The sequence below is a fragment of the Acidaminococcales bacterium genome, from assembly GCA_031290885.1.
In the GTDB taxonomy this organism is placed as follows: domain Bacteria; phylum Bacillota; class Negativicutes; order Acidaminococcales; family JAISLQ01; genus JAISLQ01.
In genome coordinates, this window is record JAISLQ010000012.1 from 1 (window position 1) to 57,671 (window position 57,671).

Genomic DNA, 57,671 nt, shown 5'->3' on the forward strand with positions numbered 1-57,671 from the left:
GTTACCTGTCGTTCGTTTGCAAGCCGCCTGTAGAGCCGTCCGGCTGCTTTCAGGGGAGATGCGCCCCGCGCGAACAAACAAAATCAAAACACAGGAACGCCCGTGTTTGCTGGCAAAAGGAAAAAACAGCAGGTAACATTTTCTACAATATGTTGCCTGCCGCCGCCCACCCGGGAAAACGCGCCGGACGGACGTTTTTGTTTTGCCGCCATGTATTTACGCTATCATAATATATGAATTGCGCCGCGTTGTCAAATAAAAATTCCGCCCCGGCAAGGCCTTTTTATGCCGCCGTTTGCAAGGACGGCGCTTTGGATGCAACCTGCCCGGAAACTGGCGCAGCAGTATGGCAAATTGGCCGCAAAGCAACCCGATTTAAGCTTAGAACGGTATCAGGCAGCGTTCAAAAGCTGCGCCAGCAGTTCTTGTTCCGTAAGTTCCGGCAGGACGGCGGCCAAGTCCATTTGCCGTATCTTTTCCCGCAGGGAAGCTTCTTCGAGGGCCGCGCCGCGCAATTTGCGAAAAGCCCCCCTCACGTCGGATTGCGAGAAAAAGTCGCCGTATACGCTTATTTCTTCTATCCGCCCACCTTTTGCCAGCAAAAAAAGCGCCAGTTCCCCCCAGGGATATTTTACCGTCCGTTCAATGTTAAAATCAGGCGACTGCCCGTAATTCCATTCCCAGCGGCTATATTTATCGTCGCGCAGCTTTTGGATCGCCGCCTGCTCGCGCGCCGAAAATTCATAGGGCCGGCTGCCCGGCTGTTTAAGGAAATGTTTCTCCAGATCCTTGAGGAAAACTTCCACCGGCAAAGGCTGCCGCATGAAATCAACTATATTGCCGACCCGCTCCCTGATGGACGATACCCCCCGCGTGGCAAGTTTGTGTTCTTTCGCGCGCAGGGCCTGCGCCAGCGTGTCGAGCTTCACGGCAAAAAGAAGTGTCCCGTGATGCAGCACCCGGTTGTCTTTTATCGTCTGGGCGCCGCCGGAGATTTTGCAGCCGCATGCCTCGATGTCGTTGCGGCCGTGATTTTCCGCCTTTATGCCGTAACCGGCCAAAAGCTCAATGACCGGTTCGGTAAAGTGGGCAAAATCAATAATTTTGCCGCTTGTCGGCTGCGCGACGGTATAATTTACGTTGCCCAAATCGTGATAAACCGCGCCGCCGCCGGTAATTCTCCTTACAACCGCTATGCTTTTTTCCGCGACGAACTCCCGGTTTATTTCCGCCAGGGTGTTTTGAAACCGGCCGACGATTACCGCAGGGGAATTTTGCCACAACCGGATTACCGGCTGGGCGAACCGCCGCTCGGCCAGCAAAAATTCCTCGCTGGCCAAATTAAAATAAGGGTCTTGGCATTTGTCGAAAATTACTAACAATGTTCCCCCTCCTCATTTATCGCCCGAACATGGCGCTTTGCGCCGCCCATACTGTTTCCCCGTTTAAAACCATGGCGCCTTTGCGTCCCAATTTGCCCACGCTGCCCTGCCCATCAACGGCACGCGCCATAATGTCAAGGCCAAAGCCAGGGCAACCGAAAAGGGGGCAATATTACGCGAAAAACCATGTTTTTTTAGCGCGGCAGGAAAAGCGCGGCAAAAAACCGGCAAAGCGCCGAACGGCCGCGGCGTCCCCGGGGAAACAGCCGCGAAACGACGAACGCCGTTTGGCCGCAAGCGCAAACGGCCATGGCGCGGGGCGAAACGGACGGGGGCGGCAAACAAGCAAAACCATGGCACGCCGCTTGCCCGTCAAACGGTGAGTATCGCAAATGTTTCCGGATGCATGTTTTCCACCGCCTGCACTTTGATCTTCAGGCCGCGCGGCAGCCGTTGCAGCTCGCAATTGGTGAACCATTCGGCGACCAATGGGTGCGCTTGCAAAATCAGGGGGCGGGAACCGGTTGTGCCGGCCAATTTGCGCCGAACCGCTACCGCCACCGTTTCGGGCGATTTTACATAGCCGCTCCCGCCGCAGACCGGGCACTCGGCAAAAAGGGCGGCGGCGGTGTTCTGGCGGGATTTTTTCCTGGTCATCTCCACCAGCCCCAGCGCCGTTATGCCTAACACGCGCGGCTTCATGCGGTCGCCTGACAGAGCGTCGTTTAAGTTTTTCAATGTTTTGTCCCGGTTTCCCTCGTTTGCCATATCAATAAAATCAATGACAATTATGCCGCCGATGTCGCGCAGCCTGATTTGGCGGGCGATTTCCTTCCCCGCTTGCAGGTTGGTGAAAAAGGCCGTTTCTTCAAGGTTGGTTTCCCCTTTGTAGCTGCCGGTGTTCACGTCGATCACCGTCAGGGCCTCGGTGTAATCAAACACTAAGTAGCCGCCGCATCCTAAGCCGACCCGGCGCGCGTTGAGGCCGTCGATGGCCGCGTCCAGGCGGTAATGGCTGTAAATGGGCTCCGCCTGCCGATAGTTGACGATCCGCCCTTTATAGTCGGAATAGCTGAAAGACACCAGATCCGAGATGATTTGCCAAGTTTCTTTATCGTCCACCACAATTTCATCTATGCCGTCATTAAGATAGTCCCTTACCGCCCGCACGGGCAAATCGGCTTCCCGGTGCAGGAGCGCCGGCGACTTGGCCCTTTGCGATCGCGCCTCGATGGAATTCCACAATCCCTCCAGATAGCGGATATCTTTTTGGATCGCTTCCGCGTCGCGCCCGGCCGCCACCGTCCGCACGATCAGGCCGGCCTTTTTCGGCCGCCCCGCGACGGCTATCTCCCTAAGCCGCGCCCTTTCGGCGGGGTCGGCGATGTTTTTCGATATTCCCAGATAATTGGCGCCAGGCAAAAACACTACGTAGCGCCCGGCCAGCGCCGGCCTCGTTACCGCCCGCGGCCCTTTGGAGCCCATGGCGTCTTTGACAATCTGCACAATAATGCTTTGCCCTTCGCTCAAGTCCAATTTGTCGCCGTTATAAAAAAATACGTTGCGGCTGTACCCTATGTCAATAAAGGCCGCTTGTATGCCTTTCAGAATGTTTTTTACCCGCCCTTTGAAAATATTGCCGACAATGCGCTGTTCATTGTTGCGTTCCAGTACATATTCCTGCAATATGCCGTCCGCGACGAGTGCCATGCTGACTTCTCCGGGCGTTACGCTGATCAGGATACGATTCATTTCAACCTTCTCCAATCAAGGGTTTTCGGCCTTCTTTGTAAAGGCCGGTTCTGGTAATGCGCACCGCGAAAATGTCCAAGTTCAGTTGGAACCGGCTGTTTAAGGCATCAATGAGGTCGTTGGCCCTGAGCGACCCCGAAGCGGCAATCAGGCAGTCGAAACAAAGGCGCGTCCGGCCGGGCAAATTTTCACAAGCCACGGAAAGGGTATGTTTTTTCAGGTCAAGCCGGCGCGCCGGTTTGCCCGGGGCCGTTTTTTTGTCGTAGAAAAATTCCGCCGCCTCGTTGTACCCTGCCGCCGCGCTGTTTATCAATCCGGCCGGGGCGCCTTCCGGCATATCCGCCGCATAGGATGCCATAGACAAAAGGGCGGCCAGTTTTGGCGCTTTCTCCACGACGTCGGCGGCCAGCGCCCTGATCCCCTGCGGCAGCTTGGCGCTAAGCGCGGCGGCGGCCGCCGCCGCGTCTATCGGCGCGGCCAGTTCCAATTCCGCGTATTCGCATAGGCTCTCTATGCCCAGCCCGAGCGCCGACGCCAGCGACAATTTCATGTGCGGGTTGAAGCCTTCCGTCCACGCCGCCGGCAGCTTCGCCCGGCGCACGGCGCGCTCGAGCGTCCGCGTATATTCCAAATGCGATATGAACCGCAATCCGCCTTCTTTGGTGATTTTCAGGCGCAGTTTCATCGCGCCGCCATCGTTTTCCCAACGCCAAGGGCGGGGCAGACGCCGCAGCCGGCGCAGCCTTGGCGGCAGTCGGGGGTGGTTTCGCCTTTCAGCGCCTTTTTCCATTCCCTAAGCAAGTATTCCGGCGCGACCCCCGGGCGCACGTGATCCCATGGCAGCGGCTCGCCTTCGCCAAAGGCGCGGCGCCAAGGCGCTGCCGGGGCGTGTTCGGAAAGGGCGTCCCGCCACCGGCCGTAATCAAAGTGCTCAGACCAGCCGTCGAAGCGCGCGCCTTTTCGCCAGGCGGAGACAATAACCCTGCCCAGCCGCCGGTCGCCGCGCGCGAACAGGCCTTCGAGCGCGCCGGCTTGAGGGTCGTGGTATTGATAGGCAAGGGCGCGGCTGTTGCATAGCAAAGATTTCAGATAAAGCTGCTTTTCCTTCGTCCGTTCCACGCTGTCTTGCTCCGCCCACTGAAAGGGCGTCCAGGGCTTGGGGACAAAAGGCGAAACGCTCACCGTCGCTTTGACGTCCCGCCGCCCTGACCGGCGGCGCCCGGCGTCAATTACCTTAAAGGCCAGATCCGCTATGCCTTTAAGGTCGGCAAAGGTTTCCGTCGGCAGCCCGATCATAAAATATAGTTTGAGCGACGACCAGCCGGCGGCGAAAGCGGCGGAGGTCGCCGCCAGCACGTTTTCTTCGCTCACGCCTTTGTTTATGACGTCGCGCAGGCGCTGCGTGCCGGCTTCCGGCGCGAAGGTCAGCCCGCTTTTGCGTACCCCGCTCACTTTTTGGGCCACTTCAATCGAAAAACTGTCGAGCCGCAGGGAAGGAAGGGAAACGCTTACCCTTTCGCGCGCAAAATCAAGCGACAAATCGGCCAGCAATTCCGCCAGGCAGGAGTAGTCGGCCGTACTGAGCGAAATCAGCGAGATTTCGTTGTAGCCCGTACTGTCAACCAAGCCGCGCGCCAATCGTTTCAGCTGCGCCACGCTGCGCTCGCGCAAAGGCCGGTAAACCATGCCGGCGTGACAGAAGCGGCAGCCGCGCGTGCAGCCGCGAAACACTTCCAATGCTATGCGGTCGTGGATAATTTCGTTAAAAGGCACTACCGGTGCCGTAGGGTAGCCCGCCGCGTCAAGGTTTTTCACGGCGCGTTTTTTTATATAGGGGGGCGCGGCCGGATTTTGCGCGGTCAATTGCTTGAACCGCCCGTCGCCTGTATATTCGGCTTGGTAAAAACAGGGGACGTATATGCCGGGCAGACGGGCCAAGACTTCCAAAAATCCCCGCCGGCCGCCCGGCCGCCCGGCTTCTTTCCAGTCGCGGCAGGCGGCGGCGGTTTCGACGATCAATTCCTCGCCGTCGCCGACGATAAAAAAGTCAAAAAAATCCGCCAGCGGTTCGGGATTAAAGACGCACGGCCCGCCGCCGACCACAAAGGGCTCCTTTTCGCCGCGCGCCGCGGCCAGGACCGCGACTGCGCCCAAGTCGAGCATATTGACAATGTTGCTGTAGGTAAGTTCGTATTGCAGGGTAAACCCCACCAAGTCAAAAGCCGAAAGCTCCCGCCCCGTCTCCAGCGCGGCCAGCCGCCGCCCTTTGGAACGCATTAGGGCCTCCATGTCCGTCCAGGGCGCGTAAACGCGTTCCGCCTGTACAAACGGCAAGCCATTCAAGACGTGATAAAGTATTTTAAAGCCAGGGTAGCTCATGCCTACTTCATAAACATCAGGAAACGCCAGGGCGAAAGACACTTTTATCCCGTCCCGGCCTTTTATGATCGCGTTCAGTTCGCCGCCCGCATAGCGCCCCGGCTTTTCCACCCGCGCCAAAAGGTCTTCGTTGTTGATCATTGCGCCTCCAAACATAATTTCAGAAAAGCAGCCCTCTGCGGCGCATGTTTATATTGAGCAATATGCTTACGCACAGCATGTTGACCGTGAGCGAGCTGACGCCGTAGCTCATGAAAGGCAGCGGGATGCCGGTTACCGGCATTATCCCCACCGTCATGCCGATGTTTACCACTATGTGAAAGGCCAGCATGCTCACGATCCCCATGGCCAAAAGCGCCCCAAAGTCATCTTTGGCTTCCATGGCGATCTTTATCCCCCGATAAAATATTACGCCGTAAAGCACGAGCACGACCATAACCCCGGCAAAGCCGAGTTCTTCGCCGATTACCGCGAAGATGAAATCCGTATGGTTTTCCGGCAGAAAACTCAACTGGCTCTGCGTACCCGCGAACAGCCCCTTGCCGGTAAGCATGCCGGAACCGATGGCGATCTTGGACTGTATGACATGATACCCTGAATTGTAAGGGTCCCTTTCCGGATTGAGAAAAACAAGTATGCGCTGTTTCTGGTAGTCTTTGAGCAGATGCCAGAAAACTGGCGTCAGCGCCAGCATGACGCCGGCAAGGTAACCATAAAAGCGCGCCGGCATGCCGGCTATGTAAAGCATAACGGCGGTAATGAAGAGAAACACCAGCGAAGTGCCAAGATCCGGCTGCCTGAGCACGAGCAAAAAAGGCAGGAAAACGTAGCCGATCGCCGGCACCGCGTCCAACGCCCCGTCCAAATTTTCCTTGCAGCGGTTCAGGATGCTGGCCAGGCCGACGATCGTGATTATTTTGGCAAATTCGCTCGGCTGCACGCTAAGCGGCCCTATCTGCAGCCAGCGCTGGGCCCCGAGGGCGGAATGCCCGGCGAACAGGACCGCCAGCAGCATAAAAATATTGAATATATACAAAGGCACGCTCAAATGTTCAAGCTGTCCGTAGTCAAAGCGCAAAAAGAAAAACGCCAGAGCCAAGTTCAACAAAAAAAATAAGGCCTGTTTTTGCACATATTCGTTTGCGCCAACGTGCAGGCTGTTAACATGCGTTGCGCTGGCAATCATGGCCACGCTTATCATATTGAGCGACACCACCGCGGCAATGAGGACAAAATCCAGATTGCGCAGCAACCTGTTGTCAGACATGGGCCGTTACACCAATCCGTTTTTGCTGTTGCCGTCAATTTGCAGCCTGGCCAAGTGCTTTATTTTCAGCACCGGGATATCGGCTACCAGCGACACTTTGTGTTCGCCGGCGTAAAGCTGTATTTGCACCTCGTCCTCGCCGATGTCCATGTACCTTGATACGGCGGCCACCACATCATAGCGCACCGCGCGCATAAATTGCGGCGATATGTCTACGCGGTCGCGCAAAAGCACTTGCCGCAGGCGCTCTTTGGCAATCAATTTTGATTTTTTCTTTTCCCGGGCGCTGATAACATTTTGAATGACTCTCAAAAGACCCACCCTCTTGCCCTCCTGTCAGGAAAACCCGAATAGCCTCTTGAGCCTGCCCAAAAAGGTCTCTTTGAACCTTATGTCCATCAAAGGCACTTCTTCGCCGGCAAGCCGGAGCGCAATGTTTTTGTACGCCCGGCCGGCTATCGACGACGGGTTGGCTACCGCCGGCTCTCCCCGGTTCGTGGACACCACTATATATTCGTCCTCGGGCACAATGCCAAGAAGGCTTATGGACAATATTTCGACAACATCCTCTATGTCCATCATGTCGCCTTTTTGGATCATCTGCGGCCTTATGCGGTTGATCACCAAAAGCGGGCCGGCTTTGCCCATGTCTTCCAAAAGGCCGATTATGCGGTCGGCGTCGCGCACCGCCGATACTTCCGGCGTGGTTACGATTACGGACCTGTCCGCGCCGGCGATCGCGTTTTTGAACCCTTGTTCTATGCCGGCCGGACAATCAACCACGACATAATCAAAATCAAGCATAAGTTCACGGCAAAGCATTCCCATCTGGTCGGCGGTTACGGCGTTTTTGTCCTTGGTTTGGGCGGCGGGCAGAAGATGCAGTTTTTCAAACCTTTTGTCGCGGATGATCGCCATGTTCAAGTCGCAATTGCCTTCGACGACATCCACCAAGTCATAAACTATCCTGTTTTCCAGCCCCATCACTACGTCCAGGTTCCTGAGCCCGATGTCGGCATCGACCATGATCACCTTTTTGCCCAAAAGCGCGAACCCTGTGCCAATGTTTGCCGTCGTAGTAGTCTTGCCGACGCCGCCCTTGCCCGACGTAACGACTATTACCTCTCCCATGGGAAATCCTCCTCACCGACAAATCGTATATGTTGCAATTTGACCAAAGGCCCGCCGGCCGCGCGGCCTTGCCCGGGCGGCAAGTTTGCCCTCAGCGGCGAATGGTCCTTATTTCTATCTGATTGTTGTATATCCTGGCCACGCCGAAACCGACCGCCCCGGCCGGTTCGTCCGGCGCCCGGACTATAAGATCGGCGATGCGTATCTGCCCGCCGCTGAAACTGCCCGCCGCTATCGACGCCGAACGGTCCCCCCGGCAGCCTGCGTACAAAATCCCGCGCGTTACGCCCGCCACGATAATGTCGTTTTTCGCGAATATCCGCGCCGTAGGATTGATGTCGCCGAAAACTATGACCGACCCGTCATAACGTATTTCCTGCCCGCCGCGCACCGTGCGGTAAATGGTCAGCGCCGGCCTGTCCGCGCTCTCGTAATTCACAATGTTGTCGTGCTGTCGCTCGGACAAAACAATGTCCCCGACCGGCTCTTCGTCGGGCTCTTCCGGCACGGCGGAAGCGGCGGCGGACGCCGTTTCCGCAGCCGGCGTTTGCCGCGCGGAGCCGTCTTCAAAAAGCATGCTTTTTGCCATCATGTCTCCTTCGTCCGCATCCGCCCGCGCGCGATTGCCTTCGCCGGGAAGGGGCACGGCCTCCGCCGCTTGTCCTGCGGGCGCCCGGGGTCCCCCCGTTTCTTCTCCCGATGCGCCTTCGTCGTTTGCCGGCGGCTGTTCCGGCAATTCTACCCAGGCGCCCTGGTCTTTCCACAGCCATAATTCTTCCGCCGCGCACGGCCCGGCTCGCCCGTCGTCCGCCGGCGCCGCCGGCAGCCCATCCGTCCCGGATTCGCGCCCATCCTCCTGCGGCGGACAAGCCGGCTGTTCCGCTTCGTTATCTTTGGCCATCATTTCCATTTCAAAAACCAAGGGGCTCAAAAAATATGCCATTTCGTTCACGTTGCATTCGGCGCGCCCGCCTTTTTCCTCGCCGCCTGTCTGCCCGGCGGGTTGGGCGCCGCGGGAAAAATCGGCGTCGTAAACGATTCCGTAACGGTCAAGCAGCTCGCAAAGCTGCCCTCCTTCGCCGCGCGTCAGGCAGCGCTCGCCTTTGTAGCGCACCAAGGGGGGCTCCGGCGTCTTTGTGAAAAATTCGCTTGAGGTTTTGAGCTTCTCTTCCAGCGCCAAAAGAATGTCGGAAAATGGCCTTTCTGAGTTTACCACCAGAAAAAGGCCGTCCCTGTCGCCTTTTAAAACCACCGTGTCCTTCATTTGCGTGTATCCGCCTTAATCAAAGTAAAAGACAACCAAACCGGCATTTCTTAGCATACATTGTTATCTTCGCCGCCCGGGCTTAAAATCCTGCCGCGCTATTTTCTTTTTGCCGGCCTTTGCCCTATTTGACGTTGAAATACTGCCCGAGAATATCTTTGGCGATGGGAATGGCGGCGGACGCGCCGTAGCCCCCCTGTTCCACCAGCACGGCGATGGCTATCTCCGGCTCGTCCGCCGGAGCGTAGGCGACAAACAAGCCGTGGTCGCGGCCGTGCGAGTTTTCCGAAGTGCCGGTCTTGCCGGCCATAGGTATGGGAAAATCAGCCAGCTGCCAAGCCGTGCCGCCTTCCTGCGCCACGGCGCGCAAAGCCTTTTTGATTATGCGGCCGGTTTCCGCCGATATGGGCAGCCGGCCTTTTTGTTCAGGCCCTATGCGTTCCACCAGTTCCCCTTTGTCAGATACGATCCGGCTGACCAAATAAGGCCGGTAAAGGATGCCGCCATTGGCGATGCCCGCTATGGAAACGGCCATCTGCAAAGGGGTGGCCAGCTGAAAGCCCTGCCCGATCCCCGCGTCAAAGGTTTCCGCCAAGTACCAATCTTCCTTGAGCGTCCGCTTTTTGTATTCCACGCTGGCCACGATGCCTTCCGCTTCGCCGAAAAGATCTATCCCCGTCCGCTGGCCGTAGCCAAACCCGCGCGCGAATTTTTCTATGTTGTTCGGCCCCAGCCGGTAGGCCATTTCGTAAAAGTATACATTGTCGGACTTTATCAGCGCTTCGTTAAAATCAATCCAGCCCAACGCGCCGCCGCCGTAGTTGCCCTTTTGCGGCACCGCCCTGTGATAGCCGGCGTCGAATATCTTCTCCTGCGGCGTTACCTTGCCCAGTTCCAAGGCCGCCGCGCCCGTTACCATCTTAAAGGTCGAGCCGGGCGGGTATTCGCCGCTGATCGCTTTGTTGTTCAAAGGGTTGTACGGGTTGCGGCTCAGCGCGTCCCAATCTTTTTGCGAAATGCCGGAGACAAATAGGTTCGGGTCAAAAGCCGGCCGGCTGACCAAGGCCAGCACGGCGCCGTCGCGCGGGTCAAGCGCGACTACGGCGGCCGCAAAGGCGTTGGGGCTGCCGCCGTTTTTGCGCAGCCATGCCAAATGTTTGTCTAGGGCGCTCTCGGCCGCTTTCTGCACTTCGATGTCAATGGTCAGGTAAATGCTGTGCCCGGGCGACGGCTCGCGTTTGCCGATCTCTTGCACGACGCGCCCGGCCACGTCAACTTCCACCCTTTTCCCGCCGTCCTGCCCGCGCAGCGTGTTGTCGTAATACTGTTCCAGCCCCATCTTGCCGATTATGCCGCCGGCCATGTATCCTTCGCCTTTGAGGCTTTTCAGTTCCGCTTCGCTGATCTCGCCCACATAACCTATGGCGTGGGCGGCCGTTTCGCCGAAAAGATAGGTGCGCAAAGGTTGCACAATGATCGCGGCCCCCGGCAGGACGGCGCGCTTTTCTTCTATCTGCGTCATCATCTCCGGCGTGAGGTCGCTCTTTAGCAGCACCGGCTCAAAATTGTCCTTGTTTTTCTCGATTTTTTGCATGATCGCGCTATCCGGGACATGGATGATTTCGCTCAGGCGCTTGGCCACTTCCGGCGTAAAGCCGGTTTCCCTCGCGTTCACCACCAACGTAAAGCCCGGCCGGTTGTTCACCAGCGGCACGCCGTTGCGGTCATAGAACAGGCCGCGCGGCGCCATGATCGGCGTCAGCCTTGTCCGGTTGCCGTCGGACTGCCTTTTGTAATAATCGCCTTCATATAGTTGCAAATAGGCGACCCGGCAGGCCAGGACCAAAAAAAGCAGCGCCCCCAGCAAACTTATACATTCAAACCGATAGGCGTATTTTTTCGTAAGCATAAAACTACCCCGTCATCTTTTCACAAGCCGCCTTATCCTACCAAACAAGAAAAACAAAGGCAGGGCCAGCAATATGTTGTACGCTATCCGCCCAAAGGCCGCCGACAGGAGCGCGGACGTATCGGTCAGCCGGTAGCCGCACAGAAAAAGCGCCGCCGCCCACGCAGCTTCCCGCGCGACGTTAAAGCCGGCGCTCAAAAACAAGGGGAACAGGCAGTTGTCTTTAAAAACTTTTTTCTGCATTGCCCCGGAGCACAGGCCAACGAAAAACAGGAAAAAAATATTAAAGCCAAAAAAGCCTATGTTCAAAAGATCGCAAAACAAGCCGACAAAAAAACCTGCCGTCATCCCGGCCGTGCCCCCGGCGGCCGTTCCGGCGAAAATTGCAAAGGCCAGCGGGATGTCCGGCCTTATGCCATAAACAGACAAAAAATGCGAAAAGGTAGTTTGCAGGGCAACAACCGCTATTATGGCGGCAGGCCAGTTGAGCAGCAAATTCACCGTTCGGCTACCGCCTTTTCCGGGGGGGCGCCGGTTTCCGCGTAATTGGGCGCGTTGACGATGACCATCACCTCTTCCAGCCGGGAAAAGTCCACCGTAGGCTCAATAACCGCATATTTAAGAAGCCCGCCCTCGGCGTTCACCACTTTCGCCACCACGCCGATGACAATCCCTTTAGGATAAATGCTGCCCAGCCCGGAGGTCAGTATGGTGTCGCCAACCACTATGTCGGCATCGCGCGCCAGGTTGAGGAGATTGGGGGCAAAAGGGGTGCTGGCGTTCCCGCTGACGATGCCGGACACCCTGGAAGCCGGCCGCTGCACAATGCCGCCGACCGCCGATTTGGGATGCAGCATGAGCTGCACGCGGGCGGAGGCGCGGTACACTTCCACTACGCTGCCCACCAGCCCGTTGGCCGTAACTACCGACATTTCCCGCTCAATGCCGTCTTTTTTGCCGCGTTCAATGATCAAGCTGCCTTCCAGCCCGCCCGGATTGAACCCTACCACTTTGGCCGGCAAAAGTATATGGCGGCGCTGGCTTTTCTTAAAGTTCAAAAGCTCGCGCAGCCGGCCGTTTTCCGCCCAAATTTCCGCCGCGTCCATATTGGCGCGCCGCAAATCCGCGATTTCCTTTTTCAGCGTTTCATTTTCTTCATATACGTACATGATCGAGCCGAGCATGCGCCCGGCTTGCCCCGCCGCGTTGCCGACGCTGCTGAGAACGGAATCGACCGGCGCCAGGACGTTCACCAGCAAAGACCGCAGCAAAGGGAAATGCACCATCCCGCCTGCCTCCGATACGGCCAGCGCCGCGACAAGCAAAAGCGCGGCCAGCAAAACTAAATTTTTTCGGCCACGAACTCTTCTCATAATTTGCCGAAACCTCCATGGAAGCGTAGAAAAGGCCGCCTAACTATGCCGCGACGCTATAAACCCTTTGCTGTAAACGTCAATGCGCTCAACCGCCTTGCCCGTGCCAAGGACCACGCAATCTAAAGCCTCCTCCGACAAGTAGACCGGCATGCCTGTTTCGTTGCTCAAAAGTTTGTCAAGTTTGCGCAGCATGGACGAGCCGCCGGTCATGACGATGCCCCTGTCCATTATGTCGGCCGCCAACTCCGGCGGGGTGCGTTCCAGGGTGTTTTTCACCGCTTCGATGATCCTGGACACAGGCTCGCTAAGCGCCTGCTGCACTTGCTTGGCGCTGACCACTATCGTCCTGGGCAGGCCCTGCATCAAATCGAGGCCGCGTATTTCATAGTTTTCCTCCACGTCCGGCGCAATCGCCGACCCGATATTGATCTTGGCCTCCTCCGCAGTGCGCTCGCCGATCATGAGGTTGTTTGCCTTTTTGATATATTGCACGATCGCCTCGTCCATTTTATAGCCCCCGATCGGGATGGAATGGCTTGTCACTATGCCGCCGAGGGAAATGACCGCCACTTCCGTCGTGCCGCCGCCGATATCGACCACCATGCTGCCGGTCGGTTCCTGTACGGGCAGCCCGGCGCCAATGGCCGCCGCCATTGGCTCCTCGATGAGATGCGCCTCGCGGGCGCCCGCTTGAATCGTCGCGTCGATGACCGCGCGCTTTTCCACTTCCGTCCCGCCCGACGGGACGCCCACGACCACCCGCGGCCGAACAAGCCGGTTGCCCCCGTTGGCTTTTTTGATAAAGTATTTCAGCATGGAAGATGCCGTGTCAAAATCCGCGATCACGCCGTCTTTCATCGGCCTGCTCGCCACGATGTTGCCGGGCGTTTTGCCCAGCATCTTCTTGGCTTCCTCCCCTACCGCCAAAAGTTCGTTGCTGTCTTTTTGAATGGCGACGACTGACGGCTCGCGGATGATGATCCCCCGCCCTTTAAGATATACCAAGGTATTGGCCGTGCCAAGATCTATGCCTAAATCCTTGGAAAAAGAATTAAATATGCCAAACATGATGCCGGAGCCCCTTTCCCAATTTTAAATAAGCCCTTGCTCGCTGAAGCTGTAATATTTGCCTTCGCCGATTATGATATGGTCGATGACCGCTATGCCCATTATGCCCCCCGCGCCAACGGCCCGGCGCGTCAGTTCTCTGTCCGCGCCGCTTGGCTTGGGGTTGCCCGACGGATGGTTGTGCGCGACAATGACGGCGGCGGCGCGGTGCATGATGGCCGCCTGGAATATGTCGCGCGGCAGTACCACCGAGGAGAGCAAAGACCCTTGCGCGATTTTCTCAATGGCCAGCACTTGCCCTTTGGCCCCTAACATAAGCGCCAAAAATACTTCTTTTTCTTCATACCTGAGTTTAGGCGCCAAAAGCGCCACCGCGTCCGCCGTGCCGCCGACCGACAGCCGTTCCTGCCCATCCCCGTGCGCCAGGCGCCTCCCCAGTTCCAGGGCCGCGACTACGGTGACCGCTTTGGCCGGCCCTATGCCTTTTTCCAAGGCCAATTCCGCCGGCTTCATCAGCTTCAGGCGCGCAAATTGTTCCGGGGTCGCGGCCAGCGCCCTGGCAATGTCGAGCGCGGACCTGTCCCGTCCGCCCGTGCGCAAAAGCACCGCCAAAAGTTCGGCGTTGGAGAGCGCGCCCACGCCTTTTGCCCATATCTTCTCCCGGGGGCGGTCATCGGGCGGCAGTTTTTTTATACTCAAAAGCAATCCCAGCCTCTTTCAGCAAATTAAAAAGCCCCGCCAAAGGAAGCCCCACCACATTGAAATAGCATCCTTCCACACGGGTAACGAAAAGAGCGCCCATCCCCTGTATCGCGTAAGCCCCGGCTTTGTCCAAAGGTTCCCCCGTCGCCGCGTAAGCGTCTATTTCCTCGTCGGCAAGCTCGCGCATATAAACATCCGTTGTTTCCACAAATTCCCACGCCCTTTCTTGGACGCAAAGGCACACGCCGGTCAGGACCCGGTGCCGGCGGCCTGAAATCATTTTCAGCATGGCGGCCGCTTCCCGCTTCCCGCCCGGTTTGCCAAGGACGGCGCCGTCAAGCGTTACTACCGTGTCGGCGGCAAGCACGGGCGCGCCTTTTCCCAATTTGGCGCCGGCCGCCTTGCCGGCGGCGTTTTTTCGCACAAGTTCCTCCGGCGCGAACGCGCCCGGGGGAAATTCCGCGAAATCGCTCTCGGACACGGCAAAGTCCAGCCCTATCTGTTCAAGCAGCGCCTTGCGGCGCGGCGAGGCTGAAGCCAGGAAAATCTTCATGGGAATCACGCCCCGAATAAAACTTGCCCTGAAGGAAACAACTAATTAATTATAGCAGATTTTGCGCCGGACGGGTGTTTTTTCGCGCCTGTTTTGGCAAATTTTCTTTTTGCGCCGCCCATCCGCCCGTTTGGCGGCGCAAAAAAGGGCCTCCCGCAGGAGGCCCTTTTTTTATGTCCCTTGCTTCTTGTCGTCAGCCCAATACAACCAATACGTCGCCGGACGCGACGCTCGCGCCCACCGTAGTGTTGACGGACGTTACAGTTCCTTCCGACGGCGAAGGGATGTCGTTTTGCATCTTCATCGATTCCATCACCAAAAGTACCTGCCCGCGGGTTATTTTGTCGCCAACCTTGACTTTGATCTCGAGTATTTTGCCGGGCATGGGAGCCTTGACAGTCGAGGCGCCAGCCGGAACCGCCGCTTTGGGCGCTGCCGCAGCCGGAGCCGGAGCCGGAGCCGGAGCTGCCGCCGGAGCAGGAGCCGCGGCCGGAGCCGCCGCTTTGGGCGCTGCCGCTCTGGGGGCGGGCGCCGCCCCACCGATTTCATCCACGTCTACTTCATAGGACTGACCATTAACAGTTACGTTAAATTTTCTCATTAAGAGCTTGCCTCCTTAATATTTATCATTTTATGTGCTTTCCTTAAAACATCTGGTCGCGGGTGGTAACGGTCTCTATCCGAGCGTAATTCGTCCAGCCGGGGCTGCTTAAGCGGCCGATTATCGGCGAAATTTCTCCCCCGCCGTCATAGGCCGCTATGGCGGCCGCCACTACCGCGATTAAATCGCCGCCAACGGCTGGCGACAAAGGGGCGGCTGGCGCCGCAGAAGCCGGCGCCGCAGCCGGCCTTTGCTCTTCCGGTTTAGCTGTGCCTGAGAAACCCATAAGTTCACCTCTCTGTTCGTAAATGTAATGCGCTTTGCTTTAAAGCGGAATGTTCCCGTGCCGTTTGGCCGGGCGGGATTCACGCTTGGATTCCAGCATGTGCAGGGCGTTGATGATAGCCGGGCGGCTGTCCTTCGGCTCAATGACCAAATCGACGAAGCCGCGTATGGCCGCTTGGTAGGGGGTGGCGAAGTTGACGACATATTCTTCGGTCTTGGCTTTCACGTCAGGGTCGTTCTTGAATATGATGTTGGCCGCGCCGGCCGGCCCCATAACCGCGATTTCCGCCGTCGGCCAGGCAATTACCTGGTCCGCGCCCAAATCCTGCGAACACATGGCCAGGTAAGAACCGCCGTAGGCTTTTCTGGTAACCAGCGTAACTTTGGCCACGGTAGCTTCCGAATAAGCGTACAGCATCTTCGCGCCTTTGCGGATGATGCCGCCGTATTCTTGTTGGACGCCCGGCAAAAAGCCCGGCACGTCCACGAGGTTCAAAAGCGCGATGTTGAAAGCGTCGCAGAAACGGATGAAGCGCGAGGCCTTGTCGGCGGCGTTGTAATCAAGGCAGCCGGCCATGACTTTCGGCTGGTTGGCGATGATGCCAACGGTCTGCCCGTCCATGCGCGCGAAGCAAGTAATGATGTTTTGCGCGAAATATTGCTGCGATTCGTAGAATTCGCCGTTGTCCACTATGCTCTTGATCACGTCTTTCATGTCGTAGGCCATGTTGGAATTGTCCGGCAGCAAGGCATTGAGGGCGGGGTCGGTCCTCTGCGGGTCGTCGCCGGTCTCCACGATCGGCGCCGGCTCGAGGTTGTTGCTGGGCAAAAAGCTCAGAAGGTGCCTTATCTGTTTCAGGCAGTCCTCGTCGTTTTCCGCCGCGAAATGCGCGACGCCGGAGGTGCTGTTGTGCGTCATGGCGCCGCCCAGGGCTTCTTGCGTTACCACTTCGCCCGTTACGGATTTTACGACTTCCGGGCCGGTTATGAACATTTTGCTGGAGTTTTTGACCATATAGACAAAGTCGGTAAGGGCCGGCGAATATACCGCGCCGCCGGCGGATGGGCCCATAATGGCCGATATCTGCGGCACGACGCCGGAGGCGATGGTATTGGCAAAGAATATTTTGCCGTAACCGGCCAAGGCGTCCACCGCTTCTTGAATGCGCGCGCCGCCCGAGTCGTTGAGGCCGACTACCGGAGCGCCCATCTTGAGGGCGAGATTAAGCACCTTGACGATTTTGGCCGCGTGCATTTCGCCCAGCGAGCCGCCTTCCACCGTAAAATCTTGGGCAAACACATAGACAAGCCGTCCGTCGATGGTGCCATAGCCCGTCGTTACGCCTTCGCCCGGCAGTTCTTTTTTCTCCTGGCCAAAATTCGTGCAGCGGTGGGCGACAAAACGATCCAGTTCCACGAAACTGCCCTGGTCCAAAAGTATGTCGATCCTTTCGCGCGCGGTAAGCTTACCGCTTTCGTGCTGTTTGTCGACGCGTTTCTGGCCGCCCGCGGCAAGTATTTTCGCCGCGCGCTTTTTTAAATCCTCAATCCTTGCTTGAGTTGACAAATCATTACACCTCCATATAGTTTTCGGCAACTGCTCTTGCTGCTGTCTCTTGCTTATTCAATGAGATCTTTGGTCACGGGGTCGAATTTATATTTGTGCGGTTTGCGCTCGCAAATCTCCACAAGTATGCCGGGGGTCGATTTCGGGTGCAGGAAAGCGATGGCGGAACCGGCCGCGCCGTAACGGGGCTTTTTGTCGATCAGGCGCACGCCTTTGGCTTCCAGATCGGCAAGCGCCGCGCCGATGTCGTCGACGCGGAGCGCGACGTGCTGTATGGCGGTTTCGCCTTTGTCAGCCATAAATTTGCCGATCGGGCCGTCCGGCTCGGTTGATTCCAAAAATTCCAGCTCGCCGGCCGGGCCGAGCGGGAAAAAGCTGACTTTTACTTTCTGCGGGGCGACAATTTCGTCCTCCGGCAGCGGCTGTATGCCGAAAGTGTCCTGGTAAAGCTTCTTCGTGGCGTCAAGGTTTTTCACTCCGATGCCGATGTGGTCAATGCACAATACTTTAAAACTCATTGAACTTCCCCCTAATTTTTATTTGTTTGTCAATTATTATTTGTTTGACTTTGCCGTTTATTTAAGAATTTTGTCAAGTATATCGTCGGCGATGGAATAAGGGTCTATTTCCCGTTGCTGCAGGCGGACGATGGTCTTTTCAAAATCACGCGTTTCCGTAACCGTCTTGTTGATGTGCCGCCTTATGCGCTCGGCGATCATGGCCAGAAGTTCCGTCTTTATGCTCTCCGCCCGGCGCGCCTTTAACTCATTTGATTCTTTGAGATACTTGGCGTGCGCCTCTATGGAGTCAATGACCTCCAGCACGCCCTCGCTCTCGCTGGCGACGGTGCGGTTGATCGGAGGCCTCCAGCCTTTGCTGCCGCTAAGTTCCAGCATCATCTCAATCTCAATATGCAGTTTCTCCACGCCTTCGCGATCGGCCTTGTTGATGGTGAAAAGATCGCCTATCTCGAGAATGCCCGCTTTTATCGCCTGTATGTCGTCACCCAGGCCAGGGACAAGGACCACCATGGTCGTGTCGGCTGTTTTTACAATGTCGACTTCCGATTGCCCAACGCCAACCGTTTCGATTATGATAATGTCGCAGCCGAAAGCGTCCAAAACTTTCACGGCATCCGCCGTCTTTTGCGACAGGCCGCCGAGGCTGCCGCGGGTAGCCATGCTGCGGATAAATACGCCCTCGTCCATAGCTATGTCCATCATTCTGATGCGATCGCCCAAGATAGCGCCGCCAGAATACGGGCTTGTAGGATCAACCGCAATAATGCCTACCGATTTGCCGCGTTTGCGGTATTCTTTGGCCAGTTTATCTGTCAATGTGCTTTTCCCGGCGCCGGGCGGCCCGGTTATTCCGAGTATATATGCCCGGCCGGTATGCGGATAGAGGGCTTGCATTATACCCGTCGCTTCCGGATATTCATTTTCAACGGCGGTTATGCCTTTGGCCGCCGCCAATCGTGATCTACCCAGTACGCCTTTAACAATATCCATTAGGTACACCGCCTTGAAGAATGATGTCGGCCGTTCTGCCTGCCCGGCGGCCAAGCCCTGCCGGTTGTCCAGATATCTGTGCCCGCTGTTTTGACAAATGAAACCATTTGCCGCCAAGACGGCCATGGCGCCTTCTCCCCGGACTGCCTGACGCCTTTCGCGGCGCGCCGGCCTTGCGGCAGCCGGCGCAAGGCCGAGCTGCCGCAAACCTTTGCCGCCGTTATTTCACGTTGCCCTTGATAAATTCGATTATCTTGCTGGTGGGCGTCCCGGGCGTATAGATGTCGGCAATGCCGGCCTCTTTGAGGCCGGGGATGTCCGCGTCGGGAATAACGCCGCCGCCGACGACCAGCACGTCGTTTAGCCCTTTTGCTTTCAGCAGTTTGGTAACTTCCGGGAAAAGCGTGTTGTGCGCGCCGGACAAAAGGCTGAGCGCCACCACGTTGACGTCTTCTTGCAGGGCGGTTTCCACGATTTGTTCCGGGGTCAGGCGTATGCCTGTGTATATAACCTCAAAACCGGCGTCGCGCAGGGCGCGGGCAACCACTTTGGCGCCGCGGTCGTGCCCGTCAAGGCCCGGCTTCGCGACCAATACTCTAATCCTTTTCTCTGCCATTATATAATTCCCTCCCTAAAATCTCTTCTCAATTATAATGTGCTGATGGCTTTGTATTCGCCGAACACCTTGCGCAGGCGTTTGCAAATTTCGCCTTCGGTGGCGTAGGCTTTAACTGCGGTAAGAATGAGCGGCATAAGGTTTACTTTTTCATCCTTGGCGCCTTCTTCCAGCGCGTCAAGCGCCGCGTCTACGGCGGCATTGTCGCGTTTGGCCCTTAAAGCGGCCAAGCGCTTCTTCTGGCCTTCGCCCACGGAAGCGTCCACACGCAGAAGGTCTTTCGGAGGCACTTCTTTCTTGTCTACGTACTTGTTCACGCCGACGATGACGCGCTCGCCTTTTTCCACCTGCATCTGCCATTTGTAGGCGCTTTCCTGGATCTCCCGCTGTATATAGCCTTTTTCGATGGCGACCGGCGCGCCGCCGAGATCGTCAATCTTTTTGATGTAGTCCCAGCACTCGGCCTCTATTTTGTCGGTCAGCGCTTCCACATAATAGGAGCCGCCCAACGGGTCGACTACGTCGGCCAGGCCGCTTTCTTCCGCGACTATCTGCTGGGTGCGCAGGGCGACGGTTACGGACGCTTCCGACGGAAGAGCCAGCGCCTCGTCCTTGGAGTTGGTGTGCAGGGACTGCGTCCCGCCCATTACGGCGGCGGCCGTCTGCAAAGCCACGCGGACGACGTTGTTGTCAGGCTGCTGGGCGGTCAGCATGGAACCGGCGGTCTGGGTATGTACGCGCAGCATCTGGGATTTTGGCTTTTTCGCGCCGAAACGCTCTTTCATGAGTTTGGACCAGACGCGGCGGGAGGCGCGGAATTTGGCGACCTCTTCCAGCACGTTGTTGTGGGCGTTCCAGAAAAAGGACAAACTGCCGGCAAAATCGTCTATGTCCATGCCGGCTTTCAACGCCGCCTCGACATAGGCTATGCCGTCGGCGATGGTGAAGGCGATTTCCTGGGCGGCCGTCGCGCCGGCTTCGCGGATGTGATAGCCGGAAATGGAAATGCTGTTCCATCTGGGCACGTTTTGCGAGCAATACTCAAATATATTGGTGATGAGGCGCATGGAAGGGGCGGGCGGGAAAATATAAGTGCCGCGCGACGAATATTCCTTTAATATGTCGTTTTGGATGGTGCCGTTAAGCTGGCTGGCCGGCACGCCCTGTTTTTCGGCCACCGCGATGTACATGGCCAAAAGGATGGCCGCCGGGGCGTTGATGGTCATTGAAGTGGAAACCTTGCCCAACGGGATTTGGTCAAACAGCACTTCCATGTCTTCCAGGGAGTCAATGGCGACGCCTACTTTGCCGACTTCGCCTTCGGCAATCGGATCGTCGGAATCATAGCCAATCTGCGTCGGCAGGTCGAAGGCGCAGGAAAGTCCCGAGCCGCCTCTTTCCAGCAGCAGGCGGTAACGTTTGTTGGATTCGGCGGCGGTCGCGAAACCGGCGTACATGCGCATGGTCCAGAAACGGCCGCGATACATGGTTGGCTGTACGCCGCGGGTGAACGGGTACGAGCCGGGGAACCCCAAGTTGGTTTCGTAATCGAAACCTTCGATGTCAAGCGGGGTATAAAGCCTGTTTACCTCCAGGTTGGTACGTTCGGGTGATTTTGCAAGCGTCTTTTCCACTGCGGCGTTGTACGCTTTCAACCCTTCCAGTATTTTTTCATTTGCCATTCTCTAATCCTCCTTATTATTTCTTCATACAGCCGAGATAACCCGGGTATGGAATGACCGCCGTCCTTCGCCCCCGCGCGCAAGGCGGGCCGCCTTGAGCGCGGGGGCGCGTCCGTATGGACTTATTTTACTTTCATGCTGCCGGTTTCGGCAAAACGGGTGTGAAACGACAGCGCTTCTCCCAAAAGGTGCGGCGTATGGACAGGGCCGAGCTTGTCGATAGCCCTTTTCACGTAATCCCTAAGCAGCGGCTGGTAGTCCGGGTGAGCGGTCTTTTCGATAATGACTTTGGCGCGTTCTTTCGGGGACAGCCCGCGGACGTCGGCAACGCCGCGCTCGGTAACGAACACGTCGATGTCGTGTTCGGTGGAGTCGATGTGCGAGCACATGGGCACAATTGAGGAAATGTCGCCTTTTTTGGCCACGGAATTGGTGAAGAAGAAGGTCAGGTAGGCGTTCCTCGCAAAGTCGCCGGAACCGCCGATGCCGTTCATCATCTTGGTGCCGAGCGTATGCGTGGAGTTGACGTGCCCGTAGATGTCGTATTCTATGGCGGTGTTCATGGCGATAACGCCCAAGCGGCGGGCGATTTCAGGGCTGTTGGATATTTCCTGCGGACGCAGGATAAGCCGCGGGAGATATTTGCCGATGTTGGCGTAAAAGCGTTTCAGCGCGTCCGGCGACGGGCTGAGCGAAGTGCCGGAAGCCACCACCAATTTGCCGGCGTCGATAAGATCGAACATGCCGTCCTGGACGACTTCGGTATAAACGGAGAGGTTCTCAAAGGGGGAGTCGACCAGGCCCGCGATAACGGCGTTGGCCACCGATCCCACGCCGGATTGCAACGGCAGGAGGTTTTTCGGCAAACGCCCCTGTTTGATCTCGTTCTGCAAAAATTCGATAAGATGCCCGCTCATGGCTTTGGCGTCGTCGTCAATCGCGGCCAGCGCGCGGGTGCCGTCAATGATGTCGCAGGGCACTATGGCGACTATCTTGCGCGGGTCGCAGGGAATGTAGGTAGTGCCGATGCGGTCGTCCGCCTTGGTGATAGGGATGGGCTGGCGGTGGGGGGGATCGAGCGGGATATAAACGTCGTGCATTTTTTCCAGTTCTTCCGGCTGCGTAACGTTAATCTCCACTATGACCTGTTTGGCGCTTTGCACGAAAGAGGCGGAGTTGCCTTCCGAAGTGGTGCCGACGATGCAGCCGTCCTCCGTTATCTTGCAGGCCTCGATTATGGCCAGGTCGACGCCGCCGCCCAAAAAGCCGTAGCGGGACATCTGGGCGACATGGCTAAGATGCAGGTCGGTATAATTTACCTTGCCGGCGTTTATGGCGTTTCTTGTGTCGTTGTTGGTCTGATAGGGCAGCCGTTTGCCGAGGATGCCGGCTTTGGCCCAGGAACCGTCAAGTTCGGCGCCGACCGAGGCGCCCGTCCAAAGGTTGACTTTCAAAGGCGCTTGTCCTGCCTCGACTTTTTTCGCGAGCGCCAGCGGCACCGCTTTGGGGTAGCCGGCGGGAGTAAAGCCGCTGACGCCGATGTTCATGCCGTCCTTGATCAGATCGGCGGCGGCCTCGGCCGTGGTTACTTTTGCGAGCAGAGCCTTGTTTTTGATACGATCGCTGATTTCAATTCCCATTCTTTTTCCTCCTTAAATTTTGCTAATCTATTTGGCGGCCTCGCTTAAAAGCCGCAAAAATCCGCCCGAGCCCTGCCACAATCGCAGCGGCGCAACAAAAAACAGTCACCTAGATAATGAATACATTCAAAAAGCTCCATCACCAAGTGCCAGTTCACCAAATATCTGCCCTTTCGCCAAGGGCGGAAGCCGTAAACCGTTCCAACACATATTTCCCACCAAAGCATGCTTTTTAGGTCTATATGTATTTCTAAATGCATGGCGTATTTAATTGCGGCTAACAACCGGCTGCACCTGTCGACAATAATATTAACCCCTGCTTTTCGTCATGTAACGATATCTTACCCAATGATATTAACTTCTGCGTTTTTTTACAAATTCCTGCCGCTTTCCATAATTTATTTATGTTCGCCCGGACAACAAACTGCCTGTTTTCATTGTACCAAAAAATCGGCCAAATGAACAGCAAAAAATTTATTGCCCCCGCCCGCGCCAAACCGGCCCCCTGCCATCGGCAAATGCCCGCCGCGCCCCCTGTTTGCCTTGTCCGCCGCTTCCCGTCCCTTGAATTTGCCGCTTTTTATTCTGGACGGCTTCATGAACGGCCTCGTAATAGTTTGCAATAAAAACCAGCCAATTTTCAATGCGAGAGCCAGGAGGGACATCATCCCAAATTTCCCGGCTGCGGCCGGTATCGTCAATTGCTTTGCCTTCTGCGTCGCAAGTAATTACCTGCCAAAAAATATATTTCCTGTTTTCATGGTCATACCCGACATGAACCAAGAAACTATACGGCTCCTTGCGTTTGCCAACGCTTTGGGCGTCCGTTACTTTTTCTTTGCCGTATTGGCATTTAAGCCACGCTTTATAGACAGTCTTGTCAGAAGTTGTTTCTTTTTCTATTGTTGCGCGGTCAAGGTAGGTCGTTGCCGCGTCTCCTTCTTGCAAAAGCAGCCATCTTTCACTTGTTTTTTTTGCCGAGGCCGCGGGCGAAAAAGCCAAAAAACACAGCAAGAGCGCGCAAAGGATTTTTTTCATATGCCGCACCGTTCTTTCCGGCATTGCCATGCATTGCATCGGCGTTTGCCTTTCGCGGGGCTTGAAGCCCGGCGCGCCATTTAAGCCGGCAACCGCCCGGCGCGCCCCGCTAAAGCGGGGCGCGCCGGACAATGCTAAATCCCTCTGTACTGGGGGTGGTAATGGGTATGCAAAAGTTTGTGCGCCTTCTCCCCTAACGGCTGCCCGAGCCATTCGGAGTAAAGGGTTTTGATGGCGGGATTTTCATGCGATTTTCTTATGGCGGATCGCTGGTCTATTTCATAGATGGAGGCGTGCCTTTTCATGCGTATTTCGCCGTTTACCGGCACGGGCTGGCCGCCGCCGCTGATACAGCCGCCCGGGCAGGCCATGATCTCGATGAAATGATACGGCGCCTCTTGCGCCCTCACCCTTTCCATCATTTGCCGCGCCTGCCCCAGCGTGTTGGCCACCGCGACTTTTACTTTAACGCCCGCTATGTCCACCGTGGCCTCTTTTAAGCCTTTCAGCCCGCGCACGTCGTCAAAGTCCAGATTTTTGAGTTCTTCCCCGGTCAAAAGCTCGTAGGCGGTCCTCAGCGCCGCTTCCATGACGCCGCCGGTAGCGCCGAAAATCGCGCCCGCGCCGCTGCCGATGTCCATCGGGGCGTCAAATTCTTCTTCCCCTATGCCCGCGAAGTCTATGCCGGCCTCTTTGATCATGCGGCCAAGCTCTCTTGTGGTAATCACTATGTCAACGTCCTGATAGCCGCTGGAGCGCATTTGCGGGCGCATGGCTTCGGCCTTTTTCGCCGTGCAGGGCATGGCGGACACCGATACTATGTTTTTGGGGTCTATGCCGCTTTTTTCGGCGTAGTAGGTTTTGACCACGGCGCCGAACATCTGCTGCGGCGATTTGGCGGTGGAAAGATGCCCTAACAGGTCAGGATAAAAGATTTCGGCCAAATTTACCCAGCCGGGGCTGCAGGAGGTAACCATCGGCAGTTTGCCGCCGTTTTTCAGCCGGTGGACAAATTCGTTGCCTTCTTCCATGATGGTAAGATCCGCGCTGAAATTGGTGTCAAACACTTTGTCAAAGCCCATGCGCCTTAACGCCGCCACCATCTTGCCCGTCACTATGGCGCCCGGGGCAAGCCCCTGCGTCTCGCCGAGCGCGACGCGGACGGACGGGGCGGTTTGGATTATGACATGTTTGGTTGGGTCGCTGATCGCTTTCCATACCGCCTCGGTATCGTCTTTTTCCGTGATGGCGGCGGTCGGGCAGACCACCGAGCACTGCCCGCAGTAAGTGCAGGCCGCCTCGTCCAGCCCCGCGTCAAAGGCGGGCGAGACGACGGTGTTGAACCCGCGGCGGGTAAAGCTGTAGACGTGGACGCCCTGCCGTTCGGAACATACCCTGACGCAGCGCCCGCATAAAATGCATTTTTCGTTGTCGCGCACCAACGATGGGTTGTTCGCGTCAAGCGGGAATTTTTTCTTTTCCCCGTCGAAGCGTATTTTCCTTAGGCCAAGTTCGGCCGCGACATTTTGCAGTTCACAGTTTTTGTTGCGTACGCAGGCAAGGCAATCGGACGGATGGTTGGCCAGCATCAGTTCAACTACCGAGCGCCGGGCGTGCCGCACCGCCTCCGTGTTGGTGCGCACGATCATGCCTTCGTTGACCGGATACGCGCAGGAGGCGACAAGCGTCCTCGCGCCCTCCACCTCCACCATGCATATGCGGCAGGCCCCTTCCGGGCGCAGTTCCGGATGATAGCACAAAGTCGGTATTTTTATGCCCGCTTTGTTGGCCGCGTTAAGGACGCTCGCGCTTTTATGCACGCTGACCTTCCTGCCGTCTATCGTAACATTTACCATATCCGTGTTCATGGGGCGGGATCACGCTCCTTTCCTGATAGCCTTGAACGGGCATTGGCTCTCGCAGGCGCCGCATTTGATGCAGACACTATGGTTTATGGTGTGCCGCTGCTTGATTTCGCCGGCGATGGCACCGACCGGGCAGGCTTTTTTGCACATGCCGCAGCCGCGGCAGCCGTCGGTTATCGTGTATCCCGTCAGGTTGGCGCAGGCCCCGGCCGGGCAGACATGGTCCTTTATGTGCGCTTCGTATTCATGCCGGAAATATTTGAGCGTGCTCAGCACTGGATTGGGCGCGGTCTGCCCCAGCCCGCAAAGGGCGGTCTGCTTTATGCCGCGGGCCAGATCCTCCAGCAGGGCTATGTCCCCGTCGCGGCCTTCGCCGTCCGTTATGCGGGTAAGTATTTCCAGCATCCTTTTGGTCCCCTCGCGGCAGGGCGTACATTTGCCGCAGGATTCGGACTGGGTAAAGGTAAGAAAAAACTTGGCGACGTCCACCATGCAAGTGGTCTCGTCCATGACGACCAGGCCGCCCGAACCCATCATCGCCCCCGCCGCCGTCAGGGAATCGTAATCTATCGTAAGATCGAGCATCTCCTCCGGCAGGCAGCCGCCGGAGGGCCCGCCGATCTGCACCGCCTTGAATTTCTTGCCGCCGACTATGCCGCCGCCTATGTCGTAGATAATCTCGCGCATGGCAATGCCCATGGGCACTTCCGCCAGCCCGGTATTGTTTATCTTGCCGGTCAGGGCGAATATTTTGGTGCCTTTGGATTTCTCCGTGCCGATCTCGGCGTATTTTTCCCCGCCGTCCACAATGATGGGCAGAATGTTCGCGAATGTCTCGACGTTGTTTATGTTGGTGGGCTTTCCCCACAGCCCCGACACGGCAGGAAAGGGCGGGCGCGGGCGCGGCATGCCGCGCTTTCCTTCAATGGACTGCAAAAGCGCCGTCTCCTCGCCGCAAACGAAAGCCCCGGCGCCTTCCTTTATGTGCAGGGAAAAGGCAAAGCCGCTCCCGAAAATGTCTTTGCCCAAAAAGCCCATTTCCTCGGCCTGGGCAATGGCCGTGCGCAACCGCTTGATCGCCAGCGGGTATTCGGCCCTGACATAAATATAGCCCTCGTCCGCGCCTATGGCGTACCCGCAGACGGCCATGCCCTCAATTATCCTGTGCGGGTCGCCTTCCAGTACGCTGCGGTCCATGAACGCGCCCGGATCGCCTTCGTCGGCGTTGCAAACGATGTATTTTTTCTCCCCCGGCGACTGCCGGGCAAACTGCCATTTCATGCCGGTAGGGAACCCGGCGCCGCCGCGCCCGCGCAAACCGGATTTTTTTACCTCTTCCACGACCGCCGCCGGCGTCATCAGGGTAAGCGCCTTGCCCAGCGCCTCATAGCCGCCCGCCGCTATGTACTCATTGATGTCGTCGGGGTTGATGCGCCCGCAATTTTTCAATATGACGCGGCGCTGCTTTTTGTAAAAATTTATTTCGTCATAGCTTGGTATCCGTTCCTGGCTCAAAGGCTCGCGATAAAGCAGCCGTTCGACTATGCGCCCTTTGTAAAGGTGGTTTTCCACGATTTCCGGCACGTCCTCGGCTTTGACCGAAACATAAAACACCCCTTCGGGATAAATTATCACCAAAGGCCCCATTTCGCAAAACCCATGGCAGCCCGTCTGCACGACCCTCACCTCGCCGCCAAGGCCGCGCCTGGCTATCTCGCCCTCAAGGTTCGCCTGCACCTGCCGCGAGCCTGACGACATGCAGCCAGTGCCCCCGCAGACAAGCACGTGCGATCTTATAAATTGCATAAACGCTACCCCCCAACCTTTGCTGTCATACTGATTTGGCCACGACCAAATCTTTTACTATTTGCCCGTTGACCACGTGCTCGGCGACCAGTCTGCCCGCGTCGGACGGCCGGACATTGCCGTAAGTTATGCGCGGCCCGCCCGGCGAAATGATGTCCACCAGCACTTCTTTGTCGCACATGCCTATGCAGCCGGTCTGCTGAAATGCAACGCCGGCAACGCCCCTTTTTTTTACTTCGTCCATCAGCGCCGCCATTACTTCCCGCGCGCCGGCGGCGATCCCGCACGTACCCATGCCAACGATTACCTTTATGCCGTCCGCCGCGCGCAATTTGGTGTCGGACTGCAATTTTTCCCTCAGTTTTTTCAACTCTTCCAGCGACTTCATCTTTATCCCTCCGTCTTGTCAAGGGCAAGCAGCCCTTCCCGCAAAAACCCGTCCAGCCATTCCATTACGGCGCTTTCGCCGAAATCAACTTCTCCCCCCAATATTTCCCTCATGGCCTTAGTGTCCAGCACAAAGGCGTTATGGCCCTTTCGGTGTTCATAGCGAAAAAATATCCCCTGGCATCCGGCCGCTATTATTTTGACCGTCGCCGCTATGTCGCCGAGCGGCGGCCGGTCGATGTGGCTCAGCCGGTAAACCGCCGTTATCTTCGTCCCTTCGCCGGGCCGGGAATCTATGTCCAGCCGCCCGCCCGCCCTTTTGGCCGTCATGTCCATGAGCGGCAGGCCCAGGCCGACCTTCCTGGACGTTCTGGTGGTGGCGAAAGGGTCTTTGGCGCAGGCGGCGAAATCAGGCGCCATGCCTTTGCCGTCGTCGGAAACCTCAATGGACAATAAATCCTTTTCCCCGTCTTCCCCAATCAAAAGGGAAATGTTCTTGGCCCCCGCCGCCACGGCGTTTTGCACCAAGTCGAGTACGTGAAGCGACAAGTCGCGCATGTTATTTGTACCGGTCGAGTATCCACGGCAAAAGGTCGGTCGTCAGCCGGCCGTGAGTGTCGTCGTTGACCATAAGCACAGGCGCGAGCCCGCAGGCCCCTATGCAGGCGACCGTCTCCAGCGTGTAGCGAAGGTCGGCGGTGGTGTTCCCCGGTTTTATGCCGATTTTGTCCTCGATAAAGTTCAATATTTTCTTGCCGCCGCGCACATGGCAGGCCGTCCCCTGGCAAACCTTTATGATGTTGCGCCCGCGCGGTTTCAGGTGAAACTGCGAATAAAAGGTTACAATGCCGTATATCCTGCTGACAGGATTGCCCGTGGCCCTCGCTATCTCGCCAATTACTTCGCGCGATAGATAGCCGTACCGGTTTTGGGCTTCCTGCAAGATAGGGATCAACGTGCCTTGCTGTCCGCGGTATTTGTCAAAAATGTCCCGCAATTGCTCGGATATTTTGTCGTCGCCGCCATCGCGGCCGTTCCCCTGGCCCATGTTTCTTCCCCCTTGTCTTTTTGCTGCTTCTATATATTATAACGCATATGCCGCCGCCGCTCACAAAAATTTGCCCGCTTCGAGCGACCTGCCCCCGGCCGCCGCCAGCGCCAGCTTAAATTCGCCGATGACCGGCGCCTCCATGTATATATGGTTTTTCGGCCCTGACAGAAAGTCGTCCATAACGTGGGCGTCGGAATTAGTAACGCAAGGCAGGCCGCCGGCGAGCGGAGCATACTTTTGCTTCCGGCCCGCCCGCAACCCGGCGCCGGACAGTTCAACCGCCGCCAGGCCAAGATCGGCCGGGACAAAGCCAAAATAAGTCAGCAGGCTGTAGGACGGCCGGTCGATATGGGCCGCCACGCATACGCCGCCCAGCCGGCCAACGCCGGCGACGACCGCGCCGGCGGTCAGGTTGACGGCGGACAGCAGCATCCTTTCTTCTTCGCGGACAAATTCGTCGTTTTCATCCACCACAAACTGCCCGCCGAATTTTTCCGGACGGTTCTGCAACCCGTTCATGTTCTTGTCCAACAACTCTTGAAAAGCCAGCGTTTTTTTCAAACTGTCGAAAAGGGCGACTATATGGCCCCCTTCGCGCGTCTCCACCTCCATGCCCGGCCACACGGCGACGCCGTGTTCCTGCCCCAAGCGCACGGCGGGGAGGGCATTGGCGCAAACATTGTGGTCAGTTATGGCAATAAGGTTCACGCCGTTTGCCGCCGCTTGCCGCACTATATGGCGCGGCGTCATTTCCACGGCGGCGCAGGGGGACAAAAGGGTGTGTATGTGCAGGTCGGCCACCCATTTAAACATTCCTGGCCGCGCCCCTTAGCCCTTCGGCGTAAAGCCTGCCCGCGACCTCAAACACCGGCGCCGCCGTGGCCAAGATGGTAATGTCGTTCTCCCGGGCCTTTTTCAGCGTCTCTTCCTCTACGGCCGCCCCGCCGGCCACGATAACCGCGCCAAGCGACAAGAGCGAAGCTACGGCGGCGACGTTTTGATGCCCCTGCATCGTTATCCACACGGCGCCCGGCGACGCCTGCCCCATGACGTTGCTCAAAAGGTCGGACACATAACAGTTGTCCGCCTCCCGCTCCAGTCCGCCGGCGTCGGTTTTTATCTCCAGCCCAAGTTTTTCGATCAATTCGCCGATTTTCATTTTTAACCTACTCCTCGGTTCCAGTCTCGCCACGCGCGTTTTTTGGCGGCTTGCTCATTTCTTCCTCCAGCGCGTTCACCACCTGGCGCAATTTGAACACGCAGTCGGTTTCGGCGGCCAGCCCTTGCACTATGTCCTCCGCCAGGCTGGCGCAGGTGGGCGAGCCGCAAGCGCCGCAGTCAATCCCCGGCAGCTCGGCCAGTATTTGCTTTATCTGCCCAACTTTTTTCATGGCGATGACTATGTTGTCGTCAAGTTTCATGATCGGCCGCGGCTGGATAGTTTTATGCCGAAAAGCAGAATTTCCCTGCGCGATTTCCCGGCCGCCCAATATGGTTTGCCGCCGCCCGGCCGGTTCACGGTCGCGCAGCCGCCGCACCCTTAGTTTCAGGTTTTTCTCGGCGACAAACCTGTTCTCCGGCAAAAGCGCGCCGCCGATGCACCCGCCCGGGCAAGCCAGGCATTCCACATAATCCACGTCGTCCATTTTGTTCATCTCAATCTGCTCCAGGACGTCGGCGACTTCCTTCACGCCGTGGACAATCAGCGAATTTACCAAACCGGTCGCCCTGATCTCGCCCCCGGCGTAGCCCCAGCCTATGCCATAGGAACTGGCGCGGGCCTTTGCTATGTCGCTTTCCGATATGGCGCCGATGATTTTCTTCATTTCGCCGTAAAAAGAAGATATGCCGATTGCGCCGCTAAGGTCGGTCGCGGTAACGTCGACCGGCTGGCGGATGTTGGTGGCTTTCGCCGGGCAAGGGGTCAAAAACCAAACGCCGATCGTCTCCGCGGCCAGCCCGGTCGCGCGCGTAAATTCCCGGCGCGCTTCGGTCGCCGCCACCTCCACCGGCGGCAATATGGGTATGATGTGCCCGATGAGCGAAGGGAACCTCACTTGGATCAGCCGGATGATCGCCGGGCAGGCGGAAGAAATCATCGGGGTTTTCAAGCCGGCCCTTCTTTTCATATAAGACTCGATTTCAAGGGTAACGCATTCCGCCGCCAAGGCCACTTCGTAAACGGCGTCAAACCCCAGCCGGTGCAGCGCGGCGAATATCTTCTCGCGCGAAACCGCGGGCGCAAATTGCGAATAAAGGGCCGGCGCCGGCAGGGCGACGTTAAAATTGAACTTGCCGACGTCGGCAAGCGTATCCGTGTCCGCCCGCTTGGCGTGGTGGGGGCAGCGCCTGATACATTCCCCGCAGTCTATGCAGCGCGACTGAATGATCCGCGCCTTGCCGCCCCGGATGCGTATGGCTTCCGTCGGGCAAAACTTTATGCAGGTTACGCAGCCCCTGCATTGCTCTTTGTCAAATTTCACGGAATGGAAATAATTGTCTTGCACCTCGGCCTCACCACACAGTTTCAGGCTTTTTTATGCGCGAAACGCATTGTTATCTTCGTGCCCGCGCCGGACTTTGACGCTATCTCAAAGCAATCGGAACAGCTTTTCATGTTGGGCAGCCCCATGCCCGCGCCGAACCCCAAGTCGCGCACATAATCCGGCGCGGTGGAATAACCCTCCTGCACCGCCAGCTCTATATCGGCGATCCCCGGCCCGGCATCTTCGAGGACAATGACGGTATATTCAGGATAAATGTGCGCCTTCGCCGTCCCGCCGTAAGAATGGATGATGACGTTCATTTCGCCTTCATAGGTCCCGATCGCCACGCGGCGCACAATGTCGGCGGACACCCCTATCTGCTGCAAGGTTTTCTTGATTTTGCTGGAAGCCTCGCCGGCGCGCTCAAAGTCGCCGGCCAAAAGTTCAAAGCTCAAATCCATAAAAGGCTCAGACATTTAAAAGCGCTCCCTCGGACCTCGAACAGCCGGGCAGCCCGTTTTGGTACAGGCGGCCGCAGGCCTCGTACATGGTGTGGTCGGTCAAAAGCACCGGTATGTTTTTTTCCGCGGCCGCCCTCAGCACGTCCTCCCGCGGTATCTTGCCGCGCACAAACACCACCCCGGTAAGATCGCTTATCTCCACCGTCCGTATCACCTGCAGGTTGGTCATGCCGGTCAAAAGCAGCGTATGCTCTTTGGTAAAGGCCAGAACGTCGCTCAAAAGATCCGCCCCGCAGGCGTTTTTTACTTCCACATCGTCAAGGATCTCCTCACAGCACAAAACCCGCGCGCCCAGAATTTTCCGCACCTCGCTCAGTTTAAGCAAAATATGCTACCTCCCCCATCTTCTTTGTTCTATTAAAACCCCGCTTTGGCCGGCCTGCCGCCACAAGGCAAAAGATGCCGCGCTCAAAAGCCAAAAAAGCGAAGAAATTTCCCTGTTAAACAGCGTATGGTCGGCAAAGCCGCCGAGGAGCGTCGCAAAAAACATCGCGCAAAGGCCGAGCGCGCAAGCTTTTTCCCCGGCCGAAGCGGCCGTTTTCCAAACGCGCAGGGCCAGATAAAAATGCCAAAACAGCAAGAGCAAAAAAACCGCCAGCCCCAAAAGGCCGATTTCCGCAGCTATGTGCAAATACATGTTGTGCGCGTGGTAGATGATGGTATCGTGGTTTTTGATATAAAAATCGTATTTGGGATAAACAAATCTGTAAGCGCCCCAGCCGATGCCCGTAAAAGGATGGTCGCGAACCATGGCGGCCGTGCTTTCCCATAAAGCGAACCGCAGGAGCGAGGATGTGTCGGCGCCCTGAAAAGCGGAAACGAACCGCTCGGCAACCGCGTTAGGCAGGAAAACAAGCGGCGCGAGCGCCGCCGGCAAAACAATATAGAGCAACCTGCGCTCAAAGGCGGCCGCCGCAATCAGCATCGCCGCCGCGCTAAGCCAAGCCCCGCGGGAAAAGGTGAGGACGAGGCAAGCAAAACTCGTCAGCAGCACAAGCGCCGCTCCGGCCCTTGCGGGCAGCCGCGCGTCGGCGAAAACCCATCCTATGCACAAAGCCATTGCCGTAACGAGAAAAGACGCCAGGATATTGGGGTTGGCCAAGGTGGAAAACGCCCGCGCCCTGATGTCCGGGAAATAAGCCGCGTCCACCCATTCGGCGGCGGCGGCTCCGCCGCCGAAATATTGATATATTCCGTAAGAGGCCGTCAAAAAGGCCGCCGCCCCCAAGGCGAGAAACAGGCCGTAAAGCTCCCGGCGCGTCCTGACATAAGAAATGGCCAGCCAATAAATGAAAAAATACTGCGTGGCCAGTGCCTCAAAGTTGTACAAGCTCTCGGCGTAGCGGGGCGAATTGGGCAAGGAAGCGGCCGCTAGGGCGAAAAACAAAACCAACAGCCAAAACTGGCGGGGCACGGCCAGTTTGAGCCGGCCGGCGGCGACGCTGTCCGCCGCCGCAAAAATGCCGGCGGCGGCCAAGGCGCGGACGGCCGCCCCCGGCAGAAGCGGCAAAAAAAACGCCGCCGCCGCAAGGCACAAGTATATGATCTTCCCCAGCAACATTCAATAATCCTGCCCGCAGCTTTCGCCTGCCAAAAATACGCCGCTTTTTAAGTATTATACCACAAGGGCGGCAAATCAGCCCGCGAATCTTGTTCGCGTTTCAACCGGGGAACACGGGGCGCAATCGTCAAGCCATTTTAAATTTTTGCACGGCAACCCGCATTGCTTCGGCCAAATCCGCCAGTTGCCTGATGGTAGTGGAAATCTCCTCCATATTGGCCGATTGCTCTTCCGTGAGTGCGCTGATGTCGTTCGTGCCGCCGACGTTTTTGCCGGACAACTCCTTCAAAAGGTCTATTTCGCTTAACACGCGCTTGTTGTTTTCGGTCAATTGCCCCGCTTTTTGTTTGACTTGCGCTATTTCCTGTTTGAGTGTCCCGACTAACTTTGCTATATTGACGAAACGATCCTTGGTGTTGGCGATCACGACGTTGCCTTTGGCTACCTCGTCGGAACCGCTTGCCATCGCGTTTATGGCGTTTTGCGTTTCGGCCTGGATTTGGTTGATAATGTCGGATGTTTCCTGCGTGGCGGACGACACCTGTTCGGCCAGTTTCCGCACTTCTTCGGCGACAACGGCGAACCCTCGCCCGTGCTCGCCCGCCCGCGCGGCCTCAATCGCCGCGTTGAGCGCCAAAAGATTGGTCTGGTTCGCGATGCTGCTGATGACGTTTATGATGTCGCCGACTTTTTTGGAACTGCCGTCAAGCACGCTGACGCGGTCCGAGGATTTTTCCATGGCCAGATTTATCTGCCGCATCTGCTTTTCCGCCTCATCCAGAGCCCCGCGCCCGGAAGCGGCCGCCTGATCGCTCTCTGTCGATATGTTTCCAATATTGTCTATGGTCGCCATTATCGAGGAAATAGCCGAATTCATATTCGTTGCCTCGGCCGTCGCTTGATCGTAAAGCGCGGCTTCTTTTGCTTGCATTTGCGCCATATTGTCCGCCAGGGACGCTATGTTGTGCGCGGACTCGGCCGCGTGCCCGGCATTGGCGTCCACTTCCCGGCAAGACTCGGCGAGGTTGCCCGCTAACTCCATGAAGTCGGTTATTGTCCCGCGCAGGTTTTTCACCATGTTTTCAAACGACCGGGCCAGATCGCCCATTTCATCGTTTCCGGCATATTTTATCGTATAGCCGGTAAGGTCGTTGTGCGCTATGGTATCGGCGATGCTTACCGCCTGGCCGATAGGCCGCGTGAGCCTTTTTACAAAAACGGCGGTAATTATAAGGGCCAGCAGTATTACCAAAATCATGTCAAACATTATGTAATTAAGCGCCTGGTTGGTATTTTCATTGGCCTGGCGGGTACGCAGAGCCATGCGGTCAAGCAAAAACTGCGCGTAATCCTCGACCTGTTTTTCCGTCGCGGCGTACGCCGCGAGCATCTGCTGGCGCAACGCGGGCGGTATGCCCGCGCCGCTGCCGGCCGCCCGTATATATTCGCCATGCAGGCTGCGATAAGCCTTGAGCTGCTTTTCCAAGTCAATGCACATTTGCTTGCCTTCCGGCGTGATCAGCCGTTTGGACAAGGAAGCCATGAGTTTTTCGCTTTTTCCCACCGACTCTTCATAGGCTTTTATAAAATCAGGATTTTTATACAAAGCGTACCTTGCCAGCAGCATGTCCTGCTCGCGCAACTCCTGCCGCAGGTCTTTGGACTCGAATACCAAAGGGGCGCTGCGGTTCACTACCCCGCTGAAAATGCTTATGGCCTTGTCGGCCGAATACGAGTAAGCGTTTATCAACGCGAAAGATATGGCTAAATAGCATAACAAGTTTGTCAGGATAATTTTTTTGTACAGGCTGAAATGAAATTTCAAGATAAACCCTCCATAAATTAAATTAATTGCGACATATCAGCGCATCGATGCCCACAGTTAGCGCTGCCACGCTTTTCGGCGCGGCGAGGAAAATTTTGCTTAAAATTTTACGGGGGTTTTTCGGCTGCGCGGGGGGCCTTCCGGCAAGCGCTTGCGGACGCTGCCGCGAGAGATTCCCTCAAGGCGCAGCGCTATCGGCTTTTGCCGCCAAAGGCGCAAACGCGCCGCCGGCGCCCTCGCAAGAGCCGGAAATTTGCCGCCCGCCCTCGAGGGCGGGCTTTCCCAATCAGGGATTAATGGTCCATGTTCGCCGAAATAAGGACGGCTCGGCGCTCAATCGTCCGCCGCGTACCCGAGCGCCTCGCCCGTCGCCGCGTCAATCAAGACGTCATATTCCAAACCTTCGTATTGGACTTCGACTTTGTAAACCAGCCGCCTCGCATAGAGCTCAAGCTCCATCTTTTTCACGTAACCGCCGCCGATCCGGGCAACGGCGATTTCCGCCGCTTTCTCATAGTTTATGATGGTGATTTTCCCCGCTTTTTCATGGGCCGCGTCCGTGCCCGGCACTCCTTTTTCGTACCGCGGCGGCCCCTGCCCGCTCGTGCGGCCGGGCCAAAAGCCGGCTACATCTCCGGTCACGGCGTTCACGCACACTTCATATTCAACGCCGCCGCGCCTTATTTCTATCTCGTAAACCAAAAGGCCGCGCTCATAATCAAGTTCAATCTCTTCAACGGCGCCGCCGCCCGTCTTGTCCAGCGCTATTTCCCGCGCTTTTTCATAAGAAACCTTCGCTTCGGACAGGTAACTGGCCTGCGCCCGCGCGGCCGCGTCCGCCGCCGTTTCCCCCCGCGGAGCGCTCAACGGCGCCGCCGCGCCGTAGCCATAATAAACGCGCGCCTCTTCCCCGTCAAGCTCCCTGGCATATTCGCGCCCGATTTCCTTTCCGTCGGCGGCGTCAAAATACGCAACCACTTTTTTCCCGCCGGCCACCATGTCGGCTTTGTAAGCAAGCTTGCCGCCGCGCAGGGTTAGCTCCAACTCCAGCAACGCATCGCAGTTTTTTTCAATGCCGGCCGCCATAGCCGCAAACCCGACAGTCGGCGGCGCCGGCTTGGCGGCAGTTGCCGGCCCCGCAGCCGCCAAGCCGGGCAAAAACGCCAGCAAGCAAATGCCGGCGGCGGCAATTTTCTTTTTCACGGCAAATCACTCCTTTGTTATGAACGCTCCCATTATTGACATATAATATTTCGCGGCAACCTTCCTTTGCCTTGCAAAAGGCCCCGCAAAGCGGCAAACACTTTGCATCCGTTAAAACTGCGGCGGCCGGCCGGGTTTGCTGAACGGCCGCTGCGCGAAACTTTCGGGGGGGGCGAAACCGCCCTCCGGTCAACGCGAACCCGCTCCAAAACTAAGGGGCCGCCCCGGGTTTGGGGAAAATCATGGCTTCAGGCGGCGCTTTTTCCATGCGCGCGGCATAAGTTCGGCATGAAAATAAACTCTTGCCAAACAGCCCTTGCGGGTGTACAATATAGTCAAAAGGTCAAAAAGGCAAAAGAGCAAAACACGTTACCGCAGAAACACGGCGTAAACATTCAGCAAGGCGATCAAAGACAGCAAGGCGACGGCGGCCATTTCCAGGAACTCCGAGCGGCGGGTCAGCGCTTCCTCGTTGAGCATGTTATAAGTGCGCTGAATGACGGAGATGTTGGAATCAATGCTCTGGCGCCAGGAGTCGGCGCGCAGGAGCCGTATGTAAAGGGAATAGACGCGCGCGTAAAAAACGTCTTCGGTAACGCGCAGGGAATTGTTGATGCGGTCGGTGAGGCCGGCCACATCCGCCACCAATTCCATCAGCCGGCTGCGGATGCGCCGGTAGTTGCGCAGGCGCTGCCGATCCGGTATGGACGTCATTTTTTCCAATTCCGTATACATTGTGCCTATTTCTTTTTCCAGCAAGTCGTCATAATAGCGCAGTTCCAGAAATTGCGCGTTGGCGAACTCCAAGAGGTCGGGTATGTCCATGCTGCCCGAAGGGTCGCAAACCAAAGCCGCGTCCCACGTGAAATAGGCGACGTCCTCGGCGTAAGACAGGCAGTTGGCGAGCGTCTCCTCCCTTGTCTGCTTGCTGGCGGGCACCCGGTCTTTCAAAAGCAGTTGCACTATGTCCCAGTCTTTCCTGCACTCGTACAAGTAATAAACGACGAGGTCTTCCTCAAACTCCGGCTCGCGCGGCTTGATGAGCGCGTGCGCGATGGTGTCGGCGACCGATTTGGCCAATTCGTGTATTTTGTCCTCGGGGATGTTTTCGCTGGCGATCGCCAAATCCAGAAAATCGTCGTATGTCGCCTCTCCCGGCAGATCGACGCGGACGATTATGCTGATGACGCCGATGTCGTATATGCGGGCGCGTATCTCCGCCAAGCGAGGCCTCCCGCCGAGCATGATCTCGTGCGAACCCAGTTCCACGGAAACCGGCGGGTCTTTGAAGGCGATGGCCTTGGGGGAAACCCTTTCCAGCCGCAGCCGGGAAGCGATCTTGTTCCGGGCGGCCCACAGGGCCTGGACATGATCAAGGTCTATTTCGTCGGCTATGTCAAAAAGCCGGTAAATGATGACGCTGCTGCTATGCATGGCGTAAACGGCCTCCGCAAATTGTCATATAGGAACAATTCTACAGGCAAATGAAAAACCCTGCGGGGCGAAAAAATATTCGACAAGGGGATGCTTGAATGATGAACCCGGAAAAATATAGTGAAAACACGAACAAAATAATGGAATTGGCGCAAAAGCGCGCCCTGCTCAACTATCACCAAGAATTTACCGGCGCGCATATTTTGGCCGCGCTGGCGGAAGCCGACGGTTTTTTGGGCTGGCTGCTGCAAGAGCTCAAAATGGACAAAGCCGCCTGCCAAAAAGAGGCGGACGGACTGCTTGAGCGGCTGCCGCGGGTCAGGGGCGCCGAGGGCGCTTTGCGCATGAATACGGCGGTCAGCCGCGTGATGATGCTGGCCGGGGATTTCGCCGAAAAAAGCCGCTCCGCCCTTATCGAACCCTGCCATATACTCTGGGCGCTGGCCGGCGACGGCGAAACGGACGTAGTGGAGCTTTGCCGCCGTTATGGCTTGACCAGAAAGAACATCGAGAAATTCATGGCCGCCTACTCGGCGCAAACGGGCGCGGACGACTCATCCCGGCAGACGCTGGAAAAATACGGGCAAAACCTCAGCGCGAAAGCGCGGGAGGGGAAACTCGACCCGGTTATCGGCCGGGACGAGGAAATCCGCCGCGTGATTGAGATACTTTCGCGCCGCAAAAAAAACAACCCGGTGCTCATCGGCGAGCCGGGCGTCGGCAAAACGGCCATCGCCGAAGGCCTGGCCCGCCGCATCGCGGCCGGCGACGTGCCGGAGACACTGAAAGGCAAGACTTTGTACGCCCTGGATCTGGCGGCGCTGGTCGCCGGGGCCAAATTCCGCGGCGAATTTGAAGAACGGCTCAAAGCCGTCTTGAAAATAGTAGCGGACGCGCAAGGCGAAATCATCATGTTCATCGACGAAGTGCATACGGTCGTGGGCGCGGGCGCGGCCGAAGGCGCCATGGACGCGGGCAACATCTTAAAGCCCATGCTGGCGCGCGGGGAATTAAAATGCATAGGAGCCACAACGCTCAACGAATACCGAAAGTACATAGAAAAGGACGCCGCGCTGGAAAGGCGCTTCCAGCCGGTCATGGTGCGCGAGCCGGACGTGGAGGACACCATATCCATACTGCGCGGCCTGAAGGAGCGCTACGAAGTGCACCACGGCGTCAGAATCAAAGACGCCGCGTTGGTCGCGGCGGCGACGCTTTCCAATCGTTACATAGCCGACAGGTTTTTGCCGGACAAAGCGATTGACCTGGTAGACGAGGCGGCGGCCCGCTTGCGGACGGAAATCGACTCTTTGCCCGCCGCCCTTGACGAAACCCGGCGGCGCATATTGCAGCTGGAAATCGAGGACCAGGCCCTGAGCAAGGAGAGCGACGACGCCTCCGTCGAGCGCCGGCAAAAACTCCAGGAAGAACTGAAAACTATCAGGAGCCAGTCGGTCGCGCTCGGCGAGCGCTGGCAGGCGCAGAAAAAAGGCATCTTGCGCGTGCGCGAGCTAAAGCGCGAAATAGAAGAAATGAAAAACCAGATCGAGGCGGGGGAACGGGGTTTCGGCCTTGACCTTGCGAAATTGGCCGAACTTAAACACGGCCGGCTGCCGGCCCTTAAAAAAGAGCTGGCGGACGCGGAGGCGAACATGGCGGCGGGCGACGGCGCGCCGCTGCTCAAAGAGGAAGTGGACGAGGACGACATCGCCCAAGTTATCCACAACTGGACAGGCATACCGGCGCAGAGAATGTTAAAAGGCGACAAGGAAAAACTGTTGAAGTTGGAAAGCGCGCTGCACGAGAGGGTAGTCGGCCAAGACGAGGCCGTGAGCGCGGTCAGCGAAGCGGTAATGCGCGCCCGGGCCGGCATCAAGGACCCGACGAAGCCCATAGGCTCTTTTATCTTTCTCGGGCCTACCGGCGTCGGCAAAACAGAATTGGCCAAGGCCCTGGCCGAAATATTGTTTGATGACGAACGCAGCATGATCCGCATCGACATGAGCGAATACATGGAAAAGCACTCGGTCGCCAGGCTGATCGGCGCCCCGCCCGGTTACGTAGGCTACGACGAGGGCGGGCAGCTTACCGAAGCGGTGCGCCGCCGGCCTTATACGGTGCTTTTGCTGGACGAAATAGAAAAAGCGCACCCGGACGTATTCAACGTACTGCTGCAAGTGCTTGACGATGGGCGGCTGACCGATGGCAAAGGCAGGATGGTGGACTTTAAAAACACGGTCGTAATTATGACCAGCAACATCGGCTCGGAGGAAATACTCAAAGACAAAGGCAGTACCGGCAAAGAGAAATTGCTGGCGCGGCTGGGCGCTTTTTTCCGGCCGGAATTCATCAACCGGGTCGACGACATAATCGTATTCAATCCGTTAAGCGCCGGAGAGGTGCGGCAAATCGCCGGGCTTATACTGAAAAATCTGTCCGCGCGGCTGGAAAGGCAGTTGGAAATTCATCTGTCCTGGGATGAGGCGGCGACGGAATATCTGGCCAAAAGCGGCTTTGATCCAATATACGGGGCTCGCCCCCTGAAACGGGCGGTTACCCGGAGCGTGGAAACCGCCTTGAGCAAAAAAATAGTCGCGGGCGAGATAAAAGAAAAAGACGCCGTCAAACTAAGCGCGGACGACGGCGGCATAGTGCTTCTGCAGACGGCTTCGGAAGGATCTTCCCCCGCTAATTGAACGCTGCTTGCCGACTATCATTTGTGAAAGCCAATTGACCGAACATATGCAAAATGCGCAATGTTTGGCCGCTGTTGCAATGGAGCGGGCAAAAGGCCGGTTTCATGAATTTTTTCGGCAGGGCATGCGCGATCGCATCCATCTCCACGCGCAAACGGGCAATCCGACATAAAAAGCTCAAATCAAGCCGGCCATCGCCCGGAAACCGCAAAGCCTGTTCACAATTTCCCCGCAAAGAGGCATGGAGCGCGTTAATTATGATTTCATCGCGCGCCCCGCCGCGAAAAAACTTAAATTGGGCTCGGGACAAAACCGAATGGCGCAAGGAACCTGCCCCTTTCAGCGCGGACGCCGCCGGGGTCCTCAAAGGTTCGCCGCTATTGAAGGTTCTCTATGGCCTTATTAAAAAGCCTGATATAATAATAGGCAAAAAATGAAGAAAGGGCTGTCCGCATGAAAAAGATAAACGTCGGCATATTGTTCGGGGGCAAATCGGCCGAGCATGAAGTCTCGCTGCAATCGGCCAAAAACATCGTAGAGGCGATCGACCGGGACCGATACGACATCACGCTTATCGGCATTGACAAAGACGGGGGTTGGCACTACCTGGCCGACGCGGTCCGCTTTCTGCTAAATAGCGGCGATCCCGAACATATAGCCCTGCAGCCGAGCGGCAAATATCTGGCGGTCAATCCTGCGGGGCAGGGGGAGAAGTTTTTTTGCGTCGCCGACTACAGCCCCCAAAATAATATAGACGTTATTTTTCCCGTGTTGCACGGCTCTTTCGGCGAGGACGGGACGGTGCAGGGGCTTTTGAAGCTGGCCGGCATCCCTTTTGTCGGCGCGGGGGTGCTGGGTTCGGCCGTCGGCATGGACAAAGACGTAATGAAGCGCCTCTGGCGGGACGCCGGCTTGCCGCTGGCCCGTTTTCTGGTTTTTCACAAAAGGCAGGAAAATGAACTCGATTTTGCGCAGATTTCCCGCTTCCTGGGTTCGCCTGTCTTCGTCAAGCCGGCGAACGCCGGTTCGTCGGTCGGCATCGGCAAGGCGGCGTCCGCCGCCGCGTTCGCCGCCGCGGCAAGCGAGGCTTTTGCCTTCGACAACAAAATCATCGTCGAAGAAGCCATACAGGGCGCGCGGGAACTGGAGTGCGCCGTCTTGGGAAACGAAGAGCCGATCGCTTCCGGCATCGGCGAAATATTGCTGCACGCCGATTTTTATTCTTACAGGGCAAAATATTTGGATAAAAACGGCGCGGAGGTGAAAGTGCCGGCCGACCTCCCCCCCGCCGTCGCGGAACAGGCGCGGGACCTGGCGCTGCAAGCTTTCCGGGTGGTTTGCTGCGAAGGCATGGCGCGGGTGGACTTTTTCCTGACCAAAGAAAACAAGATTTTGCTCAACGAGATCAACACCATCCCCGGCTTTACCAACATCAGCATGTATCCGCGCCTGTGGCGGGAACAGGGCCTTGCCTACGGCGAACTGATCCACCGGCTCATTCAGTTGGCGCTAGAACGGCATGCGCGGGAATCCCGCCTGAAAACGTCTTTTTGAAAAAAAGCGCTTCCTGCGGACGATTTCGGAAAACTACTGCTAAATGGGCGCGCTTCGTCTCTCTCGGCCTATATGGGCCGCCGTAACGCTATGCAAAATCCTTGCGCTTCAAAACTTGATGGGTTCATAAATACAGCGAGCGCCGCAAGGGAGATCTCCCTTGCGGCGCTCGCTGTATTTTTCATATTCATGAACGCAGGAGAGAACGGCTTGCCCCATAACCACTTTGGCGTTTCCGGCAATATAAACGCGCCCCGCTTGATCAGGCGGCTTGTTTTTATATTCCCCAAGGGCACTGCCGCCGCAATGCAAAAGCGCCTGCCGGCGTACGGTTTTAAAGCTTTGCCGATTTTCCCCCGCGCTTTCCGCCCGAAAACAATCCTTGTCGGAATGTGCAAATCAAAATTGAGCAGGTTTTGTTCATCTTTGGCAAAACATCGGTCAATAAAATACCCGTTCCAAGTACAAGCCTTGCGGCGGGGCGGTTTTTCCCGCCTGCCGCCGGTCGCGGGCGGCCAGGGCGCCGGCAAACTCCTCCACGCTTTTTTGCCCTCTCCCCACTTCGGCCAAGGCGCCGACAATGTTGCGCACCATGCGGTAAAGAAAGCCGTCGCCGCTTATGGCAAAGACGAGCAAACCTTCCCGGCGCTCCCATGCGGCGCCGTATATTGTGCGCAGCGGGCTGGCGGGATTTGCGCCGGCGGCGCGGAAACTGGAAAAGTCATGTTGCCCGATCAGGCATTCGGCCGCGCGGTTCATTTTTTCGCTGTCTAATTTCTCGCCCAAAAGCCAGGCGTAATTTGCCAGGAACGGGTCAGGGATGCCTTTCTCCGCTATTTTGTAAATGTATCGCTTGCCTTTGGCGCTGCGGCGGGCATGAAAGCCCTCCCCGACCTCCGCCGCCCCTATGACCGCAACTTGCGCCGGCAGCACGGAGCGGGCGGCCGGCAGAATGTTTCCCGTAGGGATGCGGCCTTCGGTCGAACAGGATACCACCTGCCCCAGCGCGTGCACTCCGGCGTCCGTGCGCCCCGCCGCATTGAAAGTTACCGGCTGGCCGAAGATGAGCGCGAGGCTCTCTTCCAATACGGCCTGGACCGTCGGTTGATTTTTCTGGCGCTGAAAGCCATGATAGCCCGTGCCATCGTAGGCGATGGTGAGTTTCAGCCTGCGCATTTATCCGTACCATCTGGCAAAGGCCAGGACAACTGCCAAAAACCCGACGAGGGCGGCGGCTAAAGCGTCGCTTTTTTCCAAAGCCAGCTCATGCATCCGGGTGCGCCCTTCGCCGCCGTGATAACAGCGCGCTTCCATCGCCGTGGCCAGTTCGTCCGCCCGGCGGAAGGCGCTCAAAAAAAGCGGCACGATCAACGTCAGCATGTTTTTGGCCTTGCGCGTCAAACCGCCGCTTTTGAAATCAGCCCCGCGCGCGCTTTGCGCCATCATGATCCTTTCCGTTTCCTGCAAGAGCGTTGGAATGAAACGCAAGGCTATGGTCATCATCATGGCCAATTCGTGCGCCGGCACGCCGATCCTGCGGAAAGGGCGCAACAGCCTTTCCAGGCCGTCGGTCAGTTCGAGGGGGGAGGTGGTCATGGTCATGAGCGAAGAAAACAAGATTAAAAATACCAGCCGAAGGCCCATTAAAATTCCCTGCGCCAAACCGGCTTTGGTTATTTTGAATATAAACAGGCTAAAAAGGGCATCCCCTTGCCCGCTGAAAACGTGTACCAAAAATGTGATCAGGATTATCGGCCAGAGCGGTTTGACCGAGCGCAAAAGCCGGACAAAGCTTAGCCGCCCCAAAGCAGCAACAAAGACAAAAAAGGCGGCCAGCAGGCCGTAAGCCAAAAAATCCGCCGCCGCAAAAGTTGCCGCGACGACAACGATGGTCAGTACGATCTTGGTGCGCGGGTCCAATTTGTGCACAGGCGTGTCGCCGGGAAAGTATTGGCCAATGGTTACGTTACCGAGCATCGCCGCGCCCCTTTCCCGGCAGGGCCGCCAAAATCTCCGCCACCAAGCTGCCCGCGTCCAGGCAATCGCTGCCGATGCCAAACCCGCGCGCCCGCAGGCAGTCGGCCAGGGAAACTATAGCCGGCGCGGTTACGCCGGCGGCCAAAATTTCGCCCCTTTGCTCGCGGAATATCCGCCCCGGCTGACCATCGATGACTATCCTGCCGCCGGACATGACCAAAAGGCGCCCGGCCAGTTCAACGGCTTCCTCCATGCTGTGCGTGATCATGATCACCGCCATGGCGCTTTTTTGGTGAAGAGTTTTCAACTCCTCGTAGAACAGGCCGCGCGCCAAAGGATCAAAACCGGCCGTCGGCTCGTCCAAGATAAGATAGTCCGGGCGCATGGCAATCACGCCGGCGATCGCCGCCTTGCGCATCTGCCCGCCGGAAAGTTGAAAAGGCGAGCGGGCCCCGAATTCTTCTATCGGCATTTGCGCAAAATCCAAAGCCATAGCCACCCGCTCCCTGACCTCTGTTTCCGCAAGGCCGAGGTTGCGCGGGCCGAAAGCCACGTCGTCAAATACCGTTTCCGCGAACAATTGGTGTTCGGGGTATTGAAACACCAGCCCGGCTTTGCGCCGCGCCATCAGGGCTTCCTTGCCTTTGGCGCACGGATCCTTCCCGTCGATCAGCACCTTGCCGGCAAGCGGCGGCAAAAGTCCGGCCATGTGTTGGGCCAGCGTTGATTTGCCGGAACCAGAATGTCCGATAAGCGCGACAAATTCGCCTTTTTGAATTTTCAGGCTGACATTGTCTACCGCCTGCCTTTCATAAGGCGTGCCTTTCATGTATATGTAAGAAACATTCTCCAAACTCAACGGCATAGAGCCTCCGCCAATTCTTCTTCGGTAACCACGGGTGGCAAAAGTACGCCCTTTTTTCTCAGCCGCCAAGCTATTTCGGCGGGCAGCGGAACGCCAAGCCCCATTGTTTTGAGCTTTTCCGCCTGGCAAAACACCTCTTTGGGCCGGCCTTCCAGCGCCGCGCGCCCGCCGTCCATGACGATTATCCGGTCGGCCATGGCCGCCTCCTGCATGAAGTGCGTAATATAGACAATAGTTATGCCTTTTTGCCGGTTAAGTTCCAGCACGGCGGACAATACTTCCCGGCGCCCCAAAGGGTCAAGCATGGCGGTCGGCTCGTCCAGCACCATGCAGGATGGCTGAAGGGCCAGCACGCCGGCTATGGCCACCCGCTGTTTCTGTCCGCCGGAAAGCATGTGCGGCGCTTGCCGGCGGTAACCTTCCATGCCCACTGCCGCCAAGGCGAAGCGCACGCGCTCGCGGATCAGTTCCGGCGGCATCCCGATGTTTTCCGGTCCGAAAGCCACATCTTCCTCCACTATGGCCGCCACTATCTGGTTGTCCGGATTTTGGAAAACCATGCCGACGTTCTGCCTTATCAGCAGGGCATTTTGGCTGTCCGCGCAATCGTAGCCGCACACTGCGCACTTGCCGGACTGGGGAAGAATGAGCGCATTGAAATGTTTGGCCAGCGTGGATTTGCCCGAGCCGTTCACGCCGACGACCGCAACGAACTCGCCGCGCGCTATTTTGAGCGATACGCCGCTTAAAGCGTCAATTTGGACGCCGCCGGCCGTTTTATAGCTATAGGCTAAATTTTCCGCAACGATGATGTAATCGCGCATGCCCCGTCCTCCCGCGCAAAATTCCCCGCCGCCCGCCGCGGGGCAAACCGTTTGATAGAAACAATTGTATATTTAAATAGCGCAAACGTCAAGATAACTGCAATTTGCCGCGCGCCTGGGCCGTTCGAGACGTTTTGGCATGGCGCCGGCATCGTGGCGCAATTTCCCATCATTGCAAAATTATTTAACATTAAGCATTATTTTTGCATCTAACGGCGCGGCCTTATTGACTGTTTTATTATAATATAATAAAATGGAGACAGTTAGTTGTCGCGCATTTTTAAGAGTCGCGCCCTGTTTGTCTCGCGGCAGGCCGATACGTCCGCCGGCAATCTCCCGCCGGCGGCAATTCGCGCCTTGTTCGGCGGGCAGTTTTTCTTTTCTGTTTTTGTTTTGGCTGATTAATTATAAAGTTGGTCTTTCCATGCGCAAAGATAAAACCGCAAAAGATAGTAAATTGGTCATACTCTACCACCGTTCGTACCGCAAACTGCCCGGTTCGACCAAAATCTTTCTTTTGCATTTTGCTCTTTTGGCTTTGCCCCTTTCTCTCTCTTCATTGTTTTTTTACCCCGAGATCACCGAGAAGATCTGCGTCATTGCCAAAAACGTCCTTGACCCTTATTATTACGCCGATTCGGTCAGCGTCCTGTCGCGAAAGTACATTGAAGGAATCGGCCCTCTTTTTTACGTCCAGGTGCCGGCGAGCTATCCATCCTATCTCTTTTCGCTCGGCAACGCGGTGGTTACCCTGTTTCTTCTGGCGGTACTGCCCAACATCGAAAAATTCAAGCCTTTTCTCATTTTCAGCCTTATCCTTTGCACGGTGCACATCGTATCGTCGTTGTACTTTCTTTTGTTCCCCGCTTATTTCCCTTATACCGGCGGCGATTATTCCCAGCTTTATATGCTGCAGGAAATCAGCATTTGGATTTTTATGCCCGTTATTATGGGGCTGGCCGTTTTGCCGATGCCTGTCAGCATTTTCCTCAAAGCCCTGGTAATGGTTTTTATTTATTTATATTCCCTTCTGTTCGGTCTGGTGCGCTATATTGTCTTTCTCATGATCGTTTCCAAAATATCCATGATTTACATGGCGCTTTTGTTTTTCGCGTTAGGGCCGCTCATCGACTTTATTTACGCGGTCGGCATTTACACGCTGTTTGTCAATAGAATCGCCAAAAATTTAGCGGAGGACTTTTCCTTGTGGAGATGGCAATAGTATTAATGAAATGCTATATGCTGTTTACTGTGGCAGTGCTGGCGATATACACGGCTAGGCACTTTGTTTTCACGATCAACAGGCTTTTCGGCAAACAACGCATTTATTACCACGACATTATCGATTCCGACCTGCGCACGGTTACCGTCCTCATTCCTATGCACAACGAGGAAGCGGTCTGCCGCGATGTATTGGAGCGCATGCTGCTCGTCGATTATGATTTTGCGAAGTTTGAAGTCATACCGATAAACGATTTTTCCGAGGACAAAACCAAAGAGATCCTGGAAGAATACGCCGCGCAATATCCCGACATCATCAAGCCGCTGCACCGCTACGAAGGCGAACGGGGCAAGCCGGCCGCCTTGAACGAGGCGCTGCAGGTGGCGCGGGGCGACATTATTATCATTTTCGACGCCGACTATCTGCCGCCGCGCGGGATCATCAAAAATATCGCCGTATGTTTCAACGACCCGGAGGTCGGGGCGGTCATGGGCCGCGTCATTCCTGTAAATACCCGGGTCAACCTCTTGACGCAGCTTTTGGATCTTGAGCGCTCCGGCGGCTACCAAGTGGACCAGCAGGCGCGCTGGAACATGCGCTTGGTGCCGCAGTACGGCGGGACGGTGGGAGGCTTTTTGCGGCAGGTGGTGATTGATCTTGGCTCTTTTAACGTCAAGATGCTGGCCGAGGACACCGAGCTGACCTTTCGGCTGACCCTGAATGGCTGGAAGGTAGCTTACGCCAACCGCGCCGAGTGTTATGAGGAAGCGCCCGAATCGTGGGCGGTGCGCGCCCGGCAAATAAGGCGCTGGTCGCGCGGGCACAACGACGTCATGTTTAAGTACCTCTTGCCGATATTGCGTTCGGACTATATTCGCAGCAGGGAAAAAATAGATGCCCTGCTCCTGGCGGGCGTTTATGTCGTGCCTTTCATCCTGCTCTCGTGCATGGCCGTTTCCATGGTGCTGTTTTTTCTCGGCGAGATGGAAATCTTCGCCGGCGTCTTCTTTTTGGTCTTCATAGGCGTTTACAATACTTTCGGCAATTTCGCGCCCTTTTATCAGGTGGGCACGGGCTGCCTGCTCGACGGGATGAAACAGCGCACGCTGCTCATACCTTTTCTGCTTTTTAATTTTTATTTTTATATGTGGTACACCTCGCGCGGTTTTGCCGACGCCCTTTTGGACAGGATTACCCTGCGCCGGACGACTTGGCAGAAAACGGCGCGCTTTCGCGCCAAAACTGAGGGGCAAAAATCTTCATGATTGTGTTTTTTTGCATACTTTTCCTGGCATTCTCCTTCGTCTGGCCGTTTATCGGCGGCTGGCGCGAAATGCACGTGAGAAATGACGCCATACCGCTTTTCATCAACATGGATTACCTGAAGGATCCGCGCTATTTCGCCATATCTTTCCGGCGGTTCTTTAAAAATTTCCTCAACGACGAAGATTTGCGGGCCGGCATGTATGAATTGAAGTTTTCCAAACCGGAGAAGGTATGCGTGCTGGAAAATACTGTCATATCGCCGGAGCGGACGCTGGATGTCATTGCCTACGCGCGGCGCGACCTTGTAACGGAAAGAGGCGTGGCCTTTGAGAAGGAAGTCTATGTTCGCGGCAATGCCGCCATCGGCCCAAACAACGACCTGCGCGCTTTGGTTTGCGACGGCGACGTCTCTTTGGCGGGAAACACCGTTTTGCGCCGCTGGCTGGACGCCGAAGGCAACATCAGGGCCGGCGGGGGCTGCAATCTGGGCGTGAGCCTGACCAGCGGCAAAAAATGCCTGATAGCCGCCGGCTGTGTGTTCCGCCGCCTTTACGGCGCGCCCGTCCAAACGGGGACGAGCCGGAAAAAAAACTTTGCGCTCACGGCGGCCATCCGGGATGAGGACGAGCGGGTGTTTCCCCCGCCCCCCCTCGATGCCAAGGAGCGGCAGGTGGGGGAAATCTGGCCTTATACCAACACCCACTACAGCGTAATTACCCCCAATAGTCTTTGCGTCGGCTCCAATAGCCGTATCCTTGGGCATATCAAAACTTACGGCAACCTCAATATTGACGACAATGTGCTGATTACCGGCAATGTTTTCGCCGAAGGCGATATTGCCATAGGCGTTTTTTGCAAAATATTGGGCGACATATTCGCCCAAGGCAGCGTCAGCATAGGCGAAGGATCGCAGGTGGGGCGTCCGGGAAAGGTCAAGTCGGTCGTCGGCAACCAAGCGGTGTTTTTGTCTTCAGGCGCCGTCGTTTATGGCTATGTTACCACGGAAGGCGATGGGCGCGCCTTATGACCAAACTTTTGAGCGCCCTGCTTTTGGCATCCATTGTAGCGCTTCTGGCGTACGCCGTCCCCAACTACTATAAGCTGAAAGATATCGCCGCCGACAATTCGTTGCGCGCGCTCGTTGTTTACAACGAGGAGAGCCTGGAAAAAGACGGGTATATCTTAAAGGCATACCAAAGCGTGCTGGCGGAGGAAGGCGTTCCGCATAAAGCTATCGAGGTATTTGATTTGCTCAACATGGAGCCGGGCAACATGGCCGCCGTCGTGCCGGCGCTGATCTTCCCGGACGGCATCATGCAGGTTGTGCCTTCGGAATTTATCGAGTGGATAAAAACATACATGAACGAAGGCGGCAACGTGGCCGTAATCTATGATGCCGGCACCAAGCACGGCCGGGGATTTTTTGAAAAAAAGGCTGTTTTCGCGGATATTACCGGCTTAAACTACATTCTGACCGATAAATTGGAGTACGATTTGTTGGAAAAAGGACAGATTGTCTTTACATCGGCCGAACGGCGCGACGCTTTTCAGATCCCTTTGGGGAAAACTTTGGGAGGGCGGGTTCTCAGCAGTTATTTTTTCGGCGCTTTGGAGTATCCTGTCTATATGAACGAAAGGACGCGCCAAATACCGGACAAAGACATTTACGCCGAGGCTTTTATTACCGGGACCGAACAAAAAATACCGGCGATCGTCCTTGCCGGCTACGGCAAGGGGCAAGTCCTGTACGTCAACCTGCCGCTTGGCCAGGCAAAGGCGAGAGGGGACGACCTGCCGCTCAGGGCCTCCCTGCGCGCCTTCTTGTTTGACGCCGTGGGCATGCCGCACATCATGAACGTGGAAGGCGGCAAGGGGACGCTCTTGATCAACTGGCACGTGGATTCCCGGCAGGAAATATACAACCTGCCCAAACTTTTCGACACGCCGATTTTCGCCAAGGAACTCCAAGCCACCTACCATATAACCGCCGGCGATTTTTTGAACTGGGAAGGGGACGATGGCGGCTTCTTCGTCCGGGAAAGGGGGCGCGCCCTGACGGAAGAGATGGCGGAGCGGGGAGAAGTCGGCTCGCACGGCGGCTGGGCGCACAATTGGTTTTCTTTGCTCCTGATGGACGGCCGATTGAGCAAAGACGCTATAAAGAAACATATCAAGGACAACAACGACGACATTGAGGCGGTTACCGGGCAAAAGGTTACTTCCTATTCCGCGCCCAACGGCGTGCATCCGCAGCCGCTTTTGACCAACATAATAAAAGACTTGGGCATCATTGCCTACTACTACACGGGCGACACGGGCAGCGCCCCGCACCGGGCCTTTTTCGGCGATGAGATGATCAGCCCGCGCGTGGTCGCCTTCCCCATAATGCCTTTCGGCCGGGCGGCGTCTTTATGGGAAATGTATGATAAATACGAACTGCCTTTTGAGGAAATAAATTATTTTTACCACAATCTCCTCGACTATTTGGAAAAAAACAAGAGCGCGCGCCTTATTTACTCGCATCCGGTCGACATAGTGGATGAATATATCCAGTTAATGTCGGATTTTTCCCAGGATGCCATTGACCGCGCGGCCGCAGGCAGGCTCAGGCTTTCCGGCATGAGCGAATACAGCCGCTTCTTCTTGCGCATGCTCAACACCGAATATAGTTTTGCCATTGAAGGCCCGGCGTTGAAAATCTCCCTGGCCAATCCCGAAAGCCTGCGAGGGATAACCTTTGCCGTCCCCAAAAACAAATACAGCTATAGTTACCCGAAGCAGCGGCCAAATGTTTCCCTCCCCCGCCAACAAAGGCCGAGGCCGGGAAGTTCCTGGAGCTACCAGTGGCGCGGCCGCCACTATTATCGCTTAGGGCCTGACGGCAAGCCGCTTGTCGAAGCGTACGGCCAAGAAGAAGGGCCGGACGGGGAAAGCTTTGCGGAAACGGCAACCGATCCCGCGCCAAGGCTGGAAGAATCCGCGGCGCAGGACGGGGAAGGCGCAGCGCGGGCAGAACCCGGCGTATCGGTCGCCGAAGACGAAAAATACTACTATATAACTATAAACGACGACAGCAAGGAGAAGCTTTTCGCGATGGCAGCAAAATGAACGTCACGGCTTGTTTTCGGCAAAATAAAAACGCGGCCAAAGGCCGGATCCTTCTGGCGCTGCTGCTGGCGGCTATTTTGTTCCCTTTCCCGGCGGCGGCCGAAGGGGCGGACGACAGGCACCCCGCCATAACGCTGATGGGCTATTATGACAAGGAATGGCCGCGCATGGACTTCTTTGAGCCGCACGCGGTATCCCTCCTCGCCCTCAATGAATTGGAAAACGGCCGCCATTTCAAAGAAGTAAAGGTTTTCCTCAAATGGTATTTTTCCCACCTCAATTATCCCGACAAACACGGCTTTACCGGCACGATTTATGATTATGAGTTCAAATGGGGGAAGGAACAGGCCACCAGAAAATACTCGTCCATAAACGCTTACGCCGGGCGGTTTCTCTATCTTCTGGCCCGATACGCCGAAATTACCGGCGACAAGGCTTTTATCGCCAAAAACATCAAAAAAATCAATGACATTGCTTATACAATAGTCGTCCTGATTGACAAAGACGGCCTGACGCGCAGCCTGCCCACCATTGACCTGAAAAGGCTCACGGACAACTGCGAAGCCTACGGAGGCCTTAAAGCCTACGGGCGCCTGCTCCTTTACGCGAAAGCCAAAACCCCGCCTTTTTTGCCAATCGTATTGGAAGGCCTGGCGGCCGCCATAGCGGCCCTTTATGACCCGAAAGAAAATACTTTCGCCCAAAGCGTGCTGGACGGGCGGACGAAGGCGGCGCCCTGGGCGGACTGCCCGGGCGCGTTCGCGCAGCTTTATGCCGTCTTTTACGGCCTGCTGGACGGCGATCCGGAACTGGCGGAAGAATTTTGGTATAATTTCAATCTGGCCCACGCCGAAAGCATGGGCCGCGCCGCCCTGCCGGAAAAGCTGTTCTACCTTCTTACGGAAAAAAAGGCGGGCGTACGTTATATTGAACACGCTATTTTAAAATAATCTTTCATGGGGTATAATAGAAAGCTGGAAAGGATGATGCGCCATGTTCAAGAAGATTCTGCCGGCAGCCCTTTTGTCCGCCTTGCCTGCCCTCTCCGCCGTCTACGCCGCTACGGCGATTGATGCGCCGATAGCCGCGCGCGACACGGCGGAGGCGATAAGGGAGGAAGCGAAAAGCCTTCTGGCAACGGAAAAATATGACCACGAGCTTAGAAATTCCATAAAAGAGATGGATCGGCAGATCCGCGATTTAAAGGGGCGTTTGCCGGCTGCCCGCGCCAACCTTGACGCCGCAAGCGGCACTATGTCGTCGGTCAGTTTGGGCAGAGAAGAAATTGAGCGGGAACTGGCAGACGCGCAGCGGCGTTTCGACGAGGCGAGGGCGGAAACTGACGCCTGGCAAGCCAGCCTGGTCGAGGCAGAGGAGCGGGTGTCCGATGCCCGGTCTCATTTGGAGTCCATGCGGGATTTTGGGCGCAGGTCCCGGCGGCCGGAGGACGATTATAAAGTTTCTAAGGCGGAAGAAAGAATGCAAGCCGCCGAAGAAAACCGCGATGCAATCGCCATGGAGCACGCCCACGCCGAAATCCGCATGGCGGAAGCGCAGGCAGACTTGGAAAAATATGCGGACATGCGCGACAAATTAAACGATGCGGGCCCTCTTTACGAAGACGCGCGGATCGTTCTCGCCGATCTGGAAAGGGACATAGAACTTCTCGAGAACGAACGGGCGGCGGCCGCCGCCCGTCTGGATGAAGCGCGCCGCCCGGCTAAAATCGGCGACCGCCGCTGGCAATATGCCATGGCCGACATGGAATATTACAGCTGGAAGGATTCCCGGCAGCACAAAGGGCGCCAGCTCTATCTGCCGGTGCAGTACGGCTACGTTGACGGCGCTCTCAGTTACGGCGTCAGCGGCGGCTATATAAGCTCCGACAGCAACCTGCCAAATGGCAAGGTATCTACCTTAGATGACGTTACGCTTTCTTTCGCCTACGAAAAAATATATAAAAATTTTGAGGCCGTTTATACCCTGGCGGTAAACACGCCTACGGGAAAAAGGACTTTGTACGGCTCCAACGCGGTCATGCCCGAAGATCTTGTGCGCAAGCCGCGTTTCGGCGAAGGCTGGAACTTCACCCCCGGCGTGTTGCTCAGCTGGCGCGTCAAACCGGAAGACACTTGGAGCTTAGGGCTTAATTATTCCATCAACGGCAGGTACCGCTACGACAGCAGCATCCCGGGCGGCTATACCCATCCGGCCAACGGCCTCGGCGTCATGGGCCGCTACAAGCACGCCGGGGCAACCGACCAGTTTGTCGGCGAACTTTATTTCACAGGCTACACCCATGCGAAAGACAACGGGGTAAAATACCGTTCGGGCAGCCAGATCGAGCCGCATTTGCTTTACAACCGCGTGCTGGACGGCAAAAACGACCTCATGTTTTATTACTGGTTCTCGCGAAGCGGCGCGCCCAGTTCCCGCGACCCCGGTTTTGTTCCGGGCCGTGCTTCCAACGCGCATTTTTTCGGTACCATGTGGAGCAGGAAACTCAACGCCAAAAGCACTTTGCATATCACCGCCGACTACATGAAACGCACGGGCATCCCGTACGATCCGCTTACTAATTACTCCGCCCTGCCCGACCACAACAAATTTACCTACGGCGTAAAATACGACTACCGCCTGAATTCCGACAGCAAAATATCCCTGCACCTGCAACGCTTTAACCTGCGCGACAGCGGCGGCAACAAATACAGAGGGAACAATGTCTATGTGTTTTACAGCGTGTATTGGTAACGAAACCATCGCCGCTATGCGCCGATGAAGAAACTGCTCGTTTTTCCCTGCTTGCTCCTATTGGCGGCCGCCGCTTACTTCGGGCCGGTTGCCTACACCAGATGGCTGTGGTCGCAAGACAGGGAAATGTCCGCCTTTCTTTTGTACAACCCCAAAGATCTGGAAGCGGCCGCCTACATCGCCGAAGCTTACACGAGCGTGCTTGAAGAGGAAGGGGTTGCCCTGCGCAAAATCGAAGCGGGCGAAATAGTGCGCCTTGACGCCTCCAAGCTCGCCGGCCGCATACCGGCGCTCATTCTGCCCGATGGCATTCTGCAGGCGACGCCCGGCGGTTTTGCCGCCTGGGTGGACGAATATTTGGCCGCCGGCGGCAATGTCGCCGTAGTATACGACGTGGGGACGAAGAATTCACGGGGCAGGTTTCGGGAACGCGCGGAACTGGCTGACATTGCCGGGCTCAATTACATCATGCCCAGTATAAAGGGCAGGCATCCTTATGTGTCCGCCAAAATACAATTTGCCGCCAAAGCCGATTGGGATTTTTTCCAATGCACTCCCGGCCGGGACATGCTGGACTTTACTTTGAACGGCCTAAACGGGGATGCAGCCAAATACAGCGTAGCTTACAACAAAATCATCAGGGAATCCGTCAGGGGGGACATCCGCGCCTGGGCGGTTACGGACGCGGGGGAGAAATTGCCCGTCCTTGTCCTTTCCGACTATAAAAAAGGCAAGGTGCTTTACGTCAACCTGCCGCTCGGCCATTTGAAAGCTACCTCCGACGACATGACCATCCGCTCGGTCATGCGAGCCTTCCTTTTCGACGTCGCCTTCATGCCGCGCCTAATCAATGTTGAGGACGGCATCGGCGGCTTGGTGCTCAATTTGCATTTTTCCCTGCGCATGGATGATGAAGATCTGCAAGCGCACATAGAACGCGGCTTTTTAAACGACAAGGTCCCTGTTTCCATTCACATCGCCGCTGCGGACTATCTGGAGGCGCCGGGCGATGGTTTGGGCTTTGACGCGGCCGGGCATGGGCGGGAACAGGTCAGGATATTGTCAGGCTATGGCAGAATAGGGTCTTTGGGCGGCATGGCCAACAACTGGTTTGCCGCCAAAGTGGAAAGCGCCGCGTTCGGCGCGCTGGAAATAAAAGAAAACATAGCCGCCAACAATAAGATATTGGAGGAGATAACCGGCTATAAAATTACGGAGTATTCCGCGCCGGCCGGAGTGCACCCGCAGCCGGCCATGACCAGGGCGCTGGAGGAGTTGGGCATGACCGGTTATTCATACGCCTATGAGCTTTCCGCCGCGCCCAACCGCACTTTCGTCAACCGGCGCCGCATCAGCGGCAAGGCAATCGCCTTTCCGCAGTTAAGTTACCACCGTTACCGTTCTTTGTGGGAACTTTATTTTGTGAGCGGAAGCAACAACGACTATTTTGAAGAACCGCTCAACCGTTGGCTGCAAGATGAACTATTGCCCTATCTTGCGCGCCACAAGACGGTCAGGACCCTGGTGATACGAGAACACAACATGTTCGCTTTCCCCACGGCGCTGAAAAACCTCATGGAATCTCTGGCGGGCGAGCCGGGCGCGGAAAAAGTGGCGGCGCTGACCATGAGCGGGTACGCCGATTTTTTGCTGCGCTTTTTAAAGACGGAATACACCTTTACCCAAAACACGGAAGGGCTGGCGCTTGACTTGAAAAATCCGGAGGCGCTGCGGGGGATCGTGCTCGCCCTGCCCAAAGCCAAATACGGCAAGCCGCCAGGCGACGGCCTTGCCGTTTCCGAAGACGAAAAATGTTATTATGTAAAGGTGGAAAACCCTGATGCAAAAGAAAAAATTATTAATATCCCTTTTAGTTAGCCTGGCCGCTTTTGGCCGACTGTCCGCCGCCGCCCACCCAGCTGACGACGTCATTGGCTCTTACGCCGGCGAGCTCTCTTACGCCGGCCAAATCGAGCCTTACATAACCGGCCTTTTTGCCCTCAGCGCGTTGGAACATGGACGCGACGCGGACAAGGTGCGGGCTTTCATCGAATGGTATTTCGCTAACCTCAACTATCCCGACCGCTACAACATCAACGCCACCATCTATGTTTATGAAAGGGACGGGGAAGATCTCTCCCCAAGTTACGCCTATGATTCCATTGACGGCTATTCCGGCCTTTTCCTTCACCTTCTGCTGCGGTATGCAAAAGCTACGGGCGATCTGTCCATAGTGTCCGATAATTGGCAAAAAGTGGAAGACACGGCCTATACCATTGCGCTTTTGCAGGAAGGGGACGGCCTGACCATCGCGCTCATCACGACCAACCAGAAATATCTTATGGACAATTGCGAGGCTTACGGCGGCATATCGGCCTATATAGAGCTTCGCAAGCTGATGGGCCTGCCGCCGAGCCCTTCCTACGAAAACATCCGCGCCGGCATCAAGCGCGGCATAATGAAACGGATGTACCGGAAAAAAGATCGGATTTTTGTCCACACGATTGAGAACGACATTGTCGAGGATGCCGATTGGAACACTTATTACCCGGACGCTTATGCGCAGCTTTTCCCGATCTATTACGACCTGCTTGAGGACAACCCGGATTTAGCCAAACAGCTTTGGCGCTATTTTTCCGAAAAGCACGCCGCCAACGAAAATTCTTTCCCGGTCGAACAGCGCGCCATGTTTCAGTTGACCAGAAACAAGGCGCGGGCGAAATATCCGGACCTGTTCCCTAAATAGGATCCGTCAACGCTATCCGAAACATTCAGATTTCGAGCGAATTTTTCGTCAGGCGCGGCGCAAAACGCAGGCGAATCCCTATGTTAAGCGCGGCTTTAGCGCAAAGCGCGGCGGGAAACTATCCAAAAGATGGGCGTTGGACGGCAGTGTTTACGGCCTAACCCGGCATCTATGCCAAACCAATAAAAAGAGGTGCTTTTTTTGCCCAAAATCAAACTGGCGGCTATTTTCGGCACAAGGCCGGAAGCGATCAAAATGGCGCCCGTAGTGCTGGCAATGAAAAAATATCCGGAATACATCGATCCTTTTGTCATTGTAACCGCCCAGCACCGGGAAATGCTTGACCATGTACTGGATCTTTTTCAAATAAGGCCCGATTTTGACCTCAATATCATGACCCAGCGCCAAACGCTTTTTGAAATAAGTATCCGTGCCCTGCAAGGGCTTGGTGAGGCCCTGGGGGAAATAAAGCCTGACCTGGCGCTTGTGCACGGCGACACGACTACCACCTTTATCGGCGCGCTGGCCGCTTTTTACCGGCAGATAGAAGTTGGCCACGTGGAAGCGGGGCTGCGTACCGGGAACAAATACTCGCCTTTCCCGGAAGAAATTAACCGCCACCTGACCGGGAGCTTGGCCGATCTGCATTTTGCCCCCACCAGCGCGGCCCGCGAAAACCTCCTGAAAGAAAACATAGCGGCCGGCAATATTTTTATCACCGGCAATACGGTAATTGACGCCTTGAAAGCCACCGTGCGCGACGATTATGAGTTTGAGCACCCGGCGCTGCGCGAGTGCGT

General features: G+C 56.5%; 52 protein-coding genes (1 of these 52 running past the window's edge). 11 read left to right on the forward strand and 41 right to left on the reverse strand.

Annotated elements, in window-relative coordinates; translation table 11 throughout:
- Nucleotides 1–392: 392 nt before the first annotated feature.
- The 37 genes from LBO03_01825 to LBO03_02005 all read right to left on the reverse strand — a co-directional run bounded on the left by LBO03_01825 (nucleotide 393) and on the right by LBO03_02005 (nucleotide 37,862).
- Complete coding sequence (locus tag LBO03_01825; GenBank protein MDR3348338.1) at nucleotides 393–1,382, reverse strand: lipoate--protein ligase; 990 nt, start codon at nucleotides 1,380–1,382, stop codon at nucleotides 393–395.
- Nucleotides 1,383–1,754: 372 nt separating this feature from the next.
- Nucleotides 1,755–3,134 carry an Rne/Rng family ribonuclease gene (locus tag LBO03_01830; protein MDR3348339.1) on the reverse strand — a complete coding sequence of 460 codons (1,380 nt, stop codon included), beginning with the start codon at nucleotides 3,132–3,134 and terminating at the stop codon, nucleotides 1,755–1,757.
- 1 nt (nucleotide 3,135) lies between these two features.
- Nucleotides 3,136–3,819 (reverse strand): TIGR03936 family radical SAM-associated protein, encoded by a 684-nt coding sequence (locus tag LBO03_01835; protein ID MDR3348340.1) that lies wholly within the window; start codon nucleotides 3,817–3,819, stop codon nucleotides 3,136–3,138.
- Nucleotides 3,816–5,654, reverse strand: coding sequence for a TIGR03960 family B12-binding radical SAM protein (locus LBO03_01840; protein MDR3348341.1), 1,839 nt, complete (start codon nucleotides 5,652–5,654; stop codon nucleotides 3,816–3,818). The genes LBO03_01835 and LBO03_01840 overlap by 4 nt, the downstream gene beginning before the upstream one ends.
- A gap of 19 nt (nucleotides 5,655–5,673) precedes the next feature.
- Complete coding sequence (rodA, locus tag LBO03_01845; GenBank protein MDR3348342.1) at nucleotides 5,674–6,780, reverse strand: rod shape-determining protein RodA; 1,107 nt, start codon at nucleotides 6,778–6,780, stop codon at nucleotides 5,674–5,676.
- 6 nt (nucleotides 6,781–6,786) lie between these two features.
- Nucleotides 6,787–7,101: a cell division topological specificity factor MinE gene (gene minE, locus LBO03_01850; GenBank protein MDR3348343.1), complete on the reverse strand. Its 315-nt coding sequence runs from the start codon at nucleotides 7,099–7,101 to the stop codon at nucleotides 6,787–6,789.
- Between the two features lie 15 nt (nucleotides 7,102–7,116).
- A complete protein-coding gene (minD, locus tag LBO03_01855) occupies nucleotides 7,117–7,911 on the reverse strand; it encodes a septum site-determining protein MinD (protein MDR3348344.1) in 795 nt (264 codons plus the stop codon).
- Nucleotides 7,912–8,002: 91 nt separating this feature from the next.
- Complete coding sequence (locus LBO03_01860; protein ID MDR3348345.1) at nucleotides 8,003–9,175, reverse strand: hypothetical protein; 1,173 nt, start codon at nucleotides 9,173–9,175, stop codon at nucleotides 8,003–8,005.
- A 124-nt stretch (nucleotides 9,176–9,299) separates the two neighbouring features.
- Nucleotides 9,300–11,084 carry a penicillin-binding protein 2 gene (mrdA, locus tag LBO03_01865; GenBank protein ID MDR3348346.1) on the reverse strand — a complete coding sequence of 595 codons (1,785 nt, stop codon included), beginning with the start codon at nucleotides 11,082–11,084 and terminating at the stop codon, nucleotides 9,300–9,302.
- A gap of 12 nt (nucleotides 11,085–11,096) precedes the next feature.
- Nucleotides 11,097–11,585 carry a rod shape-determining protein MreD gene (mreD, locus tag LBO03_01870; GenBank protein MDR3348347.1) on the reverse strand — a complete coding sequence of 163 codons (489 nt, stop codon included), beginning with the start codon at nucleotides 11,583–11,585 and terminating at the stop codon, nucleotides 11,097–11,099.
- Nucleotides 11,582–12,457 carry a rod shape-determining protein MreC gene (mreC, locus tag LBO03_01875; GenBank protein ID MDR3348348.1) on the reverse strand — a complete coding sequence of 292 codons (876 nt, stop codon included), beginning with the start codon at nucleotides 12,455–12,457 and terminating at the stop codon, nucleotides 11,582–11,584. Before mreC ends, mreD begins: the two co-directional genes overlap by 4 nt.
- Before the next feature lie 39 nt (nucleotides 12,458–12,496).
- On the reverse strand, nucleotides 12,497–13,528 hold the full coding sequence (locus LBO03_01880) for a rod shape-determining protein (GenBank protein ID MDR3348349.1): 1,032 nt from the start codon (nucleotides 13,526–13,528) through the stop codon (nucleotides 12,497–12,499).
- 24 nt (nucleotides 13,529–13,552) lie between these two features.
- A complete protein-coding gene (radC, locus tag LBO03_01885) occupies nucleotides 13,553–14,227 on the reverse strand; it encodes a DNA repair protein RadC (protein MDR3348350.1) in 675 nt (224 codons plus the stop codon).
- Nucleotides 14,199–14,783 carry a Maf family protein gene (locus LBO03_01890; GenBank protein ID MDR3348351.1) on the reverse strand — a complete coding sequence of 195 codons (585 nt, stop codon included), beginning with the start codon at nucleotides 14,781–14,783 and terminating at the stop codon, nucleotides 14,199–14,201. Before LBO03_01890 ends, radC begins: the two co-directional genes overlap by 29 nt.
- A gap of 193 nt (nucleotides 14,784–14,976) precedes the next feature.
- Nucleotides 14,977–15,384, reverse strand: coding sequence for a biotin/lipoyl-binding protein (locus tag LBO03_01895; protein ID MDR3348352.1), 408 nt, complete (start codon nucleotides 15,382–15,384; stop codon nucleotides 14,977–14,979).
- Nucleotides 15,385–15,427: 43 nt separating this feature from the next.
- Nucleotides 15,428–15,670, reverse strand: coding sequence for a hypothetical protein (locus LBO03_01900; protein MDR3348353.1), 243 nt, complete (start codon nucleotides 15,668–15,670; stop codon nucleotides 15,428–15,430).
- Nucleotides 15,671–15,709: 39 nt separating this feature from the next.
- Complete coding sequence (locus tag LBO03_01905; GenBank protein ID MDR3348354.1) at nucleotides 15,710–17,236, reverse strand: methylmalonyl-CoA carboxyltransferase; 1,527 nt, start codon at nucleotides 17,234–17,236, stop codon at nucleotides 15,710–15,712.
- Between the two features lie 53 nt (nucleotides 17,237–17,289).
- The gene (gene mce, locus LBO03_01910) at nucleotides 17,290–17,754 is read right to left on the reverse strand and encodes a methylmalonyl-CoA epimerase (protein MDR3348355.1); all 465 of its coding nucleotides are present in this window, start codon (nucleotides 17,752–17,754) and stop codon (nucleotides 17,290–17,292) included.
- A 57-nt stretch (nucleotides 17,755–17,811) separates the two neighbouring features.
- Nucleotides 17,812–18,747 carry a methylmalonyl Co-A mutase-associated GTPase MeaB gene (meaB, locus tag LBO03_01915; protein MDR3348356.1) on the reverse strand — a complete coding sequence of 312 codons (936 nt, stop codon included), beginning with the start codon at nucleotides 18,745–18,747 and terminating at the stop codon, nucleotides 17,812–17,814.
- Between the two features lie 220 nt (nucleotides 18,748–18,967).
- Nucleotides 18,968–19,363 (reverse strand): cobalamin B12-binding domain-containing protein, encoded by a 396-nt coding sequence (locus tag LBO03_01920; GenBank protein MDR3348357.1) that lies wholly within the window; start codon nucleotides 19,361–19,363, stop codon nucleotides 18,968–18,970.
- 32 nt (nucleotides 19,364–19,395) lie between these two features.
- Nucleotides 19,396–21,045 carry a methylmalonyl-CoA mutase family protein gene (locus LBO03_01925; GenBank protein MDR3348358.1) on the reverse strand — a complete coding sequence of 550 codons (1,650 nt, stop codon included), beginning with the start codon at nucleotides 21,043–21,045 and terminating at the stop codon, nucleotides 19,396–19,398.
- A 122-nt stretch (nucleotides 21,046–21,167) separates the two neighbouring features.
- Entirely contained in the window at nucleotides 21,168–22,685 is a 1,518-nt protein-coding gene (locus LBO03_01930; GenBank protein ID MDR3348359.1) for an acetyl-CoA hydrolase/transferase family protein, read from the reverse strand.
- Between the two features lie 474 nt (nucleotides 22,686–23,159).
- On the reverse strand, nucleotides 23,160–23,723 hold the full coding sequence (locus LBO03_01935; protein ID MDR3348360.1) for a hypothetical protein: 564 nt from the start codon (nucleotides 23,721–23,723) through the stop codon (nucleotides 23,160–23,162).
- A gap of 134 nt (nucleotides 23,724–23,857) precedes the next feature.
- Nucleotides 23,858–25,591 carry a [FeFe] hydrogenase, group A gene (locus LBO03_01940; protein ID MDR3348361.1) on the reverse strand — a complete coding sequence of 578 codons (1,734 nt, stop codon included), beginning with the start codon at nucleotides 25,589–25,591 and terminating at the stop codon, nucleotides 23,858–23,860.
- 9 nt (nucleotides 25,592–25,600) lie between these two features.
- Nucleotides 25,601–27,394, reverse strand: a complete 1,794-nt coding sequence (gene nuoF / locus LBO03_01945) for an NADH-quinone oxidoreductase subunit NuoF (protein MDR3348362.1) — start codon at nucleotides 27,392–27,394, stop codon at nucleotides 25,601–25,603.
- A gap of 25 nt (nucleotides 27,395–27,419) precedes the next feature.
- Nucleotides 27,420–27,782 (reverse strand): (2Fe-2S) ferredoxin domain-containing protein, encoded by a 363-nt coding sequence (locus LBO03_01950; GenBank protein ID MDR3348363.1) that lies wholly within the window; start codon nucleotides 27,780–27,782, stop codon nucleotides 27,420–27,422.
- Nucleotides 27,783–27,784: 2 nt separating this feature from the next.
- Nucleotides 27,785–28,339 (reverse strand): ATP-binding protein, encoded by a 555-nt coding sequence (locus LBO03_01955; GenBank protein ID MDR3348364.1) that lies wholly within the window; start codon nucleotides 28,337–28,339, stop codon nucleotides 27,785–27,787.
- Between the two features lies 1 nt (nucleotide 28,340).
- The gene (nuoE, locus tag LBO03_01960) at nucleotides 28,341–28,829 is read right to left on the reverse strand and encodes an NADH-quinone oxidoreductase subunit NuoE (GenBank protein MDR3348365.1); all 489 of its coding nucleotides are present in this window, start codon (nucleotides 28,827–28,829) and stop codon (nucleotides 28,341–28,343) included.
- 60 nt (nucleotides 28,830–28,889) lie between these two features.
- On the reverse strand, nucleotides 28,890–29,645 hold the full coding sequence (locus LBO03_01965) for a PHP domain-containing protein (protein MDR3348366.1): 756 nt from the start codon (nucleotides 29,643–29,645) through the stop codon (nucleotides 28,890–28,892).
- Nucleotides 29,638–29,991: a serine kinase gene (locus tag LBO03_01970; GenBank protein ID MDR3348367.1), complete on the reverse strand. Its 354-nt coding sequence runs from the start codon at nucleotides 29,989–29,991 to the stop codon at nucleotides 29,638–29,640. Before LBO03_01970 ends, LBO03_01965 begins: the two co-directional genes overlap by 8 nt.
- 7 nt (nucleotides 29,992–29,998) lie before the next feature.
- Nucleotides 29,999–31,339 carry a 4Fe-4S dicluster domain-containing protein gene (locus LBO03_01975; protein ID MDR3348368.1) on the reverse strand — a complete coding sequence of 447 codons (1,341 nt, stop codon included), beginning with the start codon at nucleotides 31,337–31,339 and terminating at the stop codon, nucleotides 29,999–30,001.
- Nucleotides 31,340–31,359: 20 nt separating this feature from the next.
- Nucleotides 31,360–31,794, reverse strand: coding sequence for an ATP-binding protein (locus tag LBO03_01980; protein MDR3348369.1), 435 nt, complete (start codon nucleotides 31,792–31,794; stop codon nucleotides 31,360–31,362).
- Entirely contained in the window at nucleotides 31,787–32,164 is a 378-nt protein-coding gene (locus tag LBO03_01985; protein MDR3348370.1) for a hypothetical protein, read from the reverse strand. Before LBO03_01985 ends, LBO03_01980 begins: the two co-directional genes overlap by 8 nt.
- A gap of 6 nt (nucleotides 32,165–32,170) precedes the next feature.
- Complete coding sequence (locus LBO03_01990; protein ID MDR3348371.1) at nucleotides 32,171–33,400, reverse strand: O-antigen ligase family protein; 1,230 nt, start codon at nucleotides 33,398–33,400, stop codon at nucleotides 32,171–32,173.
- Between the two features lie 127 nt (nucleotides 33,401–33,527).
- Nucleotides 33,528–35,225, reverse strand: coding sequence for a methyl-accepting chemotaxis protein (locus LBO03_01995; protein ID MDR3348372.1), 1,698 nt, complete (start codon nucleotides 35,223–35,225; stop codon nucleotides 33,528–33,530).
- Nucleotides 35,226–35,558: 333 nt separating this feature from the next.
- Nucleotides 35,559–36,428: a PepSY domain-containing protein gene (locus LBO03_02000; GenBank protein MDR3348373.1), complete on the reverse strand. Its 870-nt coding sequence runs from the start codon at nucleotides 36,426–36,428 to the stop codon at nucleotides 35,559–35,561.
- Between the two features lie 369 nt (nucleotides 36,429–36,797).
- Nucleotides 36,798–37,862 carry a hypothetical protein gene (locus LBO03_02005; GenBank protein MDR3348374.1) on the reverse strand — a complete coding sequence of 355 codons (1,065 nt, stop codon included), beginning with the start codon at nucleotides 37,860–37,862 and terminating at the stop codon, nucleotides 36,798–36,800.
- 101 nt (nucleotides 37,863–37,963) lie between these two features.
- Between LBO03_02005 and LBO03_02010 the strand changes: the two genes are divergently transcribed.
- Both LBO03_02010 and ddlA read left to right on the forward strand, forming a co-directional pair.
- On the forward strand, nucleotides 37,964–40,558 hold the full coding sequence (locus tag LBO03_02010; protein ID MDR3348375.1) for an AAA family ATPase: 2,595 nt from the start codon (nucleotides 37,964–37,966) through the stop codon (nucleotides 40,556–40,558).
- A gap of 453 nt (nucleotides 40,559–41,011) precedes the next feature.
- Nucleotides 41,012–42,112: a D-alanine--D-alanine ligase gene (gene ddlA / locus LBO03_02015; protein MDR3348376.1), complete on the forward strand. Its 1,101-nt coding sequence runs from the start codon at nucleotides 41,012–41,014 to the stop codon at nucleotides 42,110–42,112.
- 441 nt (nucleotides 42,113–42,553) lie between these two features.
- On the opposite strand, the gene truA is transcribed toward ddlA, so the two are convergent.
- The 4 genes from truA to LBO03_02035 are packed head-to-tail and all read right to left on the reverse strand — an operon-like array spanning nucleotide 42,554 to nucleotide 45,778.
- Entirely contained in the window at nucleotides 42,554–43,288 is a 735-nt protein-coding gene (gene truA / locus LBO03_02020; protein ID MDR3348377.1) for a tRNA pseudouridine(38-40) synthase TruA, read from the reverse strand.
- The gene (locus tag LBO03_02025) at nucleotides 43,289–44,089 is read right to left on the reverse strand and encodes an energy-coupling factor transporter transmembrane protein EcfT (protein ID MDR3348378.1); all 801 of its coding nucleotides are present in this window, start codon (nucleotides 44,087–44,089) and stop codon (nucleotides 43,289–43,291) included.
- Nucleotides 44,079–44,954, reverse strand: a complete 876-nt coding sequence (locus LBO03_02030; GenBank protein ID MDR3348379.1) for an energy-coupling factor transporter ATPase — start codon at nucleotides 44,952–44,954, stop codon at nucleotides 44,079–44,081. The genes LBO03_02025 and LBO03_02030 overlap by 11 nt, the downstream gene beginning before the upstream one ends.
- Complete coding sequence (locus LBO03_02035; protein ID MDR3348380.1) at nucleotides 44,945–45,778, reverse strand: energy-coupling factor transporter ATPase; 834 nt, start codon at nucleotides 45,776–45,778, stop codon at nucleotides 44,945–44,947. Before LBO03_02035 ends, LBO03_02030 begins: the two co-directional genes overlap by 10 nt.
- 424 nt (nucleotides 45,779–46,202) lie before the next feature.
- Here LBO03_02035 and LBO03_02040 point away from each other — a divergent pair, with 424 nt between their 5' ends.
- From LBO03_02040 to wecB, 9 genes are all read left to right on the forward strand, one after another.
- Nucleotides 46,203–47,000 (forward strand): hypothetical protein, encoded by a 798-nt coding sequence (locus tag LBO03_02040; GenBank protein ID MDR3348381.1) that lies wholly within the window; start codon nucleotides 46,203–46,205, stop codon nucleotides 46,998–47,000.
- Nucleotides 46,991–48,265, forward strand: a complete 1,275-nt coding sequence (locus tag LBO03_02045; GenBank protein MDR3348382.1) for a glycosyltransferase — start codon at nucleotides 46,991–46,993, stop codon at nucleotides 48,263–48,265. Before LBO03_02040 ends, LBO03_02045 begins: the two co-directional genes overlap by 10 nt.
- Nucleotides 48,262–49,293: a hypothetical protein gene (locus LBO03_02050; GenBank protein MDR3348383.1), complete on the forward strand. Its 1,032-nt coding sequence runs from the start codon at nucleotides 48,262–48,264 to the stop codon at nucleotides 49,291–49,293. The genes LBO03_02045 and LBO03_02050 overlap by 4 nt, the downstream gene beginning before the upstream one ends.
- Nucleotides 49,290–51,374: a polysaccharide deacetylase family protein gene (locus LBO03_02055; protein MDR3348384.1), complete on the forward strand. Its 2,085-nt coding sequence runs from the start codon at nucleotides 49,290–49,292 to the stop codon at nucleotides 51,372–51,374. Before LBO03_02050 ends, LBO03_02055 begins: the two co-directional genes overlap by 4 nt.
- Nucleotides 51,371–52,324, forward strand: coding sequence for a hypothetical protein (locus tag LBO03_02060; protein ID MDR3348385.1), 954 nt, complete (start codon nucleotides 51,371–51,373; stop codon nucleotides 52,322–52,324). Before LBO03_02055 ends, LBO03_02060 begins: the two co-directional genes overlap by 4 nt.
- Nucleotides 52,325–52,367: 43 nt before the next feature.
- Entirely contained in the window at nucleotides 52,368–54,125 is a 1,758-nt protein-coding gene (locus LBO03_02065; protein MDR3348386.1) for a hypothetical protein, read from the forward strand.
- A gap of 24 nt (nucleotides 54,126–54,149) precedes the next feature.
- Complete coding sequence (locus LBO03_02070; GenBank protein MDR3348387.1) at nucleotides 54,150–56,003, forward strand: hypothetical protein; 1,854 nt, start codon at nucleotides 54,150–54,152, stop codon at nucleotides 56,001–56,003.
- A complete protein-coding gene (locus tag LBO03_02075; GenBank protein MDR3348388.1) occupies nucleotides 55,966–56,871 on the forward strand; it encodes a hypothetical protein in 906 nt (301 codons plus the stop codon). Before LBO03_02070 ends, LBO03_02075 begins: the two co-directional genes overlap by 38 nt.
- Before the next feature lie 210 nt (nucleotides 56,872–57,081).
- Nucleotides 57,082–57,671: the 5' portion of a UDP-N-acetylglucosamine 2-epimerase (non-hydrolyzing) gene (gene wecB / locus LBO03_02080; GenBank protein ID MDR3348389.1), read on the forward strand. 559 nt of this gene lie beyond the right edge of the window; only the first 590 of its 1,149 coding nucleotides appear in the window; its start codon is at nucleotides 57,082–57,084; its stop codon lies beyond the right edge, outside the window.

Coding starts and splice junctions, on each gene's coding strand:
- LBO03_01830 (MDR3348339.1), bottom strand. CDS start 3,134: ATGAATCGTATCCTGATCAGCGTAACGCCCGGAGAAGTCAGCATGGCA.
- LBO03_01835 (MDR3348340.1), bottom strand. CDS start 3,819: ATGAAACTGCGCCTGAAAATCACCAAAGAAGGCGGATTGCGGTTCATA.
- LBO03_01840 (MDR3348341.1), bottom strand. CDS start 5,654: ATGATCAACAACGAAGACCTTTTGGCGCGGGTGGAAAAGCCGGGGCGC.
- rodA (MDR3348342.1), bottom strand. CDS start 6,780: ATGTCTGACAACAGGTTGCTGCGCAATCTGGATTTTGTCCTCATTGCC.
- minD (MDR3348344.1), bottom strand. CDS start 7,911: ATGGGAGAGGTAATAGTCGTTACGTCGGGCAAGGGCGGCGTCGGCAAG.
- LBO03_01860 (MDR3348345.1), bottom strand. CDS start 9,175: ATGAAGGACACGGTGGTTTTAAAAGGCGACAGGGACGGCCTTTTTCTG.
- mrdA (MDR3348346.1), bottom strand. CDS start 11,084: ATGCTTACGAAAAAATACGCCTATCGGTTTGAATGTATAAGTTTGCTG.
- mreC (MDR3348348.1), bottom strand. CDS start 12,457: ATGAGAAGAGTTCGTGGCCGAAAAAATTTAGTTTTGCTGGCCGCGCTT.
- LBO03_01880 (MDR3348349.1), bottom strand. CDS start 13,528: ATGTTTGGCATATTTAATTCTTTTTCCAAGGATTTAGGCATAGATCTT.
- LBO03_01890 (MDR3348351.1), bottom strand. CDS start 14,783: ATGAAGATTTTCCTGGCTTCAGCCTCGCCGCGCCGCAAGGCGCTGCTT.
- LBO03_01895 (MDR3348352.1), bottom strand. CDS start 15,384: ATGAGAAAATTTAACGTAACTGTTAATGGTCAGTCCTATGAAGTAGAC.
- LBO03_01900 (MDR3348353.1), bottom strand. CDS start 15,670: ATGGGTTTCTCAGGCACAGCTAAACCGGAAGAGCAAAGGCCGGCTGCG.
- mce (MDR3348355.1), bottom strand. CDS start 17,754: ATGAGTTTTAAAGTATTGTGCATTGACCACATCGGCATCGGAGTGAAA.
- meaB (MDR3348356.1), bottom strand. CDS start 18,747: ATGGATATTGTTAAAGGCGTACTGGGTAGATCACGATTGGCGGCGGCC.
- LBO03_01920 (MDR3348357.1), bottom strand. CDS start 19,363: ATGGCAGAGAAAAGGATTAGAGTATTGGTCGCGAAGCCGGGCCTTGAC.
- LBO03_01925 (MDR3348358.1), bottom strand. CDS start 21,045: ATGGCAAATGAAAAAATACTGGAAGGGTTGAAAGCGTACAACGCCGCA.
- LBO03_01930 (MDR3348359.1), bottom strand. CDS start 22,685: ATGGGAATTGAAATCAGCGATCGTATCAAAAACAAGGCTCTGCTCGCA.
- LBO03_01935 (MDR3348360.1), bottom strand. CDS start 23,723: ATGAAAAAAATCCTTTGCGCGCTCTTGCTGTGTTTTTTGGCTTTTTCG.
- LBO03_01940 (MDR3348361.1), bottom strand. CDS start 25,591: ATGAACACGGATATGGTAAATGTTACGATAGACGGCAGGAAGGTCAGC.
- nuoF (MDR3348362.1), bottom strand. CDS start 27,394: ATGCAATTTATAAGATCGCACGTGCTTGTCTGCGGGGGCACTGGCTGC.
- LBO03_01950 (MDR3348363.1), bottom strand. CDS start 27,782: ATGAAGTCGCTGGAAGAGTTGAAAAAACTGAGGGAAAAATTGCAGTCC.
- LBO03_01955 (MDR3348364.1), bottom strand. CDS start 28,339: ATGCGCGACTTGTCGCTTCACGTACTCGACTTGGTGCAAAACGCCGTG.
- nuoE (MDR3348365.1), bottom strand. CDS start 28,829: ATGGGCCAGGGGAACGGCCGCGATGGCGGCGACGACAAAATATCCGAG.
- LBO03_01965 (MDR3348366.1), bottom strand. CDS start 29,645: ATGTTTAAATGGGTGGCCGACCTGCACATACACACCCTTTTGTCCCCC.
- LBO03_01970 (MDR3348367.1), bottom strand. CDS start 29,991: ATGAAAATCGGCGAATTGATCGAAAAACTTGGGCTGGAGATAAAAACC.
- LBO03_01980 (MDR3348369.1), bottom strand. CDS start 31,794: ATGTCTGAGCCTTTTATGGATTTGAGCTTTGAACTTTTGGCCGGCGAC.
- LBO03_01990 (MDR3348371.1), bottom strand. CDS start 33,400: ATGTTGCTGGGGAAGATCATATACTTGTGCCTTGCGGCGGCGGCGTTT.
- LBO03_02005 (MDR3348374.1), bottom strand. CDS start 37,862: ATGCATAGCAGCAGCGTCATCATTTACCGGCTTTTTGACATAGCCGAC.
- LBO03_02010 (MDR3348375.1), top strand. CDS start 37,964: ATGAACCCGGAAAAATATAGTGAAAACACGAACAAAATAATGGAATTG.
- ddlA (MDR3348376.1), top strand. CDS start 41,012: ATGAAAAAGATAAACGTCGGCATATTGTTCGGGGGCAAATCGGCCGAG.
- truA (MDR3348377.1), bottom strand. CDS start 43,288: ATGCGCAGGCTGAAACTCACCATCGCCTACGATGGCACGGGCTATCAT.
- LBO03_02025 (MDR3348378.1), bottom strand. CDS start 44,089: ATGCTCGGTAACGTAACCATTGGCCAATACTTTCCCGGCGACACGCCT.
- LBO03_02030 (MDR3348379.1), bottom strand. CDS start 44,954: ATGCCGTTGAGTTTGGAGAATGTTTCTTACATATACATGAAAGGCACG.
- LBO03_02035 (MDR3348380.1), bottom strand. CDS start 45,778: ATGCGCGATTACATCATCGTTGCGGAAAATTTAGCCTATAGCTATAAA.
- LBO03_02040 (MDR3348381.1), top strand. CDS start 46,203: ATGCGCAAAGATAAAACCGCAAAAGATAGTAAATTGGTCATACTCTAC.
- LBO03_02045 (MDR3348382.1), top strand. CDS start 46,991: ATGGCAATAGTATTAATGAAATGCTATATGCTGTTTACTGTGGCAGTG.
- LBO03_02050 (MDR3348383.1), top strand. CDS start 48,262: ATGATTGTGTTTTTTTGCATACTTTTCCTGGCATTCTCCTTCGTCTGG.
- LBO03_02055 (MDR3348384.1), top strand. CDS start 49,290: ATGACCAAACTTTTGAGCGCCCTGCTTTTGGCATCCATTGTAGCGCTT.
- LBO03_02060 (MDR3348385.1), top strand. CDS start 51,371: ATGAACGTCACGGCTTGTTTTCGGCAAAATAAAAACGCGGCCAAAGGC.
- LBO03_02065 (MDR3348386.1), top strand. CDS start 52,368: ATGTTCAAGAAGATTCTGCCGGCAGCCCTTTTGTCCGCCTTGCCTGCC.
- LBO03_02070 (MDR3348387.1), top strand. CDS start 54,150: ATGAAGAAACTGCTCGTTTTTCCCTGCTTGCTCCTATTGGCGGCCGCC.
- LBO03_02075 (MDR3348388.1), top strand. CDS start 55,966: ATGCAAAAGAAAAAATTATTAATATCCCTTTTAGTTAGCCTGGCCGCT.